The organism is Burkholderia sp. Se-20373 (assembly GCF_017104705.1).
Taxonomy (GTDB): domain Bacteria; phylum Pseudomonadota; class Gammaproteobacteria; order Burkholderiales; family Burkholderiaceae; genus Burkholderia.
Genome location: NZ_JAAGPH010000002.1, coordinates 1 through 55,570, shown reverse-complemented (window position 1 = coordinate 55,570; position 55,570 = coordinate 1). Strand labels below are relative to the sequence as shown.

The window sequence follows — 55,570 nt, the reverse complement described above, 5'->3', positions numbered from 1 at the left end:
CGTTCGGCGGCACGAGCGGCGGCTGTGTGGCCGTTTTCGCCATCGTGGGCGCTTCGGGCAGCGACGCGGCGCCGGCCTGGCTGACCATCGCGGCGCCCAGCAGCGCGGCGCCCGAGCCGCTGAGAAATTGTCGACGGGACACCATGTCAATGACCTTCCGGATGCGGTTGCGTCGCGGGCGCCGGTTGCGCCGCGGATGAGGAAGCCGGCTGCGGCGCAGCGTCGGCGTGTGAAGGGGCGTCGGGTTGGGGGGATGGCGTCGCGCGCGGCGCGGCACCGTCGGACGGCAGCCGGCCCCCGACGGCCATCTGCAGATCGGTTTCGGCGAGCCAGTAGTCCTTCAGCGCATCGATGTAGCCGTTGACCGCGCCGACCTGTTCGCGTGCATCGGCCAGCAGCTCGAACACGCTCGCGAGCATCCCGTTGTAGCGCAGCAGGAGTTCGTCGGAGATCGTCTTGCGCAGCGGCACGACTTCGTCGCGATAGTGGGTCGCGACGTCGTAGCTCGTCACATACGCCGCATACGATTCACGCACGTCGGAGCGCGCGTCGATGGCCGTTTTCGCGAGCCGGTTCGCCGATTGCATGTAGACGGCCTCGGCGCGCGCGACCTTCGCGCCGCCCCAGTCGAACAGCGGAATCTCGACGCTGATCTCGTAGCCGTGCTCGTGCCCCTTGCCGGTTTCGTAGTTGTTCACGTAGCCGAGGTCGACCGCATTGACGAAGCGCGTCGCCTTGCTCAGGCCGAGCGACGACGCGACGCCCTGCGTCTGCAGCTTCGCGGCCTGGATGTCGAAGCGGTTGCTCATCGCGAAGCGCTCGAGATCGGGCAGGTTCGGCCGCGCTTTCGGCAGGTCGGGCAAGCGCTCGGGCAGCGTGTACCGCGTGCGTTCGCCCCACAGGCCCATCGCACGCGTGAGCTTCTCGCGCGCGGCGACGGCCTGCTGGCGCGCCTTCGCGTGCTGCGCAACCGCATCGGCGTGGAACGCCTGTTCACGCGCGTAATCGAGGCGGCTGAAGTTGCCGGCCTGCCGCATGCGCAGCGCGAGTTCGGCGGCCGCGCTCGCGGCATCGCGCACCTGTTGCGCATAGTTCGCGGCCTGCTCGGCCGCGACGGCCTCGACGAACGCGCGGCGTGCGTCGGCTGCGACCTTCAGCATCGCGTCGGCCGTTTCGAGCTTGGTCTGCTCGAAGCGGCGGCGCTCGATGTTCGTCGCGAGCGGCATCGTCAGCAGCGCGAACACGTTCGCCGAGAACGTGCGGCCGAGCGTCAGCTCGCCGTCGCCGGCACGGGTGCGGCTGAACGCGAAGCGCGGGTTCGGCAGCCGGCCCGCCTGGACGAGATCGGCTTCCGACAGCCCCAGTTCCGCATACGAAGCCTGCAGCCCGCGGTTGTTCAGCAGCGCGACCTGCACCGCGTCGTCCATCGACAGCGGCTTTGACAGCAGCTCCTTCGTGCGCTTGTCGACGGCTTCGCGGTCGGCGTCGGTCTTGATCACCACCGCGTCCTTGCCGATGCGCTCCGACGCGGCGGAAGACACCGCGTCGAAGCCTCCATCCCTCGAAAACGTCGTGCAGCCCGCGAGGAAGGCGAGCACGGCCGCGGCCGCGCCGATCCTCGGCGATATCGCAAGCATCGTCATTGCGCGGCGCCTCCGTGCTGCGAATGGGCGGTGCCGTTTCCGGCCGCACCGCCCGTCGCACGTCCTTTCGCGGGCCGTGCCATCACGTCGCGGTTCAGTTGTTTCCAGCCCGGGCCTTCGTCGTCCCGATACGGCCGGTAGCCGTCGAATGCGGATGTCACGGTGATATCCGGCACGGCCACGGTGGCATCCGCTGGATCAGGCAGCGGGGTTTGCGCTGGCGCGAGCGACGGCGCGAGGGCCGCCGCGCTCAATAGCGCCGCAATGATCAATCGCATGAATGGGTCTCGTCGTGGGTCGTCCGGCGGCCTTGATACCGCCGCCGGAACGGATTGGAGAGTGCGGCAGGTCGAAGCCGCGGGCCGGGTCTAGACGAGAAGCCGGCGTGGCGGCCTGTCGATGCCGCCGGTCAGGAACGACACGACGACCGGCGCCGAAGCGAAGGAAGCGAGCCCGACACCGATACCCGACGCAACGGACATCACGGGAAGATCCGCCATGCCGGTGCCGAGGCAGCAGGACCCGCACGCGGAACATGGCTGTGCATGTCGCGCATGATCGTCGTGCGCGTGCTCGTCTTTATGCTGGCCGCCATGCGCGCTCGGCATCGCACGCGGCGCGAACGCATCATCAGCGCTTGCGCCGTCCTCCGCGTGCGGCATGGCCACGACCGCGCCCGCGCATGCCATCGACACAGCCGCGAACGACTGGATCGGCAGGCTCAGCGCCAGCAGCACGACGACGAGGAATTTGCGCCAGTACGACATGGATGCGGAATCACGCAGGCAACGACCGGATGGGCCGGCGCAGCGCCGCGACGGCGCGCTCCGGGGACACGACGGCCGCAGCTTATCGCCGCCGTGGTGACGACGACATGGCCGAAACATGACCGGCATTTCATGACAATTCCGTCATCCGGCGGTCACCCTTCGCGCACGCACGGCGCCGTAAGCTCACGCGTTACACTGACCGGCTGGAATCACGGATGAACCACGGACAGCCTGCCTCACCATGCGAATACTGATAGTCGAAGACGAACCCAAGATGGCGTCGTACCTCCGCAAGGGGCTGATGGAGGCGAGCTACACGGTCGACGTCGCGGAAAACGGCAAGGACGGGCTGTTCCTCGCGCTGCACGAGGATTTCGATCTCGTCGTGCTCGACGTGATGCTGCCGGAAATGGACGGCTTCGAGGTGCTCAAGCGGCTGCGCGCGCAGAAGCAGACGCCCGTGCTGCTGCTCACGGCGCGCGAGGCGATCGAGGACAAGGTCGCCGGGCTCGAGCTGGGCGCCGACGACTATCTGCTCAAGCCGTTCGCGTATGCCGAGTTCCTCGCGCGCATCCGCTCGCTGCTGCGGCGCGCGCCGCGCAACGTGCGCGACATCCTGCAGGTTGCCGATCTCGAAGTCGACCTGATCCGCCGCCGCGTGCGGCGCGCCGACACCCGCATCGACCTGACCGCGCAGGAATTCGCGCTGCTGCAGTTGCTCGCCGAACGCGAGGGGGAAGTGCTGACGCGCACCTTCATCACGTCGCAGATCTGGGACATGAATTTCGACAGCGACACGAACGTCGTCGATGCGGCGATCAAGCGCCTGCGCGCGAAGCTCGACAACGCGTATGAGAAGAAGCTGATCCACACGATCCGCGGGATGGGCTACGTGCTCGAGGATCGTTCGTGACGCGCCGCCCTGGCGCGTATTCGCTGCTGCAGCGGCTGACGCTCGCGTTCGCCGTCGTCGCCGCGCTCGTGTTCGCGCTGACCGGCGCGTACCTGTATCGCTCGCTGTCCGCCGAGCTGACGCGGCGCGACGACATCGAGATTTCCGGCAAGCTCAACCAGTTCCTGCAACTGGCGCACGCGAGCGGCTCGATCGCCGCGCTGCGAGCCGATCCGGCCGTGTTTCATGAGGTGCTGCTGTCGCACCCGGGCGTGTATCTCGGCATCTACGATGGGCAGAACCGCGCGCTCGTCGAGCATTCCGACGAAGCCGGCAATACGCTGGCGTCGGTGATCGCGGCGCCGCATCCGGCCAGCCGGGCCCGCGGGCCGTTCACCTGTTCGCCGCCCGGCATCGGCACGTCGCGTTGTGTCTATGCACGCGAAACGCTGCCGTCCGGCGACGCGATCCAGGTCGCGCTCGCGCGCACGGCGACCGATCGCCAGTCGCTGCTCGAAAGCTATCGCGTCGACATCTGGCTCGCGGCGGCCGTGGGCGCGCTGCTGGTCGGCGCGCTCGGTTATGCGGTTGCGTCGCGCGGCCTGCGCCCGGTCGAGAGCCTCGGCCGGCAGACGTCGCGCATCGAGGCGCACAACCTGAACGCACGGCTCGACGCGCGCGGCGGCCCGGTCGAGCTGCATGAACTCGCGACGTCGGTCAACCGGATGCTCGACCGCCTCGAACGCGCGTTCGTGCGGCTGTCGCAGTTCTCGTCCGATCTCGCGCACGACATGCGCACGCCGCTCGCCAACGTGATCAGCGCGTCGCAGGTCACGCTGTCGCGCGCGCGCACGACCGAGGAATACGAAGCGCTGATCGACTCGAACATCGAGGAATGCGAACGGTTGCAGCGGATGATCGAGAACATGCTGTTTCTCGCGCGCACCGATAACGCCCGGCAGCACCTGAAGACCACCGAGTTCGACGCGGGCAGCGAGCTGCGCCGGCTCGCGTCGTATTTCCAGGCGCTGGCCGATGAAGCCGGCGTGCGTATTGACGTGCACGGCGAAGCGCCGGTCGTCGCCGATGCGACGCTGTTCCGGCGCGCCGTCAGCAATCTCTCATCGAACGCGCTCGAACATGCGGAAGCCGCGTCGACGATCGAACTCACGGTTTCCACGCAAGGCCGCTACGCGGTCGTCGAAGTCACGAATCGCGGCGCCGCGATTCCGCCCGAACAGGTCGACAAGATCTTCGAACGCTTCTACCGGATCGATTCGTCGCGGCACGGCGCGGCGCGCAACGCGGGGCTCGGCCTCGCGATCGTGAAGTCGATCATGGAGCTGCATCGCGGCAAGGTCGAGGTCGCGAGCCGCGACGGGCGCACGACGTTCGCGCTTTATTTTCCGCGGGGCACGGACGGGTAAGCCGTTCGCCTGGCGATCCGCATCGGCATGACGGCAGGCTCGACTGACACGATCGCACTCATCGGGTCCCGGCTGACGTGTCGCGCAGAGACTACGGTGTGTTTCAGCACTCGGATCAGCGCAGCGAAAGCGGAATTCTCGCCGCGACCCAATCCATCGTGGTAGGCGGCATCGAGATCGTCCGCGTGCTGTCGTACGCATCCGATGCGTCGAAGTAGGTCAGCTTGCCGTCGTGGATCTCGATCGGATCGTTGCCGGGCCGGCCGCCCCAAAAGACGAAAAATAGCCGTGTCGCGAGGGTCGACCCGTGCACATCTGCCACGACGATTTTGACCTGCTCGTTCTGGTCCGCAAAAAGACCATTGCTGCTGCGGCCGCTGCCGCAGATGTTGACGAGATAGGTTGTGCCATCGATCTGCTTGATGCCGCCGTTCAGCTTGGCGTTGTAGTTGAATCGCTGGCAATCGGTGTCGTCGGTCGTGATCCCGCGAAAATTGACGAGATGGGAAAGTGCCAGGAAGCCCAGTGCGACGATCGCCAGTCCTATACGCTTCGTTCGGCTGAAATGGTCGATATTTCTGACAAGCCGACAGATGTAGAGCACGACGATGATCGACGTGATGGCGAAGATCGTGCCCTTCGCATTCTTGAGCGAGAAAAGCGTGATCGCGTTCCTTGCGTCGGCTGGCAGGAACATCCATGCAATCGCGACAACCAGGCATATGCCGACGACGGCCAAGACCGCTTTGACAAGGATGGAGATCGCCTTCATTGCTCGGCCGGGATGGTTCTGCATACGGTATCGAATTTCAGAATGATCGGCTTGTCCAGCTTGATGAGTTTGGGCCGACTGTAGACCATGAAGTCGCCACCACGATTATGCGCCGACCTCCAGTCGCGGTACGTCTTGTTATGAACAGGCCAGTAGACATCCTTCGCCAGGAACTTCCGAAAGAGGCTTGTGCGTTTGTCGATCGGCTTGTCGACCTCTTCGCCCGTGCGGAGGTAGCGCCATTCTTCGATAGTCGAGTTCCCGACGTTCAAGTTGCTGCCTTTGAAAAAATCGTTGACTGCCGCGGCGTAGGACAGAACCATCCCGTTCTTGTTCCAGTGGCCGAGGTATTGGCTCTTGGAAAGCGAATCGTCGTTGAACGAGTAGCTGTCTTTGATGTAGACGTAGACGTGGGTAATCTGGGCGACAGGCTCGAGACAGAATATCTTGCTCTTGCCTTCGTATTGGTAAAAGCGTTCGCCAGTTACAGTTGCCTTCCCTACGGCAGCGTAGAAGTTGAAGTTCGCCAGGGCGCCGGTCAAATCGGTCATCGCGGTACCGTCGAGCGTGTCGAGGGATGACACGGACTGGTACTGGAATCCCCAGGCGATGTGAAACTGGAGCGGGTCCTTCAGAAACGGTGACGTGTCGATAGCGATACCTGCCGCATTCAATTGCCCGGCCGAAAAGCTCCGCTCGACCACGGGCGCCAGGACTTTCGTTACTGCCCGTGCGGCATTCGGTGTGTAAATCGCTTGCCGGACAAGTTGATTGAATCGCTCGGTCGCACCGCGAAATTTCAGCGCCCAATCCAGGGAAACAGTCGTGTCATCAAGCGGCTGTACAGAGTTGAGGTCGTTGTTATAGACGTATCTTGGGCGTGCAAACCATTCTCGCGCGAGCTTGGCCGAGATCGGCCAGCCCATCGTGTCCATCGCTTTGGGGATGTCCTGCAGATCGAACTTGGGCAGTTTGTCGGCTTGCTCCGCGTCTGGAGGCTTGTCGCTCGGTTGCGGATTGGGAGGCGGTTTGAGAGGTGCTGGCGCAGGGGCGGACGTGTGATGCGGCTTGACTGGAACGGGTGCTTTGGGCAGTGAGGGTGGCTCGTTCGACGCACGCCTGTCGAACGAGATTTTTTGCTGCGTGTCGATGGGGACGCATCCGACTACCCCAGCGTGACATTTCCACCGTTTGCCGAGATAGAAGACTCCAGATTCCAGCTGGTAATACGGGACTTTTTTGACGTCGGGCATAACGTTTGAACAACGATTCGCAAGAGAATCGGTCTCAGCGTAATCAAAGCCCCGGCAATTCCAACGACAATTCCAACGGCGATAATGAAGACGACGTGCCAGATCAAGCCAAACCCACGCAGGTCGTAGAGGCACGGGCAGTCTTCCCGCGGCACGATTGTTACAGAAGGTTTCGTCGCCAGACAGTCCAACATCGCGTCCTCGAGTTTCACAGCCCCTTGCCTATCCATTTTGGCGACCGCGTCGGCACCCATGAGTGGCTGGCACATGGAGTGAGCAGATTCGCGTCGGCGAGTCACGGTGGTACGTGTATCGCATCCCTCCACGAACGTCCTTGACAGAATCGCACCGTTTGCGCTGTATTTTCCGCGCGACGCCGAAGGGTAAGCCGTTCGCCTGGCAACTCGCATCTGTGTGACGGCCGATGCAACGCCAAACGAAGCGCGACGACCACCACCGCTGAACACCCTCACTCCCCCGTCTCGCGCCGGATCTTCGCCTGGCGGCGATTACGGTCGTTCAGTATCTGGTGCCGGCGATGGTCGGTCATCTTCTTCCAGTCGCGCGCCTCGTCGCGCGTCCTCAAGCAGCCCGTGCAGAATCCGGTGCGGCCATCGAACGCGCACAGCTCGATACACGGCGATTTCACGGCCACGGTCAGGCCGCCTTCGCAGGCGTCATCACTTCGACGGTCACGTGAGACACGCCGTCGAAACCTTCGACCAGTGCATGGTAAAAGCGTGCGTCGCGCGCCGCATCGGCGGTCTCGACCGACACGATCGCGCTCATATGGCCGGGGCCGACACGCCACACGTGAAGATCGTTGACCTTGTCGCCGAGCGCCTCGATCGCATGACGTACGCGCTCCGCCAGCTTGCGATCGACATTGACGTCGAGCAGGATGCCGCCCGTATCGCGCATCAGCCCGTACGACCAGTTCGCGATGACGAGTGCGCCGACGATGCCCGCGACGGGGTCCATCCAGACCCAGCCGAACGCGCGTGCGAGCAGCAGGCCGACGATGGCCAGCACCGACACCGCCGCATCGGCGATCACATGGACGTAGGCCGACCGGATGTTGTGGTCGCGATGGGCGGCCGCGTGCGAACCGTGATCGTGATGCGCGTGGTGGTCATCGTCGTGATCATGGTCGCGGTGATGACCATGTCCGTGGCCATGCGCATGGTGATGGTCGCCGCTCAGCAACCACACGCTGGCGAGGTTCACCGCGAGCCCCAGCACGGCAATCGGAATCGCTTCACCGAAGTGAATGGGAACGGGCGCCAGCAACCGCGCAACCGCCTCGTAGCCGATCAGGATCGCGATCATCGCGAGCACGATCGCACTCGTGAACCCGGCCAGGTCGCCCAGCTTGCCGGTGCCGAACACGAAGCGCGGATCGTCGGCATGCCTGCGCGCATAGGTATAGGCCAGCGCGGCGATCAGCATCGCGCCTGCGTGGGTCGACATGTGCAGCCCGTCGGCGACGAGCGCCAGCGACCCGAACAGCGTGCCGCCGACGATCTCGGCCACCATCATCGCCGCGCACAGGCCGATCACCATCCACGTCCGCCGCTCGTTCCGCTCGTGCGCGGCGCCCAGGAAGATATGATCGTGCCCCGCGCCGAACGCATCATTCGTGAAATTGCTCATGCTCCACCCCGATCACTTGAAATAGCTGTGCACCACGTCGATCAGCTGCTCGGTCGCGCTGCCTTCGTGCTCATCCGGCCCATGTGCATCGACCATGTGCTCGCGAATGTGGTCTTCCAGCACGACGGCCAGCAGCCCGTTCATCGCGCCGCGACAGCTCGTGATCAATTGCAGCACCTCGTTGCAGCCGCGCTCGTCCCCGAGCGCGCGCTCGATCGCCTCGACCTGGCCCTTGATACGGCGCACGCGGTTCAGCAGCTTCTGTTTTTCACGAACGGTATGACTCATCGATAACGGACTCCTGCATAGGGAGGGGGAGTATATCTCCGCAAGGCTAGCCCTATAGGGGAGAGGGGTATATTTTTTTGAGATGAAGGCTTGCCGAAAGCAATCCGCTCGACTAGACTGCCCTTCGTCTTTGGGGAGTAGCCTGCTTTCCGTCCCCGGAAAGCGAACGCGTCAACACACTCGGCCTGCAGCCGTGGCGCGTTCAGCCTGATTGGCCTGGCGAGACCATGGGCGCATCGCGTCGTTCCTGGTCGGACGTCGGCGGATGCGCCATGGTTTGTCAGCGTCCGACCACGGAGTCCCCATGTTCCCCACCGCCCTCTCCCCACGTTTCGCCGCCGTCCGCGCGCATGCCTGCGGAGGTGCCGCATGACTTTCATGTTTGTCGAACTGGCGTTCATGCTGGTCGTCATCCTCATCGCCGCCGAGGTCTTCACCAACGCGCTCGAACATCTCGGCGAGCGCCTGAAGATTTCCGAAGGCGTCACCGGTTCGCTGTTCGCGGCCGTCGGCACCGCGTTGCCCGAAACGATGGTGCCGCTGCTCGCGCTCGCCGGCGGCACCGCGAACCAGGCCGTGAACGAGGAGATCGGCGTCGGCGCGATTCTCGGCGCGCCGCTGATGCTCGCGACGCTCACCACCTTCCTGATGACGCTGGCCGTGATCCGCTCGCGCGGGCTGCGCGGCACGATCGCGCCCGAACGCACGGGCTTCGTGCGCGACATGAACTACTTCCTCGCCGCGTTTTCGCTGGCCACCGCCGCGATGTTCGTCCCGCATCACAACGGGGCCGTGCGTGCGTTGCTCGCGGCGATGCTGGTGGGCATCTACGTGATGTATGTCGTGATGACGTTCCGCGCGTCGAACCAGCTCGTCGATGCCGGGCACGGCACCGAGGCGCCGCACACGATGTTCCTGTCGCGCCTGGGTATGCCGACCAACCTCGCGACGATCGCGCTGCAGCTGCTCCTCGGCGTTGCGCTGCTGGTCGGCGGGGCGAAGGGCTTCATTCACGGCGTGGAAGGCGTGTCGCACGCGCTGGGCATATCGGCGCTGCTGCTGTCGCTGATCATCGTGCCGATCGCGACGGAACTGCCGGAGAAGGTCAACAGCGTGCTGTGGATCCGCCGCAGGAAGGACACGCTCGCGTTCGGCAACATCACCGGCGCGATGGTGTTCCAGGGCACGCTGCTGCCAGCGATCGGCATCATGCTGACGCCGTGGGAGCCGCGCCCCGAGGTGCTGACCGGCGTGATCATCACGCTCGCGGCGGCGGCGTGGCTGCGCGTCAATGCGCGCACGCGCGGGCTCGCGATCTGGGCGTTGCTCGCGAACGGCGCGGGGTATGCGGGGTATCTGTTCCTGACGCTGGCGCGCTGATCCTGCTCAACGGACGCGCCGCGCACGATCCTGCTGCCCGGCGCGAACGACGCATCGTCGCGGCGCCCGCCCGCGAGCGATTCAGATGCGCGCCTGGTTCACACGCTGCGACAGTTGCTCCGCGCTTTCCTTGCGCTCGCTGTACCGGTCAGTCAGGTACGCGCCGACGTCGCGCGTCAGCAGCGTGAATTTGACCAGTTCCTCCATGACGTCGACGACCCGGTCGAAATACGCGGACGGCTTCATCCGGTCGTCGTCGCCGAATTCCATGAACGCCTTCGCGACGGACGACTGGTTCGGGATGGTCAGCATGCGCATCCAGCGTCCGAGCACGCGCATCTGGTTGACCGCATTGAACGACTGCGACCCGCCGCTGACCTGCATGACCGCCAGCGTCTTGCCTTGCGTCGGCCGCACTGCGCCGACCGACAACGGAATCCAGTCGATCTGCGCTTTCATCACGCCGGTCATCGCGCCGTGCCGCTCGGGGGAGCACCACACCATGCCCTCCGACCATTGCACGAGCTCGCGCAACTCGGCCACCTTCGGGTGGTCGTCGGGCGCATCGTCAGGCAGCGGCAAGCCGGCCGGATTGAAGATCCTGGCTTCGGCGCCCATCGCCGTCAGCAACCGCGCCGCCTCCTCGACCAGCAACCGGCTGAACGAGCGCGTGCGCAATGACCCGTAGAGCAACACGATCCGAGGCGGATGCGTCGACGGCCGTGCGGGTTGCAGCCGGCTCGCGTCCGGCACGCGAAACAGCGTGGCATCGAGTTGCGGCAGATCGTTCAGTCGGTCAGACACGCTTGCCCTCCGCGTCGATCACGATTTCGCCGTCCTCCTTCGCAAACGGCCCCTTCTGCGGATCGGGCAGGATGTCGAGCACCTGCTCGGACGGACGGCACAGCCGCGTGCCGAGCGGCGTCACGACGATCGGGCGATTGATCAGGATCGGGTGAGCGGCCATGAAGCCGATCAGGTCGTCGTCGCTCCACTTCGGATTGTCGAGATCGAGCGCTTCATACGGTGTCCCCTTGCGCCGCAGCACGTCGCGCACGGGCACGCCCATCGCCGCGATCAGCGCGCGCAGCGCTGCCTGGCTCGGCGGCGCTTCGAGGTAAAGCACGACGCGCGGCTCGACGCCCGAGTTGCGAATCATCGCCAGCGTGTTGCGCGACGTGCCGCAATCGGGGTTGTGATAAATCGTGATGTCGGTCATTTCCGGATTCCTGAATGGTTTCACGCGCACTCGTACCAGCCCTTCGAACGATTGACGACACGCACGACGAGCAGCATCACCGGCACTTCGATGAGCACGCCGACGACGGTCGCGAGCGCCGCACCGGAATGGAAGCCGAACAGGCTGATCGCGGCGGCCACGGCCAGCTCGAAGAAATTGGACGCACCGATCAACGCCGACGGACACGCGATGCTGTGTTTCTCGCCGACGAGACGATTGAGCCCGTAGGCGAGCGCCGCATTGAAGAACACCTGGATCAGGATCGGCACCGCGAGCAGCGCGATCACCAGCGGCTGCTTCAGGATCGCCTCGCCCTGGAACGCGAACAGCAGCACCAGCGTGGCCAGCAGCGCGGCGATGGACCACGGGCCGATCTTCGCCATCGCGCGGTCGAATGCCGCCGGCCCCTTCGCGAGCAACAGCCTGCGCCACACTTGCGCGAGGATCACCGGGATGACGATGTAGAGCACGACCGACGTGAGCAGCGTCGCCCACGGCACCGTGATCGCGGACATCCCCAGCAACAGGCCGACCAGCGGCGCGAACGCGATCACCATGATGCTGTCGTTCAGCGCGACCTGCGACAGCGTGAACAACGGATCGCCGCCCGTCAGCCGGCTCCACACGAACACCATCGCCGTGCACGGCGCGGCGGCCAGCAGGATCAGGCCGGCGATATAGCTGTCGATCTGGTCGGCGGGCAGCATCGGCGCGAATAGCTGCCGGATGAACAGCCAGCCGAGCAATGCCATCGAAAACGGCTTGACGAGCCAGTTCACGACGAGCGTGACGCCGATCCCCCGCACATGCTGCCGAACCTCATGCAACGCGCCGAAATCGACCTTGACCAGCATCGGCACGATCATCACCCAGATCAACAGCCCGACGGGCAGGTTGACCTGCGCGTATTCCATGCGGCCGATGTGCTGAAAGAGCCCGGGCAGCGCCTGGCCCAGCGCGATGCCGAGCACGATGCACAGCGCCACCCACACGCTCAGGTAGCGCTCGAAGAAGCCGATGGCGGGCTGCGCCGTCACGGCTTGCGGTTGTGCAACGTCCGAGCCGGTCATGCGTCGCCTCCACAGCAATCGGGCGCCGTCGGCACGCCACAGGCAGCACCGGCGCAGCAGTTCTCGGTCAGGAACCCGATGAGCCCGCTCATCGATTCGAAATTCGCCGCGTAATAGATGAACCGGCCGTCCTGGCGCGCGGTGACCAGGTCGGCGTGCGACAGATCCTTCAGATGGAACGACAGGCTCGATGGCGACAGCCCGATCTGCTGGGCGATCGCGCCAGCCGGCAGCCCTTCGGGCCCGGCCACGACCAGCGCGCGAAAGATGGCGAGGCGCGCTTCATGAGCAAGCGCGCCCAGCGCGCGCACGACGAGATTGGAGTCCATGACGCGCAGGATAGCGCCATCATTTCGATATTTCAAGTATTGTTGAAATAATGATACCGATCCCGTACGTGGCCGCTCCCCAACCCTTCGCGCACCGTCGAACCCGGCCGCACGCGCGGCTTCCGGCCCGACACGCATGGCGCCGGTGCAGCCGCCCGCCCCACGGACGGGCGACGCACCGGCATGCGCTCGGGTCAGGACGCCTTCACCAGCTTGACGATCGTCAGCGTGCCGTCGACCTTCTCGATCCGCACCTTGACCTTGTCGCCCGCATGGGCGTGCTCGAGCATCGCCGCGTCCTTCGCCTTGAACGCCATCGTCATCGGCGGCATCCCGACGTTCTCGAGCGCGCCGTGCTTCAGCGTGATCTTGCCGGTCGCGGCATCGACCTTCTTCACTTCGGCGTCGGTCAGCGCGGCATTCGACTCGGCCATGCCGCCCGACGACATCTTCATGCCGGACATGTCCATGCCGGCCATGTCGCCGGCTGCAAAGGCGGGGGTGACGAGCGTGCCGGCAGCAAGCATGGCGGCGGCGGCAACGGTGACGGTAATCAACTTCTTCATCGGGATTCTCCGGTTGGGATGGATGGCACGTTCGTGCCGTGAGGAACTGCTTCGGAATGCCACGCATGGCCCGCGCTTCGCGCACGACGGCGCTGCAGCAGGAGCCAGGCGGCGGGAATGACGAACATCGACAGCAGCGGCGCGGTGACCATGCCGCCGACCATCGGCGCGGCGATGCGCTGCATGACTTCGGAACCGGCGCCGTGCCCGACCATGATCGGCACGAGGCCGGCGAGCACGACGGCCACCGTCATCGCCTTGGGCCGCACGCGCAGCACCGCGCCTTCGCGGATCGCGTCGAGCAGCAGCGCATCGGTCAACGGTTCGCCGGCATCGAGCCGGCGCTGCAGCGCCCCCTTCAGGTACAGCAGCATCACGACGCCGAATTCGGCGGCCACGCCCGCGAGCGCGATGAAGCCCACCGACGTCGCGACCGACACCGCGTGGCCGAGCGCCCACACGAGCCAGAAGCCGCCGACCAGCGCGAACGGCACCGTCGACATCAGCAGCAGCGCATCGGCCGCCGAGCCAAACGTGAGGAACAGCAGCACGAAGATCACCACGAGCGTCACCGGCACGACGGTGCGCAGCTTGGCCGCCGCGCGTTCGAGATACTCGAACTGCCCCGACCACGCGATCGAATAGCCGGGCGGCAGCGCGACCTGCTGTGCGACGGCCTGCTGCATCGTGCGCACTGCGGTGCTCAGGTCGACGCCGCGGAGATCGACGTACACGTAGCCGGACAGTCGCGCGTTCTCGCTGCGGATCATCGGCGGGCCGTCGGCAATCGCGATGCGTGCGACGTCGCCCAGGCGGATCTGCGCGCCGCGCGCGGTGACGACCGGAAGCTGCCGCAGGTTCTCGACCGAATCGCGCACCTCGCGCGGGTAGCGGAGGTTGATCGGGAAGCGCTCGCGCCCCGCGATCACTTCGCCGACGTCGTCACCGCCGACCGCCGTCGACACGACCGACTGGATGTCGGCCACCGACAGCCCGTAGCGCGCGGCGGCGAGCCGGTCGATGTCGACGTCGATGTAGCGGCCGCCGTTCAGCCGTTCCGCGAGCGCGGACGTCACACCCGGCACGGGCTTCACCGCGGCCTCGACCTGCTTCGCGATCGCGTCGATGCCGGCCAGCTCCGGCCCGGAAATCTTCACGCCGACCGGCGTCTTGATCCCGGTGGACAGCATGTCGAGCCGGTTGCGGATCGGCGGCACCCACACGTTCGACAGGCCCGGCACCTTCACCGTGCGATCGAGTTCGTCGACGAGCTTCTCCGGCGTCATGCCGGGCCGCCAAGCGCTACGCGGCTTGAACCGGATCGTCGTCTCGAACATCTCGAGCGGCGCGGGATCGGTCGCGGTATCGGCGCGGCCCGATTTGCCGAACACCGTGTCGACCTCGGGCACGGTCTTGATCAGCCGGTCGGTCTGCTGCAGCAGCTCGCTCGCCTTGTCGGCGGAGATGCCGGGCAGCGCGGTCGGCATGTACAGCAGATCGCCTTCGTCGAGCGGCGGCATGAATTCGCCGCCGAGCCGCGATAGCGGCACGGCCGTCAGCACCAGCGCGACGACCGCGATGCCGATCGCGACCCACGGGCGCCGGAGCGTCGCTTCGAGCAGCGGACGGTACGCGCGAATCAGCACGCGGTTGATCGGGTTCGCGTGCTCGTGCGGAATGCGGCCGCGCACGAGATAGCCCATCAGCACCGGCACCAGCGTCACCGACAGGCCGGCGGCGGCGGCGATCGTGTACGTCTTCGTGAACGCGAGCGGCGCGAACAGCTTGCCTTCCTGCCCTTCAAGCGAAAACACCGGGATGAACGACAGCGTGATGATCAGCAGCGAGAAGAACAGCGCGGGCCCGACTTCCGCGGCCGACGTCGCGACGAGTTCCCAGCGTCGCGCGGCCGTGATCGGCTCGCCAGGATGCGCGTGGTCGTACGCTTCGAGATGCTTGTGCGCGTTCTCGATCATCACGATCGCCGCGTCGATCATCGCGCCGATCGCGATCGCGATCCCGCCGAGCGACATCAGGTTCGCGTTCACGCCCTGGTAGCGCATCACGATGAACGCGGCCAGCACGCCGAGCGGCAGCGCCAGGATCGCGACGAACGCACTGCGCAGGTGGAACAGGAACACCGCGCAGACGAGCCCGACGATCACGAACTCCTCGATCAGCTTGTCCTTCAGGTTGCCCACCGCGCGCTCGATCAACTGCGAGCGATCGTAGGTCGTGACGATCTCGACGCCGGGCGGCAGCGAACGCTTCAGGTCGGCGAGCTTCGCCTTCACCGCGTCGATCGTGGTCAGCGCGTTCTTGCCCGAACGCATCACGACGACGCCGCCCGTCACCTCGCCCTGCCCGTTCAGCTCGGCGATCCCGCGTCGCATCGCCGGGCCGACCTGGATGCGCGCGACGTCGCCGAGCAGCACCGGCGTGCCGGCGTCGTTCGTGCGCAGCACCACGTGCCGGAAATCGTCGAGCGTACGCAGGTAGCCGGTCGAGCGCACCATGTACTCCGATTCCGCCAGCTCGACGACCGAGCCGCCGGACGCCTGGTTCGCGCTGCCGAGCGCGCTCGCGACTTCCGCCTGCGTGATGCCGTACGCGCGCAGCTTGTCGGGGTCGAGCACGACCTGGTACTGCTGCACCATGCCGCCGATGCTCGCGACTTCCGACACATCGGGCACTGCCTTCAGCTCGAACTTCAGGAACCAGTCGTTGAGCGCGCGCAGTTGCCCGAGATCGTGGCGGCCGGTGCGATCGACGAGCGCGTACTCGTAGACCCAGCCGACGCCGGTCGCATCCGGCCCGAGCGAAACCGTCGCGCCGGCAGGCAGACGGCTCTGCACCTGGCTCAGGTATTCGAGCACGCGCGAACGTGCCCAGTACGGATCGGTGCGGTCGTCGAACAGCACGTAGACGAACGCGTCGCCGAACGACGAATATGCGCGGACGGTTTTCGCGCCGGGCACGCCGAGCAGCGTGGTCGTCAACGGGTAAGTCACCTGATCCTCGACGATCTGCGGCGCCTTGCCCGGATACGACGCCTTCACGATCACCTGCGTGTCCGACAGGTCGGGCAATGCATCGAGCGGTGTCTGCCGCAGCGAATGAACGCCCCATGCGGCGATCAGCACGGTGGCGAGCAGCACGAGGAAGCGGTTGTGGACGGACCAGTGAATGATGCGCGCGATCATCGTTCGCCTCCCTGCGGTTCGACCTTCGTCAGCCGGTAACCGTCGTCGCCTGGCGTGAACGCGAAGCGCACCGTCTGGCCCGGCTTCACGTCCGGGAACGCGGTGGCCGACGGCTTGCCGAACGCCATCGTCATCGCGCCCCAGCCGAGCGCCGGAACGGGTTGATGCGAGAACGTGATGTCGTCGGCCGTGACCTGTTCGACCTTGCCGGTGGTTTCGTAGACGGGTGCCGCCGCGATCGGCGTCGCCGCAGCCCCGCTTGCGCCGGCGCCGCTTTCCAGCCGCGGCAGCACGCTTTTCAGGCTCGCCTCGGAATCGATCAGGAACTGCCCCGATGCGACGACCGTGTCGCCTTCGTTCAGCCCGCCGAGCACTTCGGTGTCGCCGCCGACGTCGTTGCCCGTCGTCACCGTCACCGGCTGGAGCCGGCCATCGCCGTTCTTCACGATGACGATCGAGCGCTTGCCGGTCGCGATCACCGCCTCGGACGGCACCAGCAGGCGCGATACGGTCTGCCGCGCGGCGACCTGCACGCGCATCAGCATGCCGGGCGTGAGCGTCAGCGCGGCGTTGTCGATCTCCACGCGCGCCTGCAGCGTGCGGCTGCTCGTGCTGATGCCGGGCAGCACTTCGCGAATGCGTCCGGTGAAGTGCCGCGCCGGGTCGCCCGCGAACGTCGCGTCGACCGCCATCCCCGGCTGCACGTTCAGTGCGAGCGCTTCCGGCACCTCGACGATGAGCCACAGCGTCGACAGCCCGGCGATCTTCGCGAGCGTCTGACCGGGCGCGACCATCGCGCCGTCCCGCACGTTCAGCTCGCTGACGACGCCGGTTTCCGGTGCGGTCAGCACGACATGCGTCTGTGCGCGGCCGGTGCGATCGAGGCTAGCAATCATGCCGTCGGGAATCGACAGCGCCCGCATCCGTGCACGCGATGCATCGAGCAGGCTGGCGTCCATCCCGCCGCGCTTGAGCGCGAGGTATTCCTCCTGCGGCGCGAGCCAGTCGGGCACGAACAGCGACGCCACCGGCGCGCCCTTCGCGATGCGCTGCATCGGTGCGCGCGCATAGAGACGGTCGATGTAGCCGGTCACGCGCGACTGGACGACGTCCGCGCGCGATTCGTCGAACTGCGTGGTGCCCACCGCATCGAATCCGGCCGCCGTCTGCTGCCGGCGCACGGTCGCATAGCGGATGCCGAGGTTCTGCTGCAGGCCGGGATCGATCCGGATGCCGGACGCGCCGCCGCCTTCGTCCGCGTAGACGGGCTGCAGCTGCATGTCCATGAACGGCGATTTGCCCGGTTTGTCGAAGTGCTGGTTCGGCACCATCGGGTCGTGCCAGTACAGCACCTGGCGTCCGCTCGTCGAACCGGGCTGGCCGGTCGAGGCCGACGCGGCGGCGTCAGTCGCGGCACTTGCCGCATGGCGTGCGCCCACGAAATAGCCCGTGCCGAGCAGCGCGGCGCCGGCGAACGCCAGCACGGCCGCGCGGGCCCATGTTTGCTTCGTCATGTCGTTCTCCTTTATTGCGCGGCGGCCAGCGTCGACGGCACGACCTGGTATTCGAGCTGTGCCCAGACCTGCGACACCTCGCGCCGGAGATCGAGCACCTGCAATTGCGCCTCCAGTTGCGCGCGGCGCGCGGCGAACGTATCGGCGAGCGAGCCGGTGCCGGCACGGTAGGCCGCGTTCGCCAGTTGCACGCGTTGGTCGGCGGCGGGCAGCAATGCGTCGCCGAGATTCGCGATGCGCGCACGACCGCTCGCGAGCGTCGCGGACTGCGTGCGGATGTCGGCCTGCACCTGGCGCAGCGTGTCCTCGTACATCAGGCGCGCCTTCGTCGCGAGCGCGGCCTTTTCGGCGACGTCGCGGTTCTGGCGGTTCTTGCGATTGAGCGGCAGCGGGATCGTCACGCCGACGGACACCATGTTCGAATACGCGCCGCCACGCTGCTGGTACGCGACTTCCCACGTCCAGTTCGGGCTGCGTTCGCTGTTCGCGACGGCCGTATCGGCTTCGGCCACCGCGATATCGTCGGCGGCCGTGATCAGCGCCGGTTGCGACAGCCGCAACTCGTCCGGTGGCAGCGACGACACGAACGACTCCGGCGCGGGCGGCGTGCCCGCAACGTCGTCGACCGGCACGGCGGTCCAGCGCGACAGCGCGATGAGCGCGGTCTGGTAGACCTGCTGCGCTTTCAGCAGTTGATCCTGCGTCTGCGCGAGCATGGCCCGCGCCTGGACGACGTCGGCCGCACTCGCCTTCGCGCCGCGATACGACGCCTTCGTCGCTTCAAGCTCGTGGTTCATGTGATCGAGCAGCGCCTGCTGGAGCGCGAGCGCCTGCTTCGCGTAGACGGCGTTCAGCCAGGCCGTCGCGGTTTGCTGGCGCACGCTCGCGAGCTGCGCGAGATAGCCGGCGCGCTCGCGCCCGACCTGCTCGTTGGCGAGCGCCGAGCGCAGGCGCCGCTTGTCGCCGGACACCCACTCCTGCTCGATGCCGATGCGGCGCATCGTCATGAAGTCCTGGCCGACGGTGAAGCGCTGGCCGCCATTGACCGGCAGGTTGTCGATGCCGGCCTTGAGCATCGGGTCGGGCAGCTGGCCGGCTTTCACGGCCGCCTCCGCGCTCGCACGCACCGACGCCTGCGCGGCCTGCATCGAAGCGGAATGATTGGTGGCGGACTGCAGCGCGGCATCCAGCGTGACAGGCGATGGCTGCGCGTGAACGGCGCCCGCCACCAGCAGCGCCGCCCATAGCATGGGCGCGCGCCGACGTGCACGCCGCGCAAGCGGCGTGCCGGGATGGAATGACATGGTTGAACCCCAACGGCGGAACCCCATAGGGATTCCACGTCCTGATACAGGACGAACCTCACCGCGAATGCGGCGAACCTATCGGATCGGGATCAGTTGAGGCGTGGAGGGCGCCACAATCCGTTCGGATCGCGGACCGGGAGGATTTGCGCGTAATGGAACGCGACGGTGCTGGCGTAGGCAGCGGGACGACTGACTTCGGCGCGAGCGGCCGGATGATAGAGACTGCCGAACTGGCATTGCGCCGTCAGCTTGCAGGACATGCCCTTCGCTTTCGCGTGTGACTTGTCAGTGGGCGACGACTGCATCGAATCGCAGCCCGGCATGTCGGCGGACATGCCGGCGTCCGTGTCCATCGACATCGACATGCCCTGCTGCATCATCGGACATTCCCCGGCCAGCCCGCTGGCTGCCAGCCCGCTGATGGGCAGCACCGCGCAAAGCAGCAGCAGGATGACGGTCCGGAGGAATTTCATGGCGGGGATTATAGCGCGGGGTTTTGCTGTGCGGCGTGGCGTGGCGTCGATACGGTGAAACGACGCGCCGACTCCACCACGGCCACGGCCGCAACACGCTACCGCGCCAGCCCGTCGGCCTCCAGCGCCGCCTGCACCGCCGGCCGCGCCCGCACCCGCTCGTACCATGCACGCAGATGCGCATAGCCGGTCAGGTCGATATCCGCGTGGTACACCGACCGCATCCACTCGGCCTTGCCCCACCCCGTCAGCGCGAACAGGTATGCATCGGCGACCGTGAACGTGTCGCCCATCAGGAACGTATTGCCGTCGAGCTCGCGATCGATCCACGCAAAACGGCTGTCGAGCTTCGTTCTCGCCGGGTCGACGTATTTGCCCGCCTGCACCGCGTACAGCAGCGGAATGAAGCCCTTGTGGATTTCCGCCGTGAGAAAGTTCAGCCACTCCATCAGCCGATAGCGTGCGAGCGTGCCGTAGGCGGGCGCGAGCGCCGCCTGCGGACACAGATCCGCGAGATACTGCGCGATCACCGGCCCTTCGCGCAGCAACGTACCGTCGTCGAGTTCGAGCAGCGGCACGTAGCCGAGTTCGGTCACGTCGTAGTAATTGCGCCCGTCTTCAATGACATGCTTGCGCGCGTCGACCTTGATGACTTCCGCGTCGATGCCGCCTTCGTGCAGCACGATGCAGATGGCCTGGGAACAGCTTCCGGGAGCGTGATAGAGCTTCATGCGTGTCCTTCGTGGGTTGTCCATGTATCGATTCGCCGCGACGCGGGCGCTAATATCTCGCATCGGCGCAAGGCTGAGAAGACGGCAGTCGTTTGTGCCGTAGTCACAAAAAATTTACCGACCAGGATTCGGCGCGATGAAAACGAGTGCGACAGGATGTTCCGTTGAAGAAGCGATGCGCCTGCTCGGCGGCCGCTGGCGGCTGCTGCTGGTGTCGTATCTGCTCGACGGGCCGCGGCGCTGCAGCGACCTGCGGCGCGACATGCCCGGCATCTCGCAACGGATGCTGACGCTCGACCTGCGCGCGCTGGAAGACGCCGGGCTCGTGCGTCGGACCGTCTATCCGGAAGTGCCGGTGCGGGTCGAGTACGATCTGACCGCCGACGGCGACCGGCTGCGGCCCGTCGTTGAAGTCATGCGCGAATTCGGCCTGTGGCTGAAGGCGCGCGATGCCGATGCGTCGTGCGATATCGGCGTCGCGCCCGATGCGGCAGCCGCCATCGAAACAGCACACCATTCCACCCGATAACCCCGACTCCCCTACGCAGGAACCCACACTCATGGAACTTCACGCCACCATCGGCGCGGCGACGTCCGATCTCGACGACGACGAAAGCTTCGCCAACATCTACTGTCACGACGCCGAGCAGGATTATTGCTTCGCGCTGTCGCGCTTTCCGGACGACGCGCTGATCGAGGTGATGGTGCGCGACCAGGTCAACGCGCGCGTCAAGGATCTGTCGGTGCGCCTGACGGACGACACGATCGACGTCGAGATCGAACCCGCCCTCGCCGCGCGGCTCGACGGCCAGACGCGCTACGTGATCCATCTCGCGCCCGGCCAATACGACCCGGTCACGCTGCGCGCCGCGCTGAAGGAGATCTTCGGCGGCAAGAACGGTTTTCAGGACGACAGCACGCGCGGCTAGGCAGTCGCCAGCCGGTTCTTCCTCGACTTTCGCTCTTACGCCTGCTCATGACGTGCTCTCCGTTTCCCCGCCTCGCCGCGACCACGCTGCTGCTCGCCGCCTGCGCATCGCTCGCGCCTGCCGCGCACGCAGCCAAGCCGCTGCTCACGTTCAAGGTCGACGACACCGTCACGGCTCGCGTCGAACGCGCGGACAGCGCGCACATCACCGTGCGCTTCCTGCCGAGCGGCAAGACACAAACGCTGGACGTCACCGCCAGCGACGAGGAAGGCCACTATCACCTCTCGTCGGACGACTACAACTTCGACGGCCACCGCGATCTCGCCATGCACGCGACGCTCGGCATGGTCAACGACAGCTACGGGATCTACCTGTACGACGCCGCACGCCAGCAGTTCGAGCTGCTGCACATGCCGGCGGGCAACCTGCCGCATGGCAACTGCGACGACCTGATCAACGTGGTCGCGAAGCCGAAAGAACGCACGCTGTACAGCGCGTGCCGCGGCGGCCCGATCTGGTACACCGACGCGTACCGCTTCGACGCGAGCGGCAAGCTGTATCTGTACCAGTCCAGCGAAGCGATACCGGACGACCTGCGCGACCTGCTCGACACCGATTCCGGCCCGTCGTCGATGCTGCTGACCTACGACGCGCAAGGCAAGCGCGTGTCGCGCCGCCCCGACGCGTACGGCGGCGGCACCGTCACGTTCAAGGTGCGTCCGGCGCGCCTGCCGCTGCACGATGCAATGAACGACGACCCGACGCGCCGCTACGTCGTCGCGGGCGACACGGTCGAGCTGATCGACGCGAGTGCCGATTTCCAGTGGCTGAAGGTGCGGTATCGCAACCCGCACGCCGGTGCGGTGCAGGGCTGGGTCAGCGCGAAGGAAGCGATGGCCAACTGATGCAGGCGGCGGCGCGACCGCCGCCTTTTCCCAGATATTGAGCGCGCTACGTCCCATTAATAGGGATACCTGCTCAAATGTTGACGCACTTCCCGCCACGGCTCTAACGTTCGCCCCAACGCCATTCGATTCGGCCGCCCCGCTCGCGGGTGACGGCCTGGCACAGAACACAGGAGACAACCGTGGCTCATTCCGCGTCGCGCACCCACGCCAATCCGCCGGAACAGTTGCCCGCACATGCCGGCATCGCATCCGATCCTGCCGCCCGTGCAGCCGCGGCGCAGACAACGGCGCCCAGCCGCAAGCGGCTGCTGATCCTCGCATTGCTGTTCGTCACCGTCGTGATCAACTATCTCGACCGCAGCAACCTGTCGATCGCCGCGCCCGCGCTGTTCAAGGAACTCAACATCGATCCGGTGCGCGCGGGCCTCGTGTTCTCCGCGTTCGGCTGGACCTACGCGCTGATGCAGATCCCGGGCGGCTGGCTCGTCGACAAGGTGTCGCCGCGCGTGCTGTATGCGGGTGCACTCGCGCTGTGGTCGGCCGCGACGCTGCTGCTCGGTTTCGCGGGCTCGTTCGTCGGACTGATCGTGCTGCGCCTCGCGGTCGGCGCGCTCGAAGCGCCTGCCTATCCGATCAACAACCGCGTCGTGACGACCTGGTTCCCGACCCGCGAACGCGCGAGCGCGATCGGCGGCTACACGTCGGGCCAGTTCGTCGGCCTCGCGTTTCTCACGCCGGTGCTCGCATGGCTGCAGGTGCATCTCGGCTGGCACATGGTGTTCGTCGCGACCGGCCTCGCCGGCATCGTCTGGGCCGCGATCTGGTATGCGGTGTATCGCGAGCCGCGCGCGTTTCGCGGCGTCAACGCGGCCGAGATCACGCTGATCCGCGACGGCGGCGGCCTCGTCGATCTCGAGGACCGCGTCGCGGCGCGCACCGAACGCGCACCGTCGACGTGGCGCGACCTCGGCGTCGTGCTCGGCCGGCGCAAGCTGTGGGGCATCTATCTCGGCCAGTTCGCGCTCAACTCGACGCTGTGGTTCTTCCTCACGTGGTTCCCCACCTACCTCGTCAAGTACCGGGGGATGGACTTCATCAAGTCCGGCTTCCTCGCGTCGCTGCCGTTCCTCGCCGCGTTCGTCGGCGTGCTGTGCTCGGGCGTGCTGTCGGACTGGCTGATGCGCCGCGGCGCGTCGCAGGGCTTCGCGCGCAAGCTGCCGATCATCTCCGGGCTGCTGATCTCGACCTGCATCATCGGCGCGAACTACGTGACGTCAACCGGCTGGGTGATCGCGTTCATGACGATCGCGTTTTTCGGCAACGGCTTCGCGTCGATCACGTGGTCGCTCGTCTCGGGGCTCGCGCCCGCGCGGCTGATCGGCCTCACGGGCGGCGTGTTCAACCTGATCGGCAATCTTTCAGCGATCGCGACGCCGATCGTGATCGGGCTGCTCGTGAACGGCGCGGACTTCTCGCACGCAATCACCTATATCGCCGCGATGGCGCTCGCCGGCAGCCTGTCGTATGGGCTGCTGGTCGGCAAGGTCGAGCGCATCGACGCATAAGCGTCGGCAACGCACGGGCGGCCCGCGCGTGCCGCCCGGCTCTACCGCTACCGCTGACCACGCGTCGTGCGTCGTGCATCACGTCAGAACCGCCGAGCCCCATCCCGCGCGAGGTCGTGCGGATTGCCCGCCACGTAGTCGAGCGCGCACGTATCGGTATCGATGCCGACGGTCAGCAGCGTTTCCCAGCGCTCGGTGTCGGGCATCGACAGGTCCGGATGAAAACACACGACGGCCTGGTCGCCGGCCGCCCCGCACATCGCCGCCGCGCGCTCGCGTACGTCGGCGCTCGTCATCCCGCTCACGACGTCGTTCAGGTGCGCGAAGCGCTCGCGCGTGGTCGAGCTGTCGGGCATGCACTCGCCGCCGCTCAGCGCGCGATCGAGGAAGTGGTTCGTGTGCAGCAGCCAGCCGTCCGGACGCGGCACCACCACACCCACGCCTGACGGGCTCAACTCGATGCTCGCCGCGCGCGGGTTCGCGTCGTGCCGCGTGAACACGGTCAGCACCGTCGACGCGCTCACGCGTGCGGTGCGCGCGATGTCGATCGCCTCCTGCACCGTCGTCGCGTCTTCGAGCAGGCGCCGCGCGATCGCGTGCACGGGCACGCCGGCGCTGTCGTTGTCGCTCGCGTGATGCAGGATGTTGAAGTGCAGCCCGAGGCCCGCACTGTTCACGCCGAGCTTCGCCAGCATCCCGAATTCGGAGAACAGCTTGACGGTGCGGCCGTGCGGCGTCGCGATCTGCATCAGCAGCCCCTGCGGCGCGAGGCTGTCGTGCCAGTCCCACGTCTGCAGCGTGCGCGGTGCTTGCGGGCCGGCCGGGGCGTATACGGTCGTCGAGCACTCGCCTTCGGCCGATGCGGGTGCGGTGGCGAGAATCTCGGTGCGTGCGTTCAGGCACGCGAGCTGCCAGCGCGGCAGGTCGACGCCGTCGGCGATCGCCTCGACTTCGGCGGCGAGGCGCGGGCACCACGCGCCGAGCGCGGCAAGGCTCGCTTCGCCGATCTCCCGTGCGCGCTGCGGCGCGATGCCGAGCTTCGGGAAGAACGCGAGATACAGCGCGACCGTCTCGCGGATCGCCGGCGCGAAGCGCTCGCCGATCAGGCGGCCGCGCTCGCGCGGATCGGTGATGTCGGTCACGAAGGTGTGCAGCTTCAAGGTCAAATCTCCTGGGTTGAATGCGTTCCGGGCCTGCGCGGCCCGGAACGTGATGCATCGCGCAGCCGCCCGACCGGCACGCACGCCGGCCGGAACGGCGAGCACGGTCAGAATGGTCAGAACGAATAGATGAACTGCATCCCGGCCAGGTCGTTGCTGCGCGCATACGTGCCGTTGCTCTTCAGGAACACCGGGTGGTTCGCCGCGTCGCGGCGGTATTCGAGCTTCACCGTGATCTGCTGCGTCGGATAGAACAGCAGGTCGGCCGTGATCGCATAACGCTGCGCGCCCTTGCACTCGGTGCCGTTCGTCGACGAGCCCTGGAAGCACGCCGGATCGATGCCGAAGCCGCTCGAGCCGTTCACCGACGGATTGCCGCCCGCGAGCCCGTACTGGATGTTGGTGCCGCCGCCGCCGTTCGACGTGTTGTTCAGGTAGTCGAAGCGCAGTGTCGCGCCCATGCGGCCGACCCACGACGTCGTCCACTTCGTATGGCCGAGCAGCGACATCCCGTACCAGCGCGCGGTGCCGCCGTTCCACGCGCCCTTCTGCAGCTCGCCGTAGTCCGCCTGCGCGTTGACCTGCGTCTTGTCGTGCGTATAGGTCACGTCGGCTTCCACGTACTTGTAGAGGCCGGTCGGCGAAGAGCCATTGCACTGGTAGCCGTAGCCGCCCGCCTGCGCGCACGGCGAGAACAGCGACTGCCGGCCGAGCATCCCGGAAATGCCGAAGTCGAAGGCGGTCGACGTCGCGTTGTCGAAGCGCGCGGTGATCGTCGGCGTCCAGTTGGTCTTCGTCGTGTTGTTCGCTGCGTTCGCGATCGCGCCCGCCGTGCGCAGCACCTCGTTGCCGATCACGACCTGCCAGAAGCGCGTCATCGCCGCGTTGGAGCCCTTCAGCCCGACGCCGATCAGGTTGCCCGGCTCGCTGAAGTCGTACAGCAGCCCGTGCGTGAGCGTCAGCATCTGCGTCGACGGCTGCACCTCGTAGCCGGCGAGGCTCGGCATCATCCCGATCTCGAAGGTACGCGTCGTGCTGAGCGGCACGGTGACCACCGCCTGCGTGATGATGTTGTTGCCGACGCCGCCGTGCGCGTTGCTGAACACGTTGCCGAAGCCGCGGTTAGGCTGGATCACGATTTCCGCCGCCGGCGCCATCGGGCCGACGCCGAAGGTCTTCTTGATGTCGAGGTAGACGTCGCCGATCGTGCTGTTGAAGTAGTCGTACGCGCCCGGGTCGTGGTTCAGGAACTGGAAGCCGGACGTGCGCTGCGCGCGGTTGAACAGGTACACGGGATCGACGTAGCCGGTGATGCTCAGGCCCGCGAGCGGGCCGGTGGTCGCCGCTTCCTGCAGCGAGTCGACCTTCAGCGACGCGTTCGCGATCTGCTCGCGCATCTGCTGCAGGTCGTCGTTCGTGAATGCCGGCGCCGCATCGGCGGCTGGTGCAGCGGCCGCCGACGTGTTGATCGAGCCGATCTGCGTGCCGCCCGAGGCGGCATTGGCCGTCGTTGCCGCGCCGGCCGGCTTCGCCGCCAGCATGCTCGCGCGCAGCGCGTTCACCTGCTGCTGCAGCGCGGTGACCTGCGCCTGCAGCGCCTTCATCCGGCTCGCGTCGGTCGCCTGCGGCGTGTGCGCGAATGCCGAGGCGGCTTCGAACGCCAGCAGGCACAGCGCCGTCATGTGTGTGATTTTCATGGTGTGGGTGGTCGTCGGGACGCGCGCGCCCCCGCCCGCCGCGATGAGCGGCGGGGCGCGCGAAAGGTGTGCGGGAGTGGGGAGAAGCGGCGGCCGGCTTACTCGGTCTTCAGCTTCGTCCAGAGACGGTTCTGCAGACGCATCAGCTCAGGCGGAACCGGCTTGCTGAGGCTCAGCTTGCGGATCACGTCGGCGGGCGGGAACACGGCCGGATCGCTCGTCACGTCGGCGCGCACCAGGTGCTTCGACGACGGCACGGCCGACGGATACGACGTGTCGTTGGTCAGGTTCGCACTCTCCTTCTCCGACAGCACGAAGTTGACGAACTTCAGCGCGGCGTCCGGATGCGGCGCATCCTTCGGCACCGCCATCATGTCGAACCACATCGCGCTGCCCTCGGTCGGGATCACGTACTTGATGTGATACGGCTTCTTCGCGGAAGCGGCCGCGATCCGCGCGGCGTTCACGTCGCCCGACCAGCCGAGCGCGACGCAGATGTCGCCGCCCGCGAGGTCGTTGATGTAGCTGCTCGAACTGAACTGCGTGATGTACGGCCGCACCGTCTTCAGCAGCTCGTATGCGGCCTGGTAGTCGGCCGGGTTCGTCGTGTTCGGATCCTTCTTCAGGTAGACGAACGCCATCCCGAACGCATCGACCGGCGAATCGAGCACCGAAATGCCGCAGTGCTTCAGCTTCTGCGCGTACTTCGGGTCGAACAGCAGCGCCCAGCTGTCGAGCGGCGCGTCGTTGCCGAGCGCGGCCTTCACCTTCTCGACGTTCATCCCGAGCCCGTCGGTGCCCCATGTCCACGGAATGCCGAACTGGTTGCCCGGATCGTCCTTCGCGAGCACCTTCATGATGTCCGGATCGAGCAGCCCGTAGTTCGGCACCTGGCTCTTGTCGATCTTGCGGTAGAGGCCGGCCTGCAGCTGCCGCGCCCAGAAGATGTCGGACGGCACCACGACGTCGTAGCCCGACGTGCCCGACAGCAGCTTCGCCTGCAGCGTCTCGTTCGAATCGAACTCCTGATAGACGACCTTGATGCCGGTCGCCTTCTCGAAGTTCGCGATCGTCGCCTTGCCGATCGAGTTGCCCCAGTTGTACACGTTGACGACGTCCGCCGCATGCGCCGCCGGCACGCCGGCCCACAGCGCGCCGCCCAGCGCGAGCGCCGCGCATGCCGTTTTCAGATGCTTGCTCCAATCCCCTGCCATGGTTTCCTCCGTCGATATCATGATCCGCTCGCGATGAACGGTGTGTGCTTCGGTCCGGAAAAATGTAGCCAGAGGAAATTGGCCGGTCTGCCCTGCCGTTAGGGGGACACGCCGCACAATCGGGGCATCCGGTTCCGGGCGGATGCCCCGATCGGCACAACACGGAAGCGAATTGAAAGCTTCCTTCGCCGCGTCGTCACGCCAATCAAAAACCGCAAACCGATCAGGATGCCTGCACGCCCGTGCGCATGCCGAAATCCTCGCCCACGTGCGTGACACGGCCGTCCATCATCGTCAGCGCGACGTCGATGCGGCCGATGTCGTACTGGCCGACCTCGAACAGGTCGTGCTCCAGCACGACGAGATCCGCGCGCTTGCCGGGCGTGAGCGAGCCGACCTCGTGCTCCATCCCGAGCTGGTACGCGCCGTGGATCGTGTACGCGGCGATCAGCTGCGGAATGCTCAGGCGCTCGGCGAGGTCCGGGAACACCGGCGCATCGGGCTCGCCCGCGAGCTGGCGCGTATGGCCAGACTCGATGTGCTCGAGCGGCTTGTGCTGGCAGCGGCACTGGCACGCGAGGCCGTCCATGCCGATCGACACCGTCACGCCTTCGTCGAGGAACGTGCGGAACTTGTACATGTTGCTCCAGCGCTCATGGCCGTAGTGGTCGTGCAGCTGCTCGGTGTACGCGTCGACCACGCCCCACTGCAGCTGCGTGTTCGCCATCACGCCCGCGCGGCGGAAGCGCGGGATGTCGTCCGGATGCGTGAGGAACGCATGCGTGATCACGTGGCGGCGGTCGCGCGGCGGGTTCGTGCGGTTGACCGCGTCGAAGCCGTCGAGCGCCATCCGCACGGCCGCGTCGCCGACGCAATGCACCATCACGTTCGCGTTCACGCGATCGGCTTCGACCAGGTAGTGGTTGAACGTGTCGGCCGGCATCGTCGGCGCACCGCAGGTGTCGGGGCGGTCCGCGTACGGCTCGAGCAGGTACGCGGTGTGGTTCGCTTCCGTGCCGTCGAGGAACAGCTTCAATGCGCGCGCCTTCACGAGCGGCGAATCGTACTGCTCGCGGTATTTGACGAGCGTGCCGACCGGATCGTCGATCTCGCCGATCACCGCGACGCTGCCCACCACACGCAGCTTCAGGTCGCCCGCGCGCTCCATCGTCTGCAGCGTCTCGTACAGCAGCGACTGGTCGCCGCTCGGATCGAAGAAGCCCGCGTCGAACACGGTCGTCACGCCGGCCGCGCACAGCTTCTTCTGCCACGGCGGGATCGACTTCAGGTACAGGTCGATGCCGGTCGGCAGCAGGCCGGCCGCGCTGATCCGTTGCATCAGCAACGAATACGCGGCGCCGTCGACGATCAGGCCGGTCGGCTCGCCCGTCACGGCATCCTTCTCGAACCAGCTCGCGCCTTCCTGCACCGGCGGCGTCGACGCGTCGATCCCGGCGATTTCCAGCGCCTTCGAGTTCACCCACATCGAATGGAAATCGGTCGACAGCAGGCACACGGGGCGATCCGCACAGATCGCGTCGAGCGTCTCCTTGCGCAGCAGCGCCGGCGGAATCGTCGCCTGCACCCAGCCCATCCCGGTGATCGCCGGCTCGTCCGGATGCGACTCGACGTACGCGCGCAGCGCGGCGAGCACCTGCTGCGGATTCTCGTGGTTCACGAACGCCTGGAACGCGAACGCGGTCGTCTCGAAGTGCCAGTGCGATTCGACGAAGCCCGGCAGCACGAGCCGGCCGGCCGCGTCGACGACCTTCGTATCCGCGCCGACGTACGCCTGCACGGCCGCCGTGTCGCCGACGTGGACGATCCTGCCGTCGCGCACGGCGACCGCCTGTGCCCACGGCTTGTGCGGATCGACGGTGTAGACCTTCGCGTTGGTGAGAACGAAATCCGCCGGTGCCGAATCCTTGACGGCGGCGGGCGTCGGTTGCATCTGCATGGCCTGTCCTTTCTGTTGATCAGGTTTTCGAAGTGCTTTCACTATAGGCAGACGATTCACGGCGGTATGCCCCCCCGCCGCCGGGGCTTGGACGAATTCCGGCCGCCGCGCGCACGGTCTTGTCATCGTTTTGGGGACAACGCACGAAATGGGTCGGGTTGATTCGGTGAATTCCCGGCTGACGCGCGGTTATCGTTCGCGTAACGTCGTGCTGTCCCCTGACCGCCCACGCCCGACCATGCGACTTCTCCAGCCCGACCCGGCCGCCCGCGGCCACTACCTGATCGGTGTGCGCCCCGATACGCTCGGCGCGACGTTGCGCGCGGTCGGCACGCCGGATTTCGTCGGCGCGGTCACGGAGTTCGTCAACGACAGCATCGACGCCGACGCCGTGCACCTCGAACGCTGGCGCGCCGATACGGGCAGCACGTCGGGCTTCGTCGTCGAATGGCTCGGCAGCGGCAGCCTGCGCTTCGCGGCCGACACGCTGCGCGTGATGGATGTCTACTACCAGGACTACTGCCAGGCCGATCCGCTGGTCGCGCCGCTGCGCGGCCAGGCCGGCACGCTGCTGGTGCAGCGCCACGTGGAAGGGATCGCGCACGGCGAGTTCCGCCGGCGGATCTTCGATGAGCCGGGCATCGAGCAGGAATGCATGCTCGTGCACGGCAACGCGCACCTGCAATACGCACTCGGGCTGGCGCGCACCGTCGGGCGGCCCGCGTTCACGATGGACGAGCTGTTCCACTTCCGGCAGATGGTCGACCTGCTGTTCCCGATGTTCGAGCTGCATGCGCGCAGCTGCGCGGCGCGGCGCGTGGCGTCGGGGGCGGTGAATACCGCGTCGCAGGCGGGCTTCGACGCGCGCCTGGAACGGCAGGACGTGCAGTTGTCGCGCCGCGAGCACGAGATCTGCCGGCTGATGCTGTGCGGGCGCTCGGTGCCCGAGGCCGCGCAGCAGCTCGACGTGAAGCTGTCGACGGCCGAGTCGTACGTGAAGCGCGCGTTCGCGAAGCTCGGCGTGCGCACGCGCCGCGAGCTGTTCGACTGGGTGCTGGTGGACTGCTGAACGCGCGGCGTGCGTGGCCCTAAGCGGCCAGCGCGGCCGCCTTGATGTTGAACGCGCGCAGCAGGTCCTCGCAGAACGCGTCGACGATCGGCTTGTCGCTTGCGCTGCGCTTCATCGCGAGATGCAGCGGCACGTCGAAGCTGAACGTCGTGCGGCCCACCGCCTTCACGAGCCCGCGCTGCTCGAACGGCTCCGCATAATGCGCGGGCAGATAGCCGAGATGGCCGCCCGACAGGATCAGGATCGTCGCGGCCTCGATGCTGTCCGCGCTCGCGGTCACGCGCCGCTCGGGCAGCGGATACTGCTCCTCCGGCACCGGATAGGTGCGCCAGACCCAGTCGTGAAGCTGCAGGTCGTCCGCGGTCGCCGGCCGCGACGCATGGAACAGCGGATGCCCGCGCCCGCAGTAGATCACCTGCTGCTCGGTGAACAGCGGCGTATAGAGCAGCCCCGGCACGCGATGCCAGAAATAGCCGATCGCGAGATCGAGCTGGTTGTTGACGAGGCTTTCCTCCAGCTCCTGCGGCGACGCGACCTTCATCGCGAACGTGACCGCCTGGTCGCGCTTGCGGAATGCGCCGATCGCATCGGCCACGCGTGCGTTCTCGACGAGCGGCGCCTGGCCGATCAGCCCGATCGACAGCGTGCCGACCAGCTTGCGGTCGATGTCGCGCACCCGCGCGACGAATTCGGAGGTGGCCGCGACGAGCGTGCGCGCGGTGGCCGCGAAGCGTTCGCCCTTCGACGTCAGGCGAAAGCCGCCGCGCCCGCGATCGCACAGCTTGAAGCCGACGCGCGCTTCGAGCGCCGACAGCTGCGTGCTGATGGTCGACTGCCGCACGCCGAGCGACGCCTCGGCGGCCGTGATGCCGCGTGCGTCGACGACGGCCAGAAAGACCCGGATGAGCCGGAGATCGAGATCGGAAGTATTCGAGAACATGCTTCAAGCCGCTGCGCGTGTGCGCGTTACCCGGCCGGCCAGCCCGACGCGCCTCGCACGTCACGCTCGCCGCCTACGCCGATGAACCGAACCGGACGCGCACCGCCATCGGCAGCGGTGCGCGTCGCCACCGTCATTCAGATGCCACTGCGAGCCCGCGCTCCCTGCCGAACACGGCCGGCCGCAGCCGCCGGTAGCAGAGGAACGCCACCGCGCACAGCACGATCGCCGCGACCAGCGCCGACTGCGTGCCCGCGCGCTCGATCAGCGAGCCGCCCATGACCGAGCCGACGCCATAGCCGAGCGCGACGCAGCCCGGCGACAACGCGGCCGACTTGCCGACCAGGTCGTACTGCGGAATCGTCGCGTAGATCAGCAGCGCGCCGCCTGTCCAGCAGCCGATGAACACGATCGCGCCGAGCGTGAACGTCACGGCCGAGGCCGGCAGCGCGAGCAGCACGGCCGCGACCGCGCAGCCGCCGAGGTTCACGAGCGCCCAGCGGCGCAGGCCCGCGCCCGCGCCGAGCTTCGGCATCGCCGCGCAGATCACGAGGCTCGCGATGTTCGCGGCGCCGAGCACCAGCGACACCGACTGGCCGCTCAGGCCGGCCGCGGTGCCGATCTTCTCGAGGAAGGTCCACACGACGCCGACGCCGCCATACAGCGCGAGCTGCGCGCACAGCACGAGCATCGCGCCCTTGCGGTCGATGCGGCCGGCCACGCCGTCCGGCGCCGGTGCGGCCAGCGTCTCACCGCGGCGAAACAGCGGCGTCGCGAGCACGAACACGCCGAGCACGCACGCGACGAAGCCGAACACGCCGTGCGCGCCCCATGCGTCGCTCAGCATCGGGAAGATGGTCGCGAGCAGCACCATGCTCCACGTCACCTGCCCCATCAGCATGATCCCGAGATTGCGTTCCGGCGCGCGCGAATACGACAGGTAGCGCAGCGCGATGCCGTTCAGCCCGCCCGAGCCGACGCCCGCGATGAACTGCAACGTCGAATATGCAACGAGCCCGTGCGTCGCGAGCGTGCCGAGGTTCGCGCCGGCCGCGAGCGTCACCGCGCCCGCGAGCACCCACCGCACCGGCTGGCGGCCGAGCACGAACGCGACGAGCAGCGTACCGGTCGATTCGCCGAGCACCTCGATGAAACTCGACAGCCCGAGCGCCGCTTCGCCGAAGCCCCAATGACGCTCGACCTGCCCGACGATCGCGGGCAGGCCGAGGAAAACCGTCGGCCCGAGCATGCCGAGCAGCAGCATCACGACGACGAACAGCGCGCTTTCCTGTCGCGCTTCATCCTGCAGGTTGACTACATTCATCTGGTGTCTCTCTCCGTGTCCGCGGCGCGGACCGTGTCCTCTCGGGATCGTTTTTTGTCGTGCCGCCATGACGGGGCGCCCCGGCGCGGGGCCGCCCCGTCGTCGTCTACATCGGGAAGCCCATCGCCTTGATGCCGCTGATCCACGCGCGCTTCCAGCCGCCTTCCGCATCCGCGCCGTCGAACGCATGGAACGTGATCTTCGCGGCGACCCAGCGCATCGGCTCGGGCGGGATGTAGCTCGGGCTCTGGTTCGCGATGTCGAGCTTGCGCTCGGGGCTGTCGCGGTCGAACAGGATGTTCAGCCCCATGAACGCGCCGAACCGGCTTGCCGCGACGCCGAAGCCCGTATAGCCGGCGACGAACACGGCCTTGTCGCCGAGATAGCGCTTCGCGAACACCGAGCCGCGCGAGCAGTAGTCGATCGGGCCGCCCCACGCGTGCGAGAAGCGCACGTCGCACAGCTGCGGGAACGTGCGATAGAACGCTTCCGCGAGCCGGTAGTACGTTTCGCGCTGGCCGTCCTGGTGCGGTTCCGGGTCGCCGTCGAAGTGATAGCTCACCAGCCCGCCGAAGATGATGTTGTTGTGCTTCGTCAGCCGGAAATAGTTGAGCTGCGTGCGCGTGTCGTACACGCCCTGGCGGTTCTTCCAGCCGATCCGTGCGAGCTGTTCGTCGGTGAGCGGCTCGGTCGCGAGCACGTGGTCGCGCACCTGCATCACGCGGCGGTTGATGTCGGGAATCCCGACCTTCGCGGTGCCGCTGCCGAACACCACGCGCGGCGCGCGTACGCTGCCCTTCGGCGTCGTCACGAACACCGTGCTGCCTTCGTCGCTCACGGTCACGAGCGGCGTGTGCTCGTACAGCTTCACGCCGAGCGTCAGCGCCGCGCGCTTCAGCCCCCACGCGAGCTTCGCCGGATGCACGATGCCGCTGCGGTTGCGCGACCACAATGCCCCCGCGAACAGCGGCGAATTCAGTTGTTCGAGCGTTTCCTCGCGGTTCAGCAGCACGACGTTGTGGCCGTACTCGCGATGCAGGTCGTAGTCGCCCTTCAGGTGCGCGATGTGCTCGGGATCGACCGCCACCGTCATCTCGCCGTTCCACTCGATATCGGCGTCGATGTCGTAGCGCTTCAGCGTGTCCTCGAAGCCGTCGAGGTTGTGATGGCCGAATGCCTCGAGCTGCGCGATGTCGTTCGGGAACACGCGCACCGCGTTCGGCAGCCCGTGCATCACCGACGTCGAGATGATCCCGCCCGCGCGGCCCGATGCACCGTGCGCCACCTTGCCGGCCTCGATCAGCACCACGTTCAGGTGCGGCATCTGCTCCTTCGCCTGCACGGCCGCCCACAGCCCCGTGAAGCCGCCGCCGACGATCAGCAGGTCGGCCGTCACGTCGCCGACGAGTTCCGGCTCGGTGGCCGGCGCCGCCGGGTTGTCGAGCCAGTACGGGAACAGCTTCGTATTCGCGAGCGCCGCCTCGACGCCCAGTGCGACCGGCGCGCCACGCATTGCGTGCGCCTGCTCCGGTGCAGTCTCTCTTGTCTTGACTTCCATTTCCATGATCCCAGCCATCACACGCGAAAAGCGAAACCGCCGCCCGGCGCGCGTCACACGGACGACGCGCCCGGCGGCGGTTTCGGACATCACGACTGCTCGAGCAGCACGTAGAACTTCTTCGCGTCCTCGATCGTCTCCCAGCGGCCCGCGAAGCCGGCCGGCAGCAGGTAGCCCTGGCCCGGCGTGAATTCCTTGCGGTTGCCTTCGACGTCGGTCAGCGCGATCCGGCCCTCGACGAGCCACACGGCTTCGTCGGCCGCGGTTTCCGGAAACTCCACCGAGCCGGCTTTGCCTTCCCACCAGCCGATGATGTAGTTGCCGCTCTTGCCTTCCGCCGCGCGCCAGTCGCTCTCGTCCATGCCGAAGTCGAGCTTCGTGAATTCGCCGATGCCTGCGCCGAGCGGCAGGATGTCCTTGATCAGTTTGGTCATGTGAATCTTTCGTCTCTTGATTGAAAAAAGCAGAGACAAAGTTACTCATTTACACTGCCCCGGTATGCCCCCCTCCGGGGGGGACAAGCGGTGTTTTCCGGGGCAAACGGGTCGGCAGGACAACCGACGGTGTTTCCCCCTAATGACGTTTCCGGTTGCGAACGCTACAATCGCGCCGCCTTTCACCCGGGGAACCGCATGCTGCTCAACGTGAACCCCTTCCATCGCGACAACGACCGTTTCAACGTGTCGTTCAAGGCGCTGGGCGAGCTGATCGAGACGGTCGGCACGCCGCACTTCGTGCCGCGCCTCACGCAACTGCTCAATGAAGTGGTGCCGCTCGACGTCGCGCACGTCGAGCGTTCGCGCGTCGACGGTTCGATGCCCACCGGCTATCGATGCGAATGGATCGGCAGCAGCGGCATCGACACCGAATCCACCGAAATCTCCGACGTGATGACGCTCTACTACGAGCGCTTTCTCGACAGCGATCCGCTGTTCGCCGGGCTGCGCGGCAAGACGGGGACGATGCTGGTCGTGCGCGACATCGCGGCGATCCCGCCCGGCGAATTCCGCCAGCGGCTGTTCGACGACGTGCATATCGGCCATGAATGCGTGCTCGCGCGCGGCACGCGCTATTCGCAGCATTCGATCGCGCTGGAGCGCGGCCGCGACCGGCCGCCGTTCACGCTCGCCGAGATGAATCGCTTTCGCAGCATCAGCGACGTGCTGTTTCCGCTGCTCGAGCTGCATGCGTCGACCACGGCCGTACGGCGCGTCGCGCATCCCACACCGGAAGTCCATCCGCTCGCGCAGTTCGATGCGCGGATCGCGGCCGACAGCGTGAAGCTGTCGAAGCGCGAATACGAAACCTGCAAGCACCTGCTTTCCGGCAAGACCGTGCCGGAGACGGCCGAGATCCTCGGCGTGCGCGTTGCGTCGGCCGAGTCGTACGTGAAGCGCGCGTTCGCGAAGCTCGGCGTACGCACGAAGCGCGAACTCGCCGCGTGGGGTTCGGCCACCACCACGCTCCCTTCCGCCGGCGCGCACGACGGCACCGCATCGCCCGGCATCTCGCGCTGACCCACCCGGCCGCGCCGCGCCGCGGCGTTCGGTTGCGCCGCGTCGATGCGGCGGCGCCACTTGCATCGAAGCCCGTCGATGTAAACGTTGCGACTTCAAAATCTTCGCGCGCGTGTTCTCCTCTACCATCGGCCGATCGCTTGACCTCAAATAAAGGAGACGGCCCATGCCCCGCGAACTGAATCAACCGATGGGCGGCAACGAGATGCCGCGCTTTGGCGGCATCGCCACGATGATGCGGCTGCCGCAAGCCGCGACGACCGACGGCCTCGACGTGTGCTTCGTCGGCGTGCCGCTCGACCTTGGCACGTCGAACCGCTCGGGCTCGCGCTTCGGCCCGCGCCAGATCCGCACCGAATCCGTGCTGCTGCGCCCGTACAACATGGCCACGCGCGCGGCGCCGTTCGACTCGCTGCAGGTGGCCGACATCGGCGACGTCGCGACCAACCCGTACGACCTGAAGGATTCGGTGCGCCGCATCGAGGAGGCGTACGACGAGATCGTCGCGAACGGCTGCCGGCCGATCACGCTTGGCGGCGACCACACGATCGCGTGGCCGATCCTGCGCGCGCTGCATAAAAAGTACGGCAAGGTCGCGGTCGTGCACGTCGACGCGCACGCGGACGTGAACGACACGATGTTCGGCGAGAAGATCGCGCACGGCACGCCGTTCCGCCGCGCGGTGGAAGACGGGCTGCTGCAATGCGACAAGGTCACGCAGATCGGCCTGCGCGGCACCGGCTACCACGCGGACGATTTCGACTGGTGCCGCCAGCAGGGCTTCACCGTCGTGCAGGCCGAGGAATGCTGGAACAAGTCGCTCGCGCCGCTGATGGCGCAGGTGCGCGAACGCGTCGGCGACACGCCGGTCTACCTGAGCTTCGACATCGACGGCCTCGATCCGTCGTTCGCGCCCGGCACCGGCACGCCGGAAATCGGCGGCCTCACCGTGCAGCAGGGCCTCGAAATCGTGCGCGGGATGAAGGGCCTGAACATCGTCGGCGCGGACCTCGTCGAAGTCGCGCCGCCGTACGATCCGACCGGCACCACCGCGCTCACCGGCGCGAACCTCGCGTTCGAGATGCTCTGCGTGATGCCGGGCGTCGTCTACCGCTAACCCGACCGACAGGATGACCTTCATGTCCACCGCCGAGCTTTCCCGTCCCACCGGCACGTTCGCGCTGCCCGCGGCGCACATCGCCGGCCAGCCCGCGCACACGCCTGCCGACGCGCCCGGCGCGCCGATCTTCGACGCGTCGACCGGTGCCGCGATCGGCTGGCAGGCATTCGCGACGACTGCACACGTCGACGCCGCGGTACGCGCCGCGCGCGATGCATTCGCCGGCTGGCGCGATACGCCGCCGGCCGAGCGCGGCCGGATTCTCGCGACGATCGCCGAACGCGTCGAAGCGTCCCGCGATCGCCTGGCCGCGCTGCAGATGCAGGTGAGCGGCAAGCCGCCGTTCGAAGCCGACGCCGATGTCGGCGATGTCGCCGCGACGTTCGCGTACTACGCGACGCTGTGCGAGGACCCGGCGCTGTTCGCGGCCGAACCGGTCGCACTGCCGAGCGACGCCGTCACCGCCGAGCGCTTCTACGACTCCGTCGGCGTCGCGGCGCTCGTCATGCCGTGGAACTTCCCGATGGTCACGACCGCATGGAAGCTCGCGCCCGCGCTCGCCGCCGGTTGCGCGGTCGTGCTGAAGCCGTCCGAACTCACTTCGCCGACCGAACACGCGCTGCTCGACATCGTCGCCGAAGCCGGTGTGCCGGCCGGCGTGGTCAACGTCGTGAACGGCGGCGCCGACGTCGGCGCGGCGCTGACCGCGCATCCGCTGATCGACAAGATCTCGTTTACCGGCAGCACCGCGGCCGGCCGCAAGGTCATGCAGGCCGCCGCCGTCGACATGAAGCGCGTGACGCTCGAACTTGGCGGCAAGTCGTCGCTGATCGTGCGCGACGACGCCGACCTCGACGTCGCTGTGTCGCTCGCGGTCGCGGGCGCCTTCACGAACGCGGGCCAGATGTGCTCGGCCACCGCGCGCATCCTCGTGCACGACAGCGTGTACCGCAGCTTCATGGCCGCGTTCGAGACGGCCGTGCGCGCGCTCGTCGTCGCGCCGCCGGCCGCCGAGCAGGTCGCGATGGGGCCGCTGATCTCGGCCGCGCAACGCACGCGCGTCGAAGCGATGCTCCAGCACGGCATCGACGCGGGCGCACGCGTCGCCTTCAGCGGCCGCGTGGCGGATGCCGGCGGCGACGGCTTCTTCATGGCGCCCGTCGTGATCGCCGAGCCGGCCGCCGACAACCCGCTGTGGACCGACGAAGTGTTCGGCCCCGTCGCGTGCGTGAAATCGTTCCGCACCGACGACGAAGCGATCGCGCTCGCGAACGACACGCGCTACGGGCTCGTCGCGACCGTCGTGACGCGCGATGCGGCCATCGCGAAGCAATTCCAGCAGCGCGTGCGCGCGGGGCTCGTGTGGATCAACGCGCCGCAGCTCATCTACCCGCACGTGTGCTGGGGCGGGTTCGGCCTCAGCGGAATCGGCCGCGAACTCGGTGTCGCGGGGCTGCGCAGCTACCAGGAGCTGCGCCACGCGATGCGCGCGATCGACTGACCAGTGGGGCCTTCCAGGCCGTTGGCGGCACCGTGGCGCGTGGCACGGTGCCGTTTTTTTACCGATTTCCGACAAGAGGCCCAGGCAACCCGGCAACCGGCGTTCACCGGCCATGCGGCTGCACGGTGCGTGAGCAACGATCAATGCGAATGCACCGCAGCATGATCGTGCTCGCGCAGCTGGCCCGGAATCGCACACACCGCGAGCCCGCCCTCCTCGATCCACGCGCGCGTGCGTTCCGCGGCCTTGTCGATCAATTGTGCGCACTGCGAATAGTCATAGGACGACACCTCGAGCGGACAGATCGGCGGCACGACATGAATGTGCGCGCGGGCTCCGTATAGCTCCAGATCGCGCACCAGTTGCCGCGCGATCACGAGCGTCAGCGCGTGCGTCGCATGCGCGATCGGGCTGCGCGGCGGGACGCGCAACGCACAGGCGAACCCGGCCGGCAACACGACGATCCGCCTGGCGCCGAGCGCGATCGCCACCGAGATCGGCGTATTGTTCGCGACGCCGCCGTCGACGAGTTCCATGCCGTCGATGCTGACCGACGGAAACACGCCGGGAATCGCCGCGCTGGCCTGCACCGCATCCACGACCGGGCCGGCCGACAGCACGACTTCGCGGCCGCTCAGCACGTCGGTCGCGACGATATGGAGCGGCAACGCGGCCTGCTCGATCCGGCGATACGGCAGGTTCTTTTCCAGCAACAGGCGCAGCGCGTCGGCCTCGACCAGATGCGGGCGGTTGCGCAGCAGCATCGCGATGAGGCTGCGCATCGAGAACGGCATCACGTCCTGGCGGCGGATCCTGCACCACAGCGCTTCAAGCGTCGCGATGCCGTCCGCGTCCGGCCGGCCGGCGAAATAGGCGGCGTTGATCGCGCCCGCCGACGCGCCGATCACGCAATCGGGCCGTTCGCCGCTCGCGACCAGCTCGCGGAGCATGCCGACCTCGATCGCACCCAGACTGCCGCCGCCGGCGAACACGAAGGCGGTCGAGGGAATGGAATCGGACGTCACGGTGCGCCCTCCTGCGGTTGGCTGCGATAGCGCTTTCGCCATGATGGATCGTGCGGCGCCTCGGTTGTCCTGATGAAAACCCTGCCGTTCAACCGGCGATGCCCGCCACGTTCCCGGGCATCCCGCGCCATCCTGTTTCGGAGAGGGCTGCATCACTCCCGCCCCGTTTCCCGCTCACATCCGTCCAGTCGTTCACGCGATGGCCACGCATTTTTTTGACTTCGATCAATAAAGTTGCGCACATCGGCACGCGCAAACGTGTGCGGCCCCTGCGCCACGCGTGATCCGTGCAATTACGGGTTCAGTTGTCCAGACGATCGCCGTTATTGCATCAACACCCGCCGATCGACGTCGCCTTGCAGCGAATCGGCGCCATCGCGGGCATGGAGCGGGACAGCCGGGCGCCCCGCTCGCTGTTGAACAACGGATGCAGCAGCACAAGTCGCGGACGAGGTAATCATGTTTGTAGCCATCGGATGGATCGTCGTGATCGGGTCGGTGATCGGCAGTTTTGTCGGTGTGGGCGGCCATGTGCCGGCCCTTCTCCAACCGTTCGAGCTGCTATGCATTTTCGGCGCCGCGCTCGGTGCGTTCGTCGTCAGCAATCCGGTCACGACGCTGAAGAAGACGCTCAAGAGTCTGCCGACCTGCTTCAAGGGCGGCGGCTACACGAAGCAGCAATACGTCGAACTGATCGCGCTGCTGTACGAGCTGCTGCAGAAGGCGCGTCGGGACGGCATGCTGGCGCTCGAGGCCGACGTCGATGCGCCCGAGCAAAGCCCGCTGTTCCAGAAGTATTCGCACGTGCTCGAAGACCATCACCTGCTCGACTTCATCGTCGACTATCTGCGGATGATGTCGGGCGGCAACGTGAACGTGCTGGAGATGCAGGACCTGATGGACGAGGAACTGCATACGCATCATGCGGAGGCGTCGGTCGCGGCCAATGCGATCCAGAAGATGGCGGATGGCCTGCCGGCGTTCGGCATCGTCGCCGCGGTGATGGGGGTCGTGCACACGATGGGCTCGGTCGGCGCGCCGCCCGCCGTGCTCGGCAAGATGATCGCCGGCGCGCTCGTCGGCACCTTCCTCGGCATCCTGCTCGCGTATGGCTTCGTCGGTCCGCTCGCGGATCTGCTCAACGCCAAGGGCCGCGCCGCGGCCAAGCCGTTCCAGTGCGTGAAGGCCGTGCTGCTCGCGTCGATGAGCGGCTACGCGCCGCCGGTGGCGGTGGAATTCGGCCGCAAGGTGCTGTTCACCGCCGATCGCCCGAGCTTCAAGGAGCTCGACGAGGCCGTGCGCGCGACGAAGTCGCCCAAGGCCGCGTAACGGAGGCGCCATGGCCGACAATCGCTCCAACCCGTCGAAACCGTCCGTCGCGGCATCGCTCGTCGTCGTGCGCCGCAAGAAAGGCGAGCACCACGACGCCCATCACGGCGGCGCCTGGAAAATCGCCTACGCCGATTTCGTCACGGCGATGATGGCGTTCTTCCTGCTGATGTGGCTGCTCGGCTCGGTTTCCAAGTACGACAAGCAGGGCATCGAGGACTACTTCAACACACCGCTGTCGACGCTGCTGTCGGGCGGACAGGACGCGCAGGCGCCGCGCCCGAGCGTGGTGCAAGGGGGTGGCCGCGACATGTCCGACCCGACGCCGGCGATCGACGCGAAAGCGCAGCCGGTGCCGGCCAGCTCGCCCGCGGCACTCGCCAGCATCGTCGATACGCAAAAGCTCGAACGCCTGAAGGCGAAGCTGACCGCGGCGATTGCACAAAGCCCGTCGTTGCGCGCGTACCGGGACCAGATCCGCATCGCGATCACCAACGAGGGCTTGCGCATCGAGATCGTCGATTCGCTGAAGCGCCCGATGTTCGCGTCGGGTAGCGCGCAACCCGAAAACTATGCCACCGCGATCCTCACCCAGATCGGGTCCGCGCTCGACGATGTCGACAACCGCGTGTCGATCGCGGGGCATACCGATTCGACGCCGTATCCCGACGGTTCCACGGGCTATTCGAACTGGGAGCTGTCTAGCGATCGCGCGAACGCCGCGCGGCGTGCGCTGGTCGCGGGCGGGTTGCGGGAAGACAAGCTGCTCCAGGTGCGCGGGCTCGCGGATGCCCTGCCGCTCGACAAGAATGTGGCGGACGAACCGATCAATCGCCGCATCAGCATCCTCGTGATGAACAATGCCGCCGAGCAGGCGTTCTTTCACGACGGTGGCCGGGCGACCGTGGACCAGACGGCGGGTGTGAGGGCTGTCGTGCTGCCGGCGGCGGTGGCACGGCAGCATTAGGCACGTTCGCGGCTTTGGGCCGGATGGGGGTCCCGCCACTCGCCGATCCTCCTGCCCGGCGGCAGGTCCCTCCTCGTCACGGCCGCGTCCGGAACGGCCGTGAGTCGCTTCGACTGACCTGTCGGCCGCTCCGGCCGTTGACGGCACCGTGTCTCCTCCACGGTGCCGTCATTTTTGCTCGCTCGATATATTCTTTAGAATACATCGATACCTGCACTTCCGGAGACTCGCCATGCCCCGCACGCCGACGGATCGCGCCCCGCAGCGCGCCGCACGGGAACAGCCGCTCATGCGCAAGATCCGCGCACTCAGGCCGCTGTCGAGCGACGCGCGCGCGCAGCAGGTCACGGATGTCGTCGACGCGTTCCGGCGCCTGCGCGGCAGCGTCGTGCGTTTCATCCGGATGTTCTCGGCGGCGCACGCTGAAGGCTGGCCGGACGATGCGCTGTCCGCGATAGGCTTTCGTGAACTGCTGTCGACGCTCGAAGGCGCCGCCCGCGCCGCCCGCTTCACGCGCCTGCCCGAACTTGAACGGGTGATCGGCCACGCACGCCGCCTCGAACGCACGCGCGACGACGTGTTTTCCGACTCGTTCAGCAACGACCCGGTCGCGATGCGTGACGCGGTCGCCGCGCTGGAGCACGTCGACGTGCTGTTCGTCGGGCTGTGCGTCGAGTACGTGATGGCACGTCACGCGCCGGCATCGCTCCCCGTTTCGCCCGAAGCACCGGCCCCAGCCCCTGCCGCACTGCCGTTCACCGACCATTCGACCGTGCTCTGCTGACCGTGCCGCGCGGCCTTGCTCCGTGATTTCCCCGGAATTTCCAGCGTTATATTCCGTGGTATATTTCGCGAATCTTTCGCGCATCCGTCTCCGGCCCGACCAGGCCGGACAGAGGTCAACATGCACGCTCCGCCTTTTCGCCTTGCCCGCACGGCGGATCTTTCGACGCCCGGCGGTACCCTGCCCGCGGCAACCGGCACGCGGATCGACGCATGCTGCGCGCCGTCGCGCGCGCAACCGACCGAGCTGAAGCGCCGCACGCGCCTGTCCGAACTCGATGCGAACCTGCACTGCTCGATCATCGGCACCTGCCTGACCACGCACGAACTGCGCAGGCTCGTGCCGAAGTTCACCGACCTCGACCGCCAGCGCGCGACCGACCTCGAGATCCATCACGCGGCCGTCGAACTCGCCATCGACGGCACGGCCGGCGCGAAGGCGTTGCACAAGGCGCTCGACGAGCGCTACGCCGGCGCGATCCGCGCGTTCGACAGCGCGAAGGATGCGGACGAACTCCTCGCGCGCTGGAAGGAAGCGCTGACGAGCGGCGACATTCCGCCCGCGTACTGGGCGCTGATGACGCATCCACGCACGACGATGGGCGTGCGCCAGGCCGCGTTCGGCGACCTGCACATGCTGTCGCACCTGGTCGGCGCGGCCAATCGTGCGGATATCCGGCGGCTGGTCGCGCTGGAGGAAGAGAATGCGGCGCTGCACGCGAAGATCGAACGGCAGCAGGTGCGCCTGCACGAAATGAGCGCGCAGCGCGACGCGGCGCTGCAGGAGCGCGATGCCCTCGCCGCGCGCCAGAACGCGCAGCCGCTGGCGGTGGAAAGCGTCTTGCGTGACGAAGTCCACGAACTGCGCGAAGCACTGGCCGCGCGCGACGAACGGCTCGCGCTGCACACGAGCCGCCGCGAGGCGGCAGAGCAGCGGATCGCCGCGGAACAGGCGAGCGCCCGCGCGATGCGCGCGCGGCTCGACGAACTGATGGCGATGGTGAAGACACTGCGCGCCGAAGCGAGCGCGATCGAACAGGCGGTGCAGGCGTCGGCGGACGATCCGGCCGAACGCGCGGCCGATCCGCTGTCGATCCTTCAGCGTACGCGCCTGGTGTATGTCGGCGGGCGTCCCGGCTCGAACCGCGCGATCAAGCGGATCGTCGAAACGGCTGGCGGTGAGGTAACACTGCACGACGGCGGCATCGAGGATCGCAAGGGCCTGCTCGCGGCGGCGCTACCGGGTGCGCGGATGGTCGTGTTCCCGGTCGACTGTGTCGACCACGATTCGATGAACCTGCTCAAGCGCATCTGCGAACGCCACCACATCGCGTACTACCCGCTGCGGACCGCGAGCGTCGCCAGTTTCGTCGAGCTGATCGGGCGGCTCGATGCGCAGTCGCGCGACGGGATGGCGCAGGATGCCGCCACGGGCGACGCGTCGCGCTTTTGCCTGCGGCACGGCTAAGGTCAGGTTCGTTTCGCGGCAGGCGTTGCGCGCTGCCCCTCAGGGCGTCAGTGAAAGCCCGTCGTCAGCCTGCAGAGGCTCTGCGGGAACACACACGTGCAGCACGCCCTTCAGCGCCGGACCATTTTCGTGAGCGCGGCGATGTCGTCGGCACAAGCCGCGTAAGCGCGCGCCTCGATCCCGCGATAGAGGCGGATGATCTCCTCGCCGACCGGCGTAAGCACACTGCCACCGCCGCTCTGCCCGCCATGTTCGGACACCGTCGCCGGCGATTTCAGCGAGCGGTTCAGTTCGTCCATCAGCAACCACGCACGCCGGTACGACATCTTCAGGCTGCGCGCCGCCGCCGAAATCGAACCATGCTCGCGCACGGCTTCGAGCAGCGCGACCTTGCCCGGCCCGAGCGCGATCGTGTCGGCTTGCTGGATACGCATCCTGAACCGCACCTCAGGCTTGGGGTGTGCCGGTGTCTTCATGTTGTCCTGCCCTTTGAACGATGCGGGCAAGCATACACGATGGCTGGTGCGGTGCGCGCCGGTTCAGACCTCGAGCACGCGCGCGACGATGCCGGCCAGCCGGTTCGCGTGGCGCGACGCGGGAAGGAGGTCGGCGCCCGAGCACAGCAGCGGTGCGCCGCTGGGCAAGCCTGCGTTGTATCGGCGAATCTATTACGCCGCTAAAATGCGCGCCGACAGAATGTGCGCCGCATGGGCGCCATAACGGCCGCCGATCGTGCCCTCGGCGCGTGGCGCTACGCCAGCACGATGCGCTTGATGACCTTCTTGAGGCCCTTGAAGCTGTCGACCGATTCCGCCTTCGCATCCGTCACCAGCGTGCCGATCCGCGCCGGCTCGCAGAAACTGATCCGGCTGTTCGTGCCGAGCTTGCTGAAATCGGCCAGGATCGCGACGTCCGCCGCGTTGCTGACCATCGCGCGCGCCACTTCGGTTTCCATCCGGTCGTAGTTGGTCGCACCGCGCACGGCATCGACGCCCACCGGCGACAGCAGCGCGAGATCGGCGCGGTAGCGGAAGATCTCGGCGACCGTGCCGTCGCCGACGGTCGCGGCCGCGCGGCTGCCGATCATTCCGCCGAGCAGGATCGTTTCGTTGTTCGCCTGCGCCGGGTCGCTCGACCGCATCTTCAGCGCGACGTCGATCGAGTTCGTGATGATCGTGAGGCCCGACAGCTTCGCCAGTTCCTCGGCCAGCAGCGTCGTGGTCGTGCCCGCATCGATGAACAGCGTCTGCGAGCCCGTGACCAGCCTGGCCGCCGCGCGGGCGATCGCCAGCTTCGCCTTCACGTGCGTCTGCGCGCGCTCGGCGATCGGCGCTTCGTCGCCCACCTGCACCGCGCCGCCGTGTACGCGCTTCAGTTCACCGAGCGCCTCGAGATCGACGAGATCGCGCCGCACGGTTTCCCGCGACACGTTCAGGTCGGCCATGATCCGGTCGGTCGACACGCGCTGCATCTTCGATAGCAGAAGCCGGATCCTCTGGTATCGCTCTTCTTGCCACATGGAATGTCCTCGGAATGAACGCCAATGTTATTCGAACGGCGGACTACGCAGCGCTCTCCTCCATCTTTTTGATGCCGACGAGGGTCTGCAGGGATTGACGGACCGCCTGGAACTCGCGGCTCGTCATCTTTGAAAACACCACGTGGATGCGGTCGTCGTCCGGCTCGGCGTCGTCCTGCTCGATGATGAACTGGACGATGCGCGCCTGGTCGATGCCGGGCATCGCCTGCAGCGACGTCAGCTTCACCGTGCCGCGGCGCGCGAGGATCCGCACGCCCCAGCGCTGCCGCGCGGCGAAGAAGCGCTTCTCGATCGGCTTCAGGCCCGCCAGGATCGCGAGCACGATCGCCGTCGCGGCGATCGCGGCCACGTACATGCCGCCGCCCACCGCGAGCCCGACCGCCGCCACGACCCACAGGCTCGCCGCGGTCGTCAGGCCGCGGATGATCTCGCCGCGCAGCATGATCGACCCGGCGCCGAGGAAGCCGATACCCGACACCACCTGCGCGGCGACGCGCGACGGGTCCAGCGACACGTTCTTCGCGTCCTGGATATCCGCGAAACCGAACGCCGACACGACCATCACGAGCGCGGCGCCCACCGCCACCAGCATGTGCGTGCGCAATCCGGCCGCCCACGATAAGCGCTCGCGCTCGATGCCGACGATGCTGCCGAGCAATGCCGCCAGCAACAGGCGGGACACGATTTCCAGCTGACTGATCATGCGAGGTCTCCTTGCTTTGCCTGGTCTACCTGATGAAGCACGGCCCGCCTGGGCCGGCGCCCGATTCTTCCTGCCCTCGCCTGCCCGTGGCCCACCTCGGCAACCGGCAAGTTGTATTTTTGTGCGATCTTGCGATTTTGTGCGTTCTAATATACGGTACGCAAAACTACAAAGCCAGACCCAAGTTCGTTTGTTTCATCCGATCAGCACGATCAATCGTCAGACCATTCAGGCAACACGATCCGGAACACTTGCTTAGGAGACCCACATGATGAAGAAGGCATGGATGCTGGCCGCCACACTGCTGACGGCGCTGGCGACGGCCCCCGCTCACGCGTCGGAAGGCGACGTCTGCAGGAAGGTGACGCTCGGCGATGTCGGCTGGAGCGACATCGCCGCCACCACCGGTGTCGCGATGATGCTGCTCGACGGGCTCGGCTATGAGGCGACCAAGACGATCGCGTCGCCGCCGATCGTGCTGGCCGGTGTGAAGAAAGCGCAGATCGACGCGTTCCTCGGCTACTGGGATCCGAGCATGACGCCGACGGTGAAGCCGTTCGTCGACGCCGGCGCCGTCCACCAGCTGCCGCAGCCGAACCTGGTCGGCGCGCGCTACACGCTGGCCGTGCCGCAATACGCGTCGGACAAGGGCCTCAAGAGTTTTGCCGACATTGCCAAATTCCGCGACCAGCTCGACGGCAAGATCTACGGGATCGGCGCCGGCAACAACGGCAACGCGCTGGTCCAGCGGATGATCGACAAGAACGAGTTCGGGCTCGGCGGCTTCAGGCTGGTCGAATCGAGCGAGGCCGGGATGCTCGTGCAGGTCACGCGCGCGGTGCAGGAGCACCGGATGATCGTGTTCCTCGCGTGGGAGCCGCATCCGATGAACATCAACTTCAAGATCGCCTATCTCGACGGCGGCGACAGCGTGTTCGGCCCGAACTACGGCTCCGCGAAGGTCTATACGCTCGTCACGCCCGGCTATCTCGAACGCTGCCCGAACGTCGGCCGGCTGCTGACCAACCTGAAGTTCACGACCGACGAAGAGAACCAGCTGATGGTGCCGATCATGAATCACGCCGATCCGGTCGCCGTGGCGAAGGAATGGGTGAAGAAGAACCCCGGCGTGCTGTCGAAGTGGCTCGACGGCGTCACGACCATCGACGGCAGGAACGCGAAGGACGCGATCGAGAAGCGCATCGGCACATGAACACGCAACACAAGGAACCCTCCATGCACAAGAATCTCGCGCTGTTCGACCTCGACCACACGCTGCTGCCGCTCGACAGCGACCAGGCCTGGAGCCGCTTCATCACGCGGGTCGGCTGGCGGGAAGACGACGCACACGTGGCGCTGATCGACGAGCACTACGCTCACTATGCGGCGGGCACGCTCGACATGGACGCGTATCTCGCCGTGACGCTCGCGCCGCTCACCCGCTATCCGCGCAAGGTGCTCGAACGCTGGCATGCGCGGTTCATGGACGAAGTGATCCGTCCGGCGATCACGCCGCAGGCGCGCGAGCTGGTCGACCGCCATCGCGAGAACGGCGATCTCTGCTGCATCGTGACGGCGACCAACGTGTTCGTCACGCGGCCGATCGCGGCGGAATTCGGCATAGAGCACCTGCTCGGCATCGAGCTCGATACCGACGACGGCACGCCGGACGGCGCGTTCACCGGGCGCAGCACGGGCGTGGCGAGCTTCCGCGAAGGCAAGATCGTGCGCACCGCCGCGTGGCTGGCCTCACTTGGCTACGCGCTGTCCGATTTCGAACGTACCTACTTCTACAGCGATTCGATCAACGACGTGCCGCTGCTGGACTACGTCACGCATCCGGTCGCCACCAATCCCGACTCGAAGCTGTTGCAAGTGGCAGGCACGCGCGGGTGGCCTGTCATGAAGTTGTTCTGATTCGGGCGATATCCTCTGCTGTCCATTTTTCATGTCTGGAGGGGTAATGAAATACGGAGCACGCAGCAACAGTCTCGATCATTCAGGAATCCGACTCGAATCGGATCGAAAGCCTGCCGTCAACTCGCGTCAGCCGGAAAGCCGCTTTCCGCACTGGCGCGGCGTTTTCATGATCGCACTCCTGTGCACGCTGGCCGCCTGCGGTGACGGCGACTCGGGCACGCCAGCCAGCATGGCGGCCGCGCGCGCGGCCGCACCGGGCTCGGCGTCCACGCCCGTCCTGCACTGCGCGAGCGCGTGCCACTGACCGACGCCGGCCCCTGGGCCAGCCATCCAAGACAGAGAGCGATCATGCAAAACAAACCCACAACACGACGTCAATTCATCGCCGATGCGCTGAAGCTCGCCGGCGCCACCGCGCTCACGGGCATGCTGCCCGAAAGCATCGCCCGCGCGCAGGCCATTCCGGCGGCCACCGTGACCGGCACGATCCAGGACGTGAAGCACGTCGTGATCCTGATGCAGGAAAACCGCTCGTTCGACCATTACCTCGGCACGCTGGGCGGTGCGCGAGGCTTCGGCGACCCGCGGCCGGTCGTGATTTCGAGCGGCTATCCGGTGTGGCGCCAGCCCTGGATGCTGTCCTACGTGTTCCCGTTCAACCCGTCCCCGCCCTCCGGCACGGCGAACGGCGACACCTACTACGGCGACCTCGACCACAGCTGGAGCGGCACGCACAGTGCCTGGAACAACGGCCGCTACGACAACTGGGCAGGCGCAAAGACCAGCGGCACGATGTACTACTTCACGCAGAACGACATTCCGTTCTACTACGCGCTGGCGAGCGCGTTCACGGTGTGCGACGCGTACCACTGCTCGATGCTCGGCCCGACGGACCCGAACCGTTTGTATTTGTGGACCGGATGCTGCGGCAACGTCACCGGCTATTCGCCGTACACGACCAACACGATGACGGGCACCGGCTGGACCACGATGCCGGAGCGCCTGAACACGGCCGGCGTCACGTGGAAGTTCTACCAGGACAAGGGCAACGGCCTGGATGCCGGCCATGGCTACGGCGAATACAACGGCTCGAAAAGCGATCTCTGGTGGAACGGCAATTACGGCGACAACGTCATCCTGAACTTCAAGCAGTACCAGAACCTCGGCGCCGGCGATCCGCTCGCGCCGGCGCTCAACGGCACGCAGATCGACCCGTCAGGCGGCGGCAAGGAGTACGACACGAACCTCTTCAGCCAGCTGCGGGCCGACGTCGCCAACGGCACGCTGCCGCAGGTGTCCTGGATCGCCGCGCCCTACGCGTACTGCGAACATCCGTCGTGGGCCGCGAGCGGCGGCGAATGGTACGTGAGCAACGTCCTCAATGCGCTGACGTCGAATCCGGCGGTGTGGGCCAGCACGGTGCTGCTCGTCATGTACGACGAGAACGACGGACTGTTCGATCACATGCCGCCGGCCGTCCCGGCCAGTGCCGCTGCCGGCACCGGGCAGTCGACGGTCTCGACGGCCGCCGAATTCGTCGCGAGCAGCGGCGCCGCATCGGACGGCTCGGCCAGCGGCGACGTGCCGATCGGGCTCGGCCCGCGCGTGCCGATGTTCGTGATCTCGCCGTGGTCGAAGGGCGGCAAGGTCAACTCGCAGGTGTTCGATCACACCTCGGTGATCCGCTTTCTGGAAGCGCGCTTCGGGCTGCAGGAAACCAACATCACGCCGTGGCGACGCACGGTGTGCGGCGACCTGACGTCCGCCTTCGATTTCTCGAACGCCGACCAGGCGGTGCCCGCGATCCAGCCGCCCGCCAGCAACATGAACCCGAACGGCCCGGCCGTCCCGATCCCCTACCCGACCACCACCGCGGTGCCGGCGCAGGCCACCGGCCGCAGCATCGCCTGCCGCCTGCCCTACGAGTTCTTCGTGCAAGGCAAGGTCAACCGCGCCGGCCGCGCGCTCGCGCTGACGATGACCAACACCGGCACCGCGGGCGTGCACCTGCAGGCGTGGGTCGACGGCACGAGCACGATCCCGCGTCATTACACGATCGCGGCCGGCGCGAGCCCGTGCACGAACCTCTCGGATTCGCTCGCGCTGACTAGCGGCGGCGGCTACGACTATTCGGTCTACGGGCCGAACGGCTTCCTGCAGACGTTCCGCGGCAGCATCGGTTCGTCCGGCAACACGGGATCGACCGCCGAAGTCAGCCTGTGCTACGACGTGGCGAACGGCAACGTGCAGATCACGCTCGACAACTCGGCGGGGACCAGCGCGACGACGTTCCAGCTCACCGACAACGCCTACGGGATAAATCCGCGGCAGTCGTTCACCGTCGCCGCCGGCGCGACGCAAGCGGTCACGTGGTACGGCGACGGCGGCTGGTATGACGCCAGCATCCGCGACGCGAACGATCCGAACTTCCTGCGCCGAGTGGCCGGCTGCGTGCAGATGCAATCCGGCACGCTGCTCACGGATTCGGCGATCGGCAATACCGGCAAGAAGTTCGTCGCGGCGCTCGCGTCGCAGGGCTCGACGTACGGCACGCTGCGGTTCGACTACGTCGCGCCGCCGTGGAGCCACAGCCCGAAGAACTGGGTGGGCATCTTTGCGCATGGCGCGCAGCCGACCAAGGGCAGCTACAAATCGTGGGCGTACCTGCCGAAGAGCTGCGGCTCGCTGCTGTTCTCGTCCACGGCGAACAGTTCGCTGGCGTCGGGGCAGTACGATGCGTGGTTCCTGTTCGACGACGGCTACACGCCGCTCGCGGGCCCCGTCACGATCAACATCTGACGGGATGACCAGCCGGTGCCGGCCGCCCGCGTGGGGCCGGCACGCATTCGGGCGCGACGTACCCCGTCGCGCCCGAATGCCTTTCCAGCCACGCGGCACGCGCTAGACGAGCAGATCCTCGTGGAACGCACCGAACGGCCGCGTCGGGTGTCAGAACTTGTGACGCAGGCCGATCCGCGTGACGAACTGCGTGTTCGCGCCCGCGTTGCCGATGAACGATCCCGACGAGCCGATCTCGGCCTGCACCGGCACCACGCGGCCGTTGATCGTGTTGCTGCCCGACGCCTTCTGGTAGGCCGCGCTCACGTACACGTCCGTGCGCTTCGACAGCGCATAGTCGACCGCGGCGTTGACCTGGTGCCACTTGCCGTCGAAGCGGCCGTCGAGCTTCGAGAACGTATAGCCGAGGCCGCCGTCATCAATCGTTCGGGTTCCTGTCGTCTTTCATCCACATGCGATCGATGGTCATCCGGATCGGAGACACGGCACGCGACGGCCGTCAACGCAGCGATGCGAGTACAGGGCCACCGCCGAAATCCAGCATAATCAGGCGATTGAGCGAGCGCCTCGGCCGGCGCGCGAACCCCGCACACGTTTGCGTCGCCGTCCGGTTCATCGCCTGATCGCATTCCGCCGCCACGGAAGCCGCCCGTCTGTGCCGGTCTCGCACGCGGCGGATTGTGCGGGCACGAAAAATCGAAGCAAGAACACACTCGACATGGCGCACATCATGTGCGCCGGCCATCGCATCACGGACACCACCACGCATCCCGCAGAAGACAGGACACCGACACATGGACCGAGCCGAGCACATCAGCATCGAACAGACGAGCGGGCTGCCCGCCGACGAGCTGGACCGATGCGACTTCTCGTTCGACATCGCCTGGGAATTGAACGCGCCGTATCAGGACCTGCTCGACCTCCGCGCGCTGCCTGCACGCCGCAAGAACTACGGATTCGATCCGGCCGGCTGGGCGGACGAGGCGTCCGGCAAGACGGCGCTCTTTCGCGCGACGGCCGGCGACCGGCTCGCCGGGTTCGTCGCCATCGGCCAGAGCTGGAACGGGATGGCGGAGATCGCGGAGCTGGCCGTCGACCGCCAGTACCGGCGGCAAGGCATCGGGCAGTTGCTGCTGGCGACCGCCGAGTCGTGGGCGCGCGGCCACGGGTTCGGCTTCATGCGGCTGGAAACGCAGTCGAACAACGTCGCCGCGTGCAGCACGTATGCGCGCTCGGGCTTCGTGCTGGGCGGACACGATCGCCTGCTGTATGCGGACGACGAGAACGACGGGGAAGTGGCGCTGTTCTGGTACAAGGACCTGCGCGACGGGCAGACCGCCCGCATCCGCACGGTCGACCCGGAATCGGTGCGGCCGGTGCGCTGACGCACGGCCGCCCGTGCGTCACGTCCGCGTCGCGACGATGAACAGGCGCGGGAACGGCAGCAGCACGGTTCCGTCGGCGAGCACCGGATAGCCGCCCGGGCCGGCGACCGCATCGCGATACTGCGCGAGAAACGCCGCGCGCTCGCCGTCGTCGAGCGCGGCGAGAAACGGCCGCAGCGCGCTGCCCTTGAACCATTCGACCACTGCATCGGCACCGCCGCGCAGCGGGTGGTAGTAAGTCGTGCGCCACACGTCCACGCGCGAGCACAGCGGCGACAGCAGCGCGTGGTAGTGGCGCGCATCGAACCGCTCGGTGCGCGCCGCGCCCTTCAGCTTGTCCGCCCACGGCCCGGCCGCGGCGACCTCGCGCATCAGCCGGTGCGCGGGTTCGTCGAGGTTGTCGGGCATCTGCACCGCAAGATGGCCGCCCGGCGCGAGCCGGCCGACGAGTGCCGGAAACAGCGTGTCGTGCGCGGGCACCCATTGCAGCACCGCATTCGCGAGAATCAGGTCGTAACCGCCCGGATCGTCCCAGGTGGCGATATCCACGACATCGAAACGCAGGTCCGGCAGGCGCGTGCGCGCGGCGTCGATCATGTCCGCCGATGCATCGATCCCGTGGACCGTTGCGTCGGGCGCACGTGCGATCAGCGCCTCGGTCGAATTGCCGGGCCCGCAGCCGATGTCGATCGCGGTATGGATCGGCGTGTTCGGCACGGCGGCCAGCAGATCGCGGATCGGCCGCGTGCGTTCGTCCTCGAATTGCACGTACTGGGCCGCGTATCGATCGAGTGGGGTCGTCATGTGGTTTCTCCTGGTCGGCGTGGGCGGCCTTGGCTTCCATGCGGATGGGATGCCGGTGGCCGTCGATGCACCGCATTCTGCGATCGTCACCGAGTTCAGTAAAATGAATTTAATATCGTGATTGATTCAAATCCCTGATGAAAATCGATACGCTCGGTGTCCAGGCCTTCGTCGCCATCGCGGACGGCGGCAGCTTCCGGCAGGCGGCCGACACGCTGCACGTCACGCAGACAGCCATCACGCAGCGGCTGCGCAAGCTCGAAACCTTCCTCGGCGTCGCGCTCGTCGAGCGCACCACGCGCCGCACCACGCTCACCGAAATCGGCCGGCGCTTCCTGCCGCAAGCGCGCCGGCTGCTGAACGAACTGTCCGATGCACTCACCGAAATTCGCGAAACCGGCCTGAGCCAGCGCGGCGACGTCACGATCGCGTGCGTGCCGACGGTCGGCGTGCAATACCTGCCGCGCATCCTGCGCGCCTTCTCCGCGCACCGGCCGCACGATCGCGTGAAGATCCTCGATCATGCGTCGGCGTCGGTGCTGCAGGCCGTGCTGCATCGCGAGGCCGAGTTCGGCATCGGCATCGCGGGCGATCAGCATCCCGAACTGGTCAACGTGCCGCTGACGAGCGATCCGTACGTGCTGGTGTGCCGCGACGATCATCCGCTCGCGAAGCGGCGGCGCATTCGCTGGGCCGCGCTGCAGCCGCATCCGCTGATCTTCGCCGGTGAAGTGAGCGGCAATCGCGGGCTGCTCGACGGCGCGCTGAAGACGAGCGGCGTGTCGCTGCATTCGTTCTACGAAGTGCAGCGCAGCTCGACGGCGCTCGGGCTCGTCGCGGAAGGGCTCGGCGCCGCCGTGGTGCCGAAGCTCGCGATCCAGAAGAACGCGTATCCGATGATCCGCACGATCGAACTCGTCGAGCCGGCGGTGTCGCGCACGCTCGTGCTCGTCACGCGCAAGAGTGCGCAATTGTCGCCGGCCGCCCGTGCGTTGTACGACATGATCGTCGAACAGGCGACACCCTGACACGGCGTGAAGCTGGCGGGCGCGGCAGGGATTCAGCGACGACGCCCGCGCCCGGTTGCCGGCATTCGCGCCGCGCCGGCGTGCTTGCCGCGCGGCGCGAGCCGCCCGCGCTGGTTCAAAGCACCTTCACCATGAACACGCGCGACGTCCCTTCCGGCTCGCACAGCACTTCGCCGAACGCTTCGTAGCCCTGCTTCCGGTAGAAATCCGGTACCTGGAACGAGATCGTGTAGAGCACCGCACGCGCGCAGCCGCGTCGTTTCGCTTCCGCCTCGGCCTCGCGCAGCAGCCGGCTGCCGAACCCGCCGCCGCGCAGCGATTCGGGCAGGTAGAACAGATCGATGAAGAAGAGGCCGAGCGACGTGCGCCCCGTGAGGCCGCCGATGATCTCGCCGGTCGCGGGATCGCTCACATACACGTCGAGCGTGGCCGCGTCGGCGCGCCCCGTCATCGCGTGATTGAATTCGCCGAGCTTGCGGCTGATGAAGTCGTGTGCGGCCGGCTGTTCGGTATCGGTGAGCCGGATGGAAACGTCGGGTTGCGTTGTCATGGGGCGGGTTCGGTCGAAGAGAGATACCGCCGGGCATCCAACACCCCGCGCGGGAATCGTACGACTATAGCGCGGCGGCGGGCATGCCGTGCCGGCTCACCCACCGCCTTCGTCACGCGTCGTCACGCGTCACGTGACCGGCCGCGCTCATGCCCGTGCCCCACCCCTGCCCTCACGCCACCGCGAACGCCGCCTTCATGTCGGCGATGCGGCGCCGCTCGCGCGCGATCATCATCCGGTTCACGACGATCACGCCGATCGTCACCGCCGTGATGAACAGCGTCGCCAGCGCGTTCATC

General features: G+C 67.0%; 55 protein-coding genes, 2 pseudogenes and 1 riboswitch (1 of these 58 cut by a window edge). Of the genes and pseudogenes, 22 read left to right on the top strand and 35 right to left on the bottom strand.

Annotation, left to right across the window (positions count from 1 at the left end; genetic code table 11):
- The 4 genes from G3N96_RS01035 to G3N96_RS01020 all read right to left on the bottom strand — a co-directional run.
- Positions 1 to 145: the start of a copper oxidase gene (locus G3N96_RS01035; RefSeq protein ID WP_206135918.1), read on the bottom strand. Its footprint begins 1,151 nt before the window's first position; only the first 145 of its 1,296 coding nucleotides appear in the window; its start codon is at positions 143 to 145; its stop codon lies beyond the left edge, outside the window.
- Between the two features lies 1 nt (position 146).
- Complete coding sequence (locus tag G3N96_RS01030; protein WP_206135917.1) at positions 147 to 1,643, bottom strand: TolC family protein; 1,497 nt, start codon at positions 1,641 to 1,643, stop codon at positions 147 to 149.
- Complete coding sequence (locus tag G3N96_RS01025; protein ID WP_206135916.1) at positions 1,640 to 1,921, bottom strand: hypothetical protein; 282 nt, start codon at positions 1,919 to 1,921, stop codon at positions 1,640 to 1,642. The genes G3N96_RS01030 and G3N96_RS01025 overlap by 4 nt, the downstream gene beginning before the upstream one ends.
- A 90-nt stretch (positions 1,922 to 2,011) precedes the next feature.
- On the bottom strand, positions 2,012 to 2,410 hold the full coding sequence (locus G3N96_RS01020; RefSeq protein ID WP_124581511.1) for a hypothetical protein: 399 nt from the start codon (positions 2,408 to 2,410) through the stop codon (positions 2,012 to 2,014).
- 244 nt (positions 2,411 to 2,654) lie between these two features.
- Here G3N96_RS01020 and G3N96_RS01015 point away from each other — a divergent pair, with 244 nt between their 5' ends.
- Together G3N96_RS01015 and G3N96_RS01010 are read left to right on the top strand one after the other, a co-directional pair.
- Positions 2,655 to 3,326, top strand: coding sequence for a heavy metal response regulator transcription factor (locus G3N96_RS01015; RefSeq protein ID WP_206135915.1), 672 nt, complete (start codon positions 2,655 to 2,657; stop codon positions 3,324 to 3,326).
- Positions 3,323 to 4,732, top strand: coding sequence for a heavy metal sensor histidine kinase (locus G3N96_RS01010; RefSeq protein WP_206135914.1), 1,410 nt, complete (start codon positions 3,323 to 3,325; stop codon positions 4,730 to 4,732). Before G3N96_RS01015 ends, G3N96_RS01010 begins: the two co-directional genes overlap by 4 nt.
- 115 nt (positions 4,733 to 4,847) lie before the next feature.
- Here the strand turns inward: G3N96_RS01010 and G3N96_RS01005 are convergent, their stop codons facing one another.
- The 5 genes from G3N96_RS01005 to G3N96_RS00985 all read right to left on the bottom strand — a co-directional run bounded on the left by G3N96_RS01005 (position 4,848) and on the right by G3N96_RS00985 (position 8,698).
- On the bottom strand, positions 4,848 to 5,528 hold the full coding sequence (locus tag G3N96_RS01005; RefSeq protein ID WP_206135913.1) for a hypothetical protein: 681 nt from the start codon (positions 5,526 to 5,528) through the stop codon (positions 4,848 to 4,850).
- On the bottom strand, positions 5,501 to 6,757 hold the full coding sequence (locus tag G3N96_RS01000; protein WP_206135912.1) for a DUF6402 family protein: 1,257 nt from the start codon (positions 6,755 to 6,757) through the stop codon (positions 5,501 to 5,503). The genes G3N96_RS01005 and G3N96_RS01000 overlap by 28 nt, the downstream gene beginning before the upstream one ends.
- A 469-nt stretch (positions 6,758 to 7,226) precedes the next feature.
- Positions 7,227 to 7,412: a DUF1289 domain-containing protein gene (locus G3N96_RS00995; RefSeq protein ID WP_206135911.1), complete on the bottom strand. Its 186-nt coding sequence runs from the start codon at positions 7,410 to 7,412 to the stop codon at positions 7,227 to 7,229.
- Between the two features lie 2 nt (positions 7,413 to 7,414).
- Positions 7,415 to 8,410, bottom strand: coding sequence for a CDF family Co(II)/Ni(II) efflux transporter DmeF (gene dmeF, locus G3N96_RS00990; RefSeq protein WP_206135910.1), 996 nt, complete (start codon positions 8,408 to 8,410; stop codon positions 7,415 to 7,417).
- A gap of 12 nt (positions 8,411 to 8,422) precedes the next feature.
- Complete coding sequence (locus tag G3N96_RS00985; RefSeq protein ID WP_089428418.1) at positions 8,423 to 8,698, bottom strand: metal/formaldehyde-sensitive transcriptional repressor; 276 nt, start codon at positions 8,696 to 8,698, stop codon at positions 8,423 to 8,425.
- Between the two features lie 120 nt (positions 8,699 to 8,818).
- A riboswitch (yybP-ykoY riboswitch) is annotated at positions 8,819 to 8,993 on the top strand.
- A gap of 74 nt (positions 8,994 to 9,067) precedes the next feature.
- On the opposite strand from G3N96_RS00985, the gene G3N96_RS00980 reads away from it, so the two are divergent.
- On the top strand, positions 9,068 to 10,078 hold the full coding sequence (locus tag G3N96_RS00980; RefSeq protein WP_124581499.1) for a sodium:calcium antiporter: 1,011 nt from the start codon (positions 9,068 to 9,070) through the stop codon (positions 10,076 to 10,078).
- Between the two features lie 81 nt (positions 10,079 to 10,159).
- Here the strand turns inward: G3N96_RS00980 and arsH are convergent, their stop codons facing one another.
- The 10 genes from arsH to gstA all read right to left on the bottom strand — a co-directional run bounded on the left by arsH (position 10,160) and on the right by gstA (position 20,511).
- The gene (gene arsH / locus G3N96_RS00975) at positions 10,160 to 10,882 is read right to left on the bottom strand and encodes an arsenical resistance protein ArsH (protein ID WP_206135909.1); all 723 of its coding nucleotides are present in this window, start codon (positions 10,880 to 10,882) and stop codon (positions 10,160 to 10,162) included.
- Positions 10,875 to 11,297 (bottom strand): arsenate reductase (glutaredoxin), encoded by a 423-nt coding sequence (gene arsC / locus G3N96_RS00970; protein ID WP_206135908.1) that lies wholly within the window; start codon positions 11,295 to 11,297, stop codon positions 10,875 to 10,877. The genes arsH and arsC overlap by 8 nt, the downstream gene beginning before the upstream one ends.
- A 20-nt stretch (positions 11,298 to 11,317) precedes the next feature.
- The gene (arsB, locus tag G3N96_RS00965; RefSeq protein WP_089486606.1) at positions 11,318 to 12,388 is read right to left on the bottom strand and encodes an ACR3 family arsenite efflux transporter; all 1,071 of its coding nucleotides are present in this window, start codon (positions 12,386 to 12,388) and stop codon (positions 11,318 to 11,320) included.
- Positions 12,385 to 12,717, bottom strand: coding sequence for a metalloregulator ArsR/SmtB family transcription factor (locus G3N96_RS00960; RefSeq protein WP_206135907.1), 333 nt, complete (start codon positions 12,715 to 12,717; stop codon positions 12,385 to 12,387). The genes arsB and G3N96_RS00960 overlap by 4 nt, the downstream gene beginning before the upstream one ends.
- Positions 12,718 to 12,911: 194 nt before the next feature.
- The gene (locus G3N96_RS00955; RefSeq protein ID WP_241022409.1) at positions 12,912 to 13,244 is read right to left on the bottom strand and encodes a copper-binding protein; all 333 of its coding nucleotides are present in this window, start codon (positions 13,242 to 13,244) and stop codon (positions 12,912 to 12,914) included.
- Positions 13,245 to 13,279: 35 nt separating this feature from the next.
- Positions 13,280 to 16,486 carry an efflux RND transporter permease subunit gene (locus G3N96_RS00950; RefSeq protein WP_206135905.1) on the bottom strand — a complete coding sequence of 1,069 codons (3,207 nt, stop codon included), beginning with the start codon at positions 16,484 to 16,486 and terminating at the stop codon, positions 13,280 to 13,282.
- On the bottom strand, positions 16,483 to 18,000 hold the full coding sequence (locus tag G3N96_RS00945; protein WP_206135904.1) for an efflux RND transporter periplasmic adaptor subunit: 1,518 nt from the start codon (positions 17,998 to 18,000) through the stop codon (positions 16,483 to 16,485). Before G3N96_RS00945 ends, G3N96_RS00950 begins: the two co-directional genes overlap by 4 nt.
- An 11-nt stretch (positions 18,001 to 18,011) precedes the next feature.
- Positions 18,012 to 19,304, bottom strand: coding sequence for a TolC family protein (locus G3N96_RS00940; protein WP_206135903.1), 1,293 nt, complete (start codon positions 19,302 to 19,304; stop codon positions 18,012 to 18,014).
- A gap of 92 nt (positions 19,305 to 19,396) precedes the next feature.
- Positions 19,397 to 19,780, bottom strand: a complete 384-nt coding sequence (locus G3N96_RS00935) for a hypothetical protein (RefSeq protein WP_124581481.1) — start codon at positions 19,778 to 19,780, stop codon at positions 19,397 to 19,399.
- Positions 19,781 to 19,878: 98 nt separating this feature from the next.
- Positions 19,879 to 20,511 carry a glutathione transferase GstA gene (gene gstA / locus G3N96_RS00930; protein WP_206135902.1) on the bottom strand — a complete coding sequence of 211 codons (633 nt, stop codon included), beginning with the start codon at positions 20,509 to 20,511 and terminating at the stop codon, positions 19,879 to 19,881.
- Positions 20,512 to 20,647: 136 nt separating this feature from the next.
- Between gstA and G3N96_RS00925 the strand changes: the two genes are divergently transcribed.
- The 4 genes from G3N96_RS00925 (at position 20,648) to G3N96_RS00910 (ending at position 23,913) form a co-directional block, all read left to right on the top strand.
- Positions 20,648 to 21,040, top strand: a complete 393-nt coding sequence (locus G3N96_RS00925) for a helix-turn-helix domain-containing protein (protein WP_206135901.1) — start codon at positions 20,648 to 20,650, stop codon at positions 21,038 to 21,040.
- 31 nt (positions 21,041 to 21,071) lie between these two features.
- Positions 21,072 to 21,440, top strand: a complete 369-nt coding sequence (locus G3N96_RS00920) for a hypothetical protein (protein WP_206135900.1) — start codon at positions 21,072 to 21,074, stop codon at positions 21,438 to 21,440.
- Between the two features lie 47 nt (positions 21,441 to 21,487).
- Positions 21,488 to 22,345, top strand: coding sequence for a hypothetical protein (locus G3N96_RS00915; protein WP_206135899.1), 858 nt, complete (start codon positions 21,488 to 21,490; stop codon positions 22,343 to 22,345).
- 182 nt (positions 22,346 to 22,527) lie between these two features.
- Positions 22,528 to 23,913: an MFS transporter gene (locus tag G3N96_RS00910; RefSeq protein WP_206135898.1), complete on the top strand. Its 1,386-nt coding sequence runs from the start codon at positions 22,528 to 22,530 to the stop codon at positions 23,911 to 23,913.
- 83 nt (positions 23,914 to 23,996) lie between these two features.
- Here G3N96_RS00910 and G3N96_RS00905 read toward each other — a convergent pair whose 3' ends face one another.
- The 4 genes from G3N96_RS00905 to G3N96_RS00890 form a co-directional block, all read right to left on the bottom strand.
- A complete protein-coding gene (locus G3N96_RS00905) occupies positions 23,997 to 25,073 on the bottom strand; it encodes a C45 family peptidase (RefSeq protein ID WP_206135897.1) in 1,077 nt (358 codons plus the stop codon).
- A gap of 116 nt (positions 25,074 to 25,189) precedes the next feature.
- Complete coding sequence (locus tag G3N96_RS00900) at positions 25,190 to 26,770, bottom strand: DUF3138 family protein (RefSeq protein ID WP_206135896.1); 1,581 nt, start codon at positions 26,768 to 26,770, stop codon at positions 25,190 to 25,192.
- Between the two features lie 98 nt (positions 26,771 to 26,868).
- Positions 26,869 to 27,984, bottom strand: coding sequence for a polyamine ABC transporter substrate-binding protein (locus tag G3N96_RS00895; protein WP_124581471.1), 1,116 nt, complete (start codon positions 27,982 to 27,984; stop codon positions 26,869 to 26,871).
- A 223-nt stretch (positions 27,985 to 28,207) separates the two neighbouring features.
- Positions 28,208 to 29,941 (bottom strand): amidohydrolase, encoded by a 1,734-nt coding sequence (locus G3N96_RS00890; protein WP_206135895.1) that lies wholly within the window; start codon positions 29,939 to 29,941, stop codon positions 28,208 to 28,210.
- Positions 29,942 to 30,179: 238 nt separating this feature from the next.
- Here G3N96_RS00890 and G3N96_RS00885 point away from each other — a divergent pair, with 238 nt between their 5' ends.
- A complete protein-coding gene (locus G3N96_RS00885) occupies positions 30,180 to 31,010 on the top strand; it encodes a helix-turn-helix transcriptional regulator (protein ID WP_206135894.1) in 831 nt (276 codons plus the stop codon).
- A gap of 19 nt (positions 31,011 to 31,029) precedes the next feature.
- Here the strand turns inward: G3N96_RS00885 and G3N96_RS00880 are convergent, their stop codons facing one another.
- The 4 genes from G3N96_RS00880 to G3N96_RS00865 all read right to left on the bottom strand — a co-directional run bounded on the left by G3N96_RS00880 (position 31,030) and on the right by G3N96_RS00865 (position 35,266).
- Positions 31,030 to 31,950: a LysR family transcriptional regulator gene (locus G3N96_RS00880; RefSeq protein WP_124581464.1), complete on the bottom strand. Its 921-nt coding sequence runs from the start codon at positions 31,948 to 31,950 to the stop codon at positions 31,030 to 31,032.
- A 133-nt stretch (positions 31,951 to 32,083) separates the two neighbouring features.
- The gene (locus G3N96_RS00875) at positions 32,084 to 33,274 is read right to left on the bottom strand and encodes an MFS transporter (protein ID WP_206135893.1); all 1,191 of its coding nucleotides are present in this window, start codon (positions 33,272 to 33,274) and stop codon (positions 32,084 to 32,086) included.
- Positions 33,275 to 33,380: 106 nt separating this feature from the next.
- Positions 33,381 to 34,838, bottom strand: a complete 1,458-nt coding sequence (locus G3N96_RS00870; RefSeq protein WP_206135892.1) for an FAD-dependent oxidoreductase — start codon at positions 34,836 to 34,838, stop codon at positions 33,381 to 33,383.
- A gap of 83 nt (positions 34,839 to 34,921) precedes the next feature.
- Positions 34,922 to 35,266 (bottom strand): cupin domain-containing protein, encoded by a 345-nt coding sequence (locus G3N96_RS00865; protein WP_039353971.1) that lies wholly within the window; start codon positions 35,264 to 35,266, stop codon positions 34,922 to 34,924.
- 198 nt (positions 35,267 to 35,464) lie between these two features.
- Between G3N96_RS00865 and G3N96_RS00860 the strand changes: the two genes are divergently transcribed.
- From G3N96_RS00860 to G3N96_RS00850, 3 genes are all read left to right on the top strand, one after another.
- Positions 35,465 to 36,349, top strand: a complete 885-nt coding sequence (locus G3N96_RS00860) for a helix-turn-helix transcriptional regulator (protein WP_206135891.1) — start codon at positions 35,465 to 35,467, stop codon at positions 36,347 to 36,349.
- Positions 36,350 to 36,515: 166 nt separating this feature from the next.
- Positions 36,516 to 37,466: an agmatinase gene (gene speB, locus G3N96_RS00855; protein ID WP_206135890.1), complete on the top strand. Its 951-nt coding sequence runs from the start codon at positions 36,516 to 36,518 to the stop codon at positions 37,464 to 37,466.
- A gap of 22 nt (positions 37,467 to 37,488) precedes the next feature.
- Positions 37,489 to 38,970, top strand: coding sequence for an aldehyde dehydrogenase family protein (locus G3N96_RS00850; RefSeq protein ID WP_206135889.1), 1,482 nt, complete (start codon positions 37,489 to 37,491; stop codon positions 38,968 to 38,970).
- Between the two features lie 140 nt (positions 38,971 to 39,110).
- Here G3N96_RS00850 and G3N96_RS00845 read toward each other — a convergent pair whose 3' ends face one another.
- Positions 39,111 to 39,995, bottom strand: coding sequence for a patatin-like phospholipase family protein (locus G3N96_RS00845; protein WP_206135888.1), 885 nt, complete (start codon positions 39,993 to 39,995; stop codon positions 39,111 to 39,113).
- A gap of 459 nt (positions 39,996 to 40,454) precedes the next feature.
- Here G3N96_RS00845 and motA point away from each other — a divergent pair, with 459 nt between their 5' ends.
- The 4 genes from motA to G3N96_RS00825 all read left to right on the top strand — a co-directional run bounded on the left by motA (position 40,455) and on the right by G3N96_RS00825 (position 44,542).
- Positions 40,455 to 41,324, top strand: coding sequence for a flagellar motor stator protein MotA (gene motA / locus G3N96_RS00840; RefSeq protein ID WP_124581447.1), 870 nt, complete (start codon positions 40,455 to 40,457; stop codon positions 41,322 to 41,324).
- 10 nt (positions 41,325 to 41,334) lie between these two features.
- Positions 41,335 to 42,291: a flagellar motor protein MotB gene (gene motB / locus G3N96_RS00835; protein WP_206135887.1), complete on the top strand. Its 957-nt coding sequence runs from the start codon at positions 41,335 to 41,337 to the stop codon at positions 42,289 to 42,291.
- 232 nt (positions 42,292 to 42,523) lie between these two features.
- Entirely contained in the window at positions 42,524 to 43,075 is a 552-nt protein-coding gene (locus G3N96_RS00830; RefSeq protein WP_206135886.1) for a hypothetical protein, read from the top strand.
- Positions 43,076 to 43,195: 120 nt separating this feature from the next.
- The gene (locus tag G3N96_RS00825; protein ID WP_206135885.1) at positions 43,196 to 44,542 is read left to right on the top strand and encodes a DUF2325 domain-containing protein; all 1,347 of its coding nucleotides are present in this window, start codon (positions 43,196 to 43,198) and stop codon (positions 44,540 to 44,542) included.
- Between the two features lie 110 nt (positions 44,543 to 44,652).
- On the opposite strand, the gene G3N96_RS00820 is transcribed toward G3N96_RS00825, so the two are convergent.
- The 3 genes from G3N96_RS00820 to G3N96_RS00805 form a co-directional block, all read right to left on the bottom strand.
- The gene (locus tag G3N96_RS00820) at positions 44,653 to 44,976 is read right to left on the bottom strand and encodes a LysR family transcriptional regulator (RefSeq protein ID WP_034188511.1); all 324 of its coding nucleotides are present in this window, start codon (positions 44,974 to 44,976) and stop codon (positions 44,653 to 44,655) included.
- Between the two features lie 317 nt (positions 44,977 to 45,293).
- Complete coding sequence (locus G3N96_RS00810; protein WP_206135884.1) at positions 45,294 to 46,061, bottom strand: DeoR/GlpR family DNA-binding transcription regulator; 768 nt, start codon at positions 46,059 to 46,061, stop codon at positions 45,294 to 45,296.
- Between the two features lie 43 nt (positions 46,062 to 46,104).
- Positions 46,105 to 46,785 (bottom strand): MgtC/SapB family protein, encoded by a 681-nt coding sequence (locus G3N96_RS00805; RefSeq protein ID WP_206135883.1) that lies wholly within the window; start codon positions 46,783 to 46,785, stop codon positions 46,105 to 46,107.
- 271 nt (positions 46,786 to 47,056) lie between these two features.
- Here G3N96_RS00805 and G3N96_RS00800 point away from each other — a divergent pair, with 271 nt between their 5' ends.
- From G3N96_RS00800 to G3N96_RS00785, 4 genes are all read left to right on the top strand, one after another.
- On the top strand, positions 47,057 to 47,998 hold the full coding sequence (locus G3N96_RS00800) for a choline ABC transporter substrate-binding protein (protein WP_241022406.1): 942 nt from the start codon (positions 47,057 to 47,059) through the stop codon (positions 47,996 to 47,998).
- A gap of 23 nt (positions 47,999 to 48,021) precedes the next feature.
- A complete protein-coding gene (locus tag G3N96_RS00795; protein ID WP_206135881.1) occupies positions 48,022 to 48,702 on the top strand; it encodes an HAD family hydrolase in 681 nt (226 codons plus the stop codon).
- A 169-nt stretch (positions 48,703 to 48,871) separates the two neighbouring features.
- Entirely contained in the window at positions 48,872 to 49,009 is a 138-nt protein-coding gene (locus G3N96_RS39025) for a hypothetical protein (RefSeq protein WP_241022396.1), read from the top strand.
- A 44-nt stretch (positions 49,010 to 49,053) separates the two neighbouring features.
- Entirely contained in the window at positions 49,054 to 51,504 is a 2,451-nt protein-coding gene (locus tag G3N96_RS00785) for a phospholipase C, phosphocholine-specific (RefSeq protein WP_206135880.1), read from the top strand.
- A 150-nt stretch (positions 51,505 to 51,654) separates the two neighbouring features.
- On the opposite strand, the pseudogene G3N96_RS00780 reads toward G3N96_RS00785, so the two are convergent.
- Positions 51,655 to 51,927: pseudogene (locus tag G3N96_RS00780) on the bottom strand (porin); the annotation flags it as partial.
- Positions 51,928 to 52,298: 371 nt separating this feature from the next.
- Here G3N96_RS00780 and G3N96_RS00775 point away from each other — a divergent pair.
- Positions 52,299 to 52,889 (top strand): GNAT family N-acetyltransferase, encoded by a 591-nt coding sequence (locus G3N96_RS00775; RefSeq protein WP_206135879.1) that lies wholly within the window; start codon positions 52,299 to 52,301, stop codon positions 52,887 to 52,889.
- An 18-nt stretch (positions 52,890 to 52,907) separates the two neighbouring features.
- On the opposite strand, the gene tam is transcribed toward G3N96_RS00775, so the two are convergent.
- The gene (gene tam / locus G3N96_RS00770; RefSeq protein WP_206135878.1) at positions 52,908 to 53,693 is read right to left on the bottom strand and encodes a trans-aconitate 2-methyltransferase; all 786 of its coding nucleotides are present in this window, start codon (positions 53,691 to 53,693) and stop codon (positions 52,908 to 52,910) included.
- Between tam and G3N96_RS39640 the strand changes: the two genes are divergently transcribed.
- Both G3N96_RS39640 and G3N96_RS00765 read left to right on the top strand, forming a co-directional pair.
- Positions 53,692 to 53,814 (top strand): hypothetical protein, encoded by a 123-nt coding sequence (locus G3N96_RS39640; RefSeq protein WP_277399418.1) that lies wholly within the window; start codon positions 53,692 to 53,694, stop codon positions 53,812 to 53,814. The genes tam and G3N96_RS39640 overlap by 2 nt on opposite strands.
- A gap of 16 nt (positions 53,815 to 53,830) precedes the next feature.
- Positions 53,831 to 54,721, top strand: a complete 891-nt coding sequence (locus G3N96_RS00765) for a LysR family transcriptional regulator (protein ID WP_089457484.1) — start codon at positions 53,831 to 53,833, stop codon at positions 54,719 to 54,721.
- A 115-nt stretch (positions 54,722 to 54,836) separates the two neighbouring features.
- Here G3N96_RS00765 and G3N96_RS00760 read toward each other — a convergent pair whose 3' ends face one another.
- Entirely contained in the window at positions 54,837 to 55,271 is a 435-nt protein-coding gene (locus G3N96_RS00760; protein ID WP_206135877.1) for a GNAT family N-acetyltransferase, read from the bottom strand.
- A gap of 172 nt (positions 55,272 to 55,443) precedes the next feature.
- Positions 55,444 to 55,570 (bottom strand): annotated as a pseudogene (locus G3N96_RS00755) (putrescine ABC transporter permease PotI); the annotation flags it as partial.

Excerpts from the sequence above, each read along its gene's own strand:
- G3N96_RS01030 (WP_206135917.1), bottom strand. The coding sequence starts at position 1,643 with ATGACGATGCTTGCGATATCGCCGAGGATCGGCGCGGCCGCGGCCGTG.
- G3N96_RS01025 (WP_206135916.1), bottom strand. The coding sequence starts at position 1,921 with ATGCGATTGATCATTGCGGCGCTATTGAGCGCGGCGGCCCTCGCGCCG.
- G3N96_RS01020 (WP_124581511.1), bottom strand. The coding sequence starts at position 2,410 with ATGTCGTACTGGCGCAAATTCCTCGTCGTCGTGCTGCTGGCGCTGAGC.
- G3N96_RS01015 (WP_206135915.1), top strand. The coding sequence starts at position 2,655 with ATGCGAATACTGATAGTCGAAGACGAACCCAAGATGGCGTCGTACCTC.
- G3N96_RS01005 (WP_206135913.1), bottom strand. The coding sequence starts at position 5,528 with ATGCAGAACCATCCCGGCCGAGCAATGAAGGCGATCTCCATCCTTGTC.
- G3N96_RS01000 (WP_206135912.1), bottom strand. The coding sequence starts at position 6,757 with ATGCCCGACGTCAAAAAAGTCCCGTATTACCAGCTGGAATCTGGAGTC.
- dmeF (WP_206135910.1), bottom strand. The coding sequence starts at position 8,410 with ATGAGCAATTTCACGAATGATGCGTTCGGCGCGGGGCACGATCATATC.
- G3N96_RS00985 (WP_089428418.1), bottom strand. The coding sequence starts at position 8,698 with ATGAGTCATACCGTTCGTGAAAAACAGAAGCTGCTGAACCGCGTGCGC.
- G3N96_RS00980 (WP_124581499.1), top strand. The coding sequence starts at position 9,068 with ATGACTTTCATGTTTGTCGAACTGGCGTTCATGCTGGTCGTCATCCTC.
- arsC (WP_206135908.1), bottom strand. The coding sequence starts at position 11,297 with ATGACCGACATCACGATTTATCACAACCCCGATTGCGGCACGTCGCGC.
- arsB (WP_089486606.1), bottom strand. The coding sequence starts at position 12,388 with ATGACCGGCTCGGACGTTGCACAACCGCAAGCCGTGACGGCGCAGCCC.
- G3N96_RS00960 (WP_206135907.1), bottom strand. The coding sequence starts at position 12,717 with ATGGACTCCAATCTCGTCGTGCGCGCGCTGGGCGCGCTTGCTCATGAA.
- G3N96_RS00955 (WP_241022409.1), bottom strand. The coding sequence starts at position 13,244 with ATGCTTGCTGCCGGCACGCTCGTCACCCCCGCCTTTGCAGCCGGCGAC.
- G3N96_RS00950 (WP_206135905.1), bottom strand. The coding sequence starts at position 16,486 with ATGATCGCGCGCATCATTCACTGGTCCGTCCACAACCGCTTCCTCGTG.
- G3N96_RS00945 (WP_206135904.1), bottom strand. The coding sequence starts at position 18,000 with ATGACGAAGCAAACATGGGCCCGCGCGGCCGTGCTGGCGTTCGCCGGC.
- G3N96_RS00940 (WP_206135903.1), bottom strand. The coding sequence starts at position 19,304 with ATGTCATTCCATCCCGGCACGCCGCTTGCGCGGCGTGCACGTCGGCGC.
- G3N96_RS00935 (WP_124581481.1), bottom strand. The coding sequence starts at position 19,780 with ATGAAATTCCTCCGGACCGTCATCCTGCTGCTGCTTTGCGCGGTGCTG.
- gstA (WP_206135902.1), bottom strand. The coding sequence starts at position 20,511 with ATGAAGCTCTATCACGCTCCCGGAAGCTGTTCCCAGGCCATCTGCATC.
- G3N96_RS00925 (WP_206135901.1), top strand. The coding sequence starts at position 20,648 with ATGAAAACGAGTGCGACAGGATGTTCCGTTGAAGAAGCGATGCGCCTG.
- G3N96_RS00920 (WP_206135900.1), top strand. The coding sequence starts at position 21,072 with ATGGAACTTCACGCCACCATCGGCGCGGCGACGTCCGATCTCGACGAC.
- G3N96_RS00915 (WP_206135899.1), top strand. The coding sequence starts at position 21,488 with ATGACGTGCTCTCCGTTTCCCCGCCTCGCCGCGACCACGCTGCTGCTC.
- G3N96_RS00900 (WP_206135896.1), bottom strand. The coding sequence starts at position 26,770 with ATGAAAATCACACACATGACGGCGCTGTGCCTGCTGGCGTTCGAAGCC.
- G3N96_RS00895 (WP_124581471.1), bottom strand. The coding sequence starts at position 27,984 with ATGGCAGGGGATTGGAGCAAGCATCTGAAAACGGCATGCGCGGCGCTC.
- G3N96_RS00890 (WP_206135895.1), bottom strand. The coding sequence starts at position 29,941 with ATGCAGATGCAACCGACGCCCGCCGCCGTCAAGGATTCGGCACCGGCG.
- G3N96_RS00885 (WP_206135894.1), top strand. The coding sequence starts at position 30,180 with ATGCGACTTCTCCAGCCCGACCCGGCCGCCCGCGGCCACTACCTGATC.
- G3N96_RS00880 (WP_124581464.1), bottom strand. The coding sequence starts at position 31,950 with ATGTTCTCGAATACTTCCGATCTCGATCTCCGGCTCATCCGGGTCTTT.
- G3N96_RS00875 (WP_206135893.1), bottom strand. The coding sequence starts at position 33,274 with ATGAATGTAGTCAACCTGCAGGATGAAGCGCGACAGGAAAGCGCGCTG.
- G3N96_RS00870 (WP_206135892.1), bottom strand. The coding sequence starts at position 34,838 with ATGGAAATGGAAGTCAAGACAAGAGAGACTGCACCGGAGCAGGCGCAC.
- G3N96_RS00865 (WP_039353971.1), bottom strand. The coding sequence starts at position 35,266 with ATGACCAAACTGATCAAGGACATCCTGCCGCTCGGCGCAGGCATCGGC.
- G3N96_RS00860 (WP_206135891.1), top strand. The coding sequence starts at position 35,465 with ATGCTGCTCAACGTGAACCCCTTCCATCGCGACAACGACCGTTTCAAC.
- speB (WP_206135890.1), top strand. The coding sequence starts at position 36,516 with ATGCCCCGCGAACTGAATCAACCGATGGGCGGCAACGAGATGCCGCGC.
- G3N96_RS00850 (WP_206135889.1), top strand. The coding sequence starts at position 37,489 with ATGTCCACCGCCGAGCTTTCCCGTCCCACCGGCACGTTCGCGCTGCCC.
- motA (WP_124581447.1), top strand. The coding sequence starts at position 40,455 with ATGTTTGTAGCCATCGGATGGATCGTCGTGATCGGGTCGGTGATCGGC.
- motB (WP_206135887.1), top strand. The coding sequence starts at position 41,335 with ATGGCCGACAATCGCTCCAACCCGTCGAAACCGTCCGTCGCGGCATCG.
- G3N96_RS00830 (WP_206135886.1), top strand. The coding sequence starts at position 42,524 with ATGCCCCGCACGCCGACGGATCGCGCCCCGCAGCGCGCCGCACGGGAA.
- G3N96_RS00825 (WP_206135885.1), top strand. The coding sequence starts at position 43,196 with ATGCACGCTCCGCCTTTTCGCCTTGCCCGCACGGCGGATCTTTCGACG.
- G3N96_RS00820 (WP_034188511.1), bottom strand. The coding sequence starts at position 44,976 with ATGCGTATCCAGCAAGCCGACACGATCGCGCTCGGGCCGGGCAAGGTC.
- G3N96_RS00810 (WP_206135884.1), bottom strand. The coding sequence starts at position 46,061 with ATGTGGCAAGAAGAGCGATACCAGAGGATCCGGCTTCTGCTATCGAAG.
- G3N96_RS00805 (WP_206135883.1), bottom strand. The coding sequence starts at position 46,785 with ATGATCAGTCAGCTGGAAATCGTGTCCCGCCTGTTGCTGGCGGCATTG.
- G3N96_RS00800 (WP_241022406.1), top strand. The coding sequence starts at position 47,057 with ATGAAGAAGGCATGGATGCTGGCCGCCACACTGCTGACGGCGCTGGCG.
- G3N96_RS00795 (WP_206135881.1), top strand. The coding sequence starts at position 48,022 with ATGCACAAGAATCTCGCGCTGTTCGACCTCGACCACACGCTGCTGCCG.
- G3N96_RS39025 (WP_241022396.1), top strand. The coding sequence starts at position 48,872 with ATGATCGCACTCCTGTGCACGCTGGCCGCCTGCGGTGACGGCGACTCG.
- G3N96_RS00785 (WP_206135880.1), top strand. The coding sequence starts at position 49,054 with ATGCAAAACAAACCCACAACACGACGTCAATTCATCGCCGATGCGCTG.
- G3N96_RS00775 (WP_206135879.1), top strand. The coding sequence starts at position 52,299 with ATGGACCGAGCCGAGCACATCAGCATCGAACAGACGAGCGGGCTGCCC.
- G3N96_RS39640 (WP_277399418.1), top strand. The coding sequence starts at position 53,692 with ATGTGGTTTCTCCTGGTCGGCGTGGGCGGCCTTGGCTTCCATGCGGAT.
- tam (WP_206135878.1), bottom strand. The coding sequence starts at position 53,693 with ATGACGACCCCACTCGATCGATACGCGGCCCAGTACGTGCAATTCGAG.
- G3N96_RS00765 (WP_089457484.1), top strand. The coding sequence starts at position 53,831 with ATGAAAATCGATACGCTCGGTGTCCAGGCCTTCGTCGCCATCGCGGAC.
- G3N96_RS00760 (WP_206135877.1), bottom strand. The coding sequence starts at position 55,271 with ATGACAACGCAACCCGACGTTTCCATCCGGCTCACCGATACCGAACAG.